Below are 56,401 nucleotides of genomic sequence, written 5' to 3' on the forward strand. Positions count from 1 at the left end.
CAAAACACGAACAGGATGGAAACGAATCTCCATCCTGTTCGATAGGTCTTACCAGATCCTCATCCAGCCCAACTTAAGTGAACTGCATTACGCCCCTCGGCGGGCTTTTTCTTGTCAGCCGCCACTTTTTTCGGTGTCCGTAAATCTCGCGCCAATCCCTAGAGTTTCGAGATTCGTGGTTAAGCAACAGGGTTAAACGCCTTTTAACCTTTGCAATTCATTATCCACGACTGAAAGCCAATCGCATTTCGGGCGGGTTCGCCGTTCCGAGCTTCTCAGGGGTGACAAGCATGTTCAAGACAGCACGAAAGGCCCTGCTCGCCTTACTGTTCGCGGGCCTGGCAGGACCGTTGTTCGCAGCCGACCTGCCGGAACCGATGGTTGAAGAGGCTCCGCCTCAGGCCGTCTACGAACAGCCGGTCGAGGTCGGCGGCTGGTATATCCGTGGCGATATCGGCTATCATAAGTCGAAGGTAGGTGACATTGACTACATCACTTACGGAGCCGAGCCTTGCCCTTGCGGACCTCCTGTCGGAGTCGCCGGCAGCAAGTCCTTCGACTACGGCAAGCTCAAGGGCGGCTTCTCGCTCGGCGCCGGCATCGGCTACAAGATCAACGACCACTTCCGGACCGATCTGACCGCCGACTACTGGTTCAAATCGAACTTCAACGGCGGCACCTCGGATGCCACCACGACCTCGACCGAAGTGTCGAAGATGAGCGCCCTGCTGCTGCTCGCCAATGCCTATGTCGATATCGGCACCTGGCACGGCATCACGCCCTATGTCGGCGCCGGTATCGGCGGTGCCCGGGTCAAGTGGGATACCGTCTATGACCCGAACACCACTGAGACCAATCCCGGATCATCCAACTGGCGCTTCGCTTACGCGGTCATGGCCGGCGCCTCGTACTGCCTGACCGACAAGGTCATCCTCGACGCCGGCTACCGCTTCTCCCATATCCAGGGCGGCCGCATGTTCGAATTTGATACGAGCAGCGCGGGGCCGGGCTTCGATCACGGCTTCAATACCCACGAAGTGCGCGGTGGCCTGCGCTATCAGTTCGGCGGCAGCAACGGTTGCGCCGCGCCGGTCGTCGCCTACCAGCCCGAACCCGAGCCGATCTACACCAAGTAACGCCATCTACATCACTTGAATTCTTCATCACTTGAATTCTTCGAAAACCGTCCGGCCTCAAGCCGGGCGGTTTTTCGTTTGGCCGCCTAGAATCAACAGCGGAAATGAATCCGCTAACGCTCTGTTAGCCTTAACCGGCACTTAACCACTATGGTTAACAATGCTCCTTGAAACGATGGCTGCCGCTGCGATTGCGGGCTGCGCCAAATTCGGGAGTCGGGGACCATGAAACTTACATCGCGTATGGCGCTGGCGCTCGGTGCACTAGCCCTCCTGCCGCTGACGCCGGTGCACGCGGCCGATTATGACCCGCCGATCTATGTCGACCAGGCGCCCGACTATGTCCCGGTCGAGGTCGGTTCCGGCTGGTACCTGCGCGGCGACGTCTCCTATCTGGCGCAGAAGAGCTTCAAAAATGAGGATTTCGCCTTCACACCTTCGCCACCTGCAAGCTTCAGCGACAAAGAAGATCCGATCTTTGCCAGCATCGGCTTCGGCTACCATTTCAACGACTATCTGCGCGCCGACCTCAATCTCGGCTATCTGCCTGGCAACGAGATCGGCGTCGGCTATGACGATTCAGCGACTGCGGCAGAGCCGACCGTGGCGTCGGCATCCCTGAAGAACTACGCCTTGTCGGGCATACTCAACGGCTATGTCGATCTTGGCACCTATGTCGGCATCACACCCTATCTCGGCGCCGGTATCGGGGTCGTCCGCAGCAAGCGCAGCCTGTCGGCAAGCTATTTCACCGACAATGGCGACGACACGGACGATTTCGCCGTAAGTGACAGCAAGACCCAGTACTCGCTGGCCTACACGCTGAATGCGGGCCTCGCCTATCAGGTATCGAAGAACGTTTCCGTCGACCTGGGCTATCAGTATTTCTCCGCCCCGGACGCTGAATATGTGACGGCTGAGAGCCTGACCTCCTATCCGGTCAAAAAAGGTATCAGCAACCATCAGGTCAAGCTCGGGCTGCGCTACGATCTCTGGTAGGCGCGGCGAGCACGAGGTTCAGGACGGCGGATCTTCGGGGTCCGCCGTTTGCGTTTGAAGTCACGACATCCCGATCAGGGATCGCCGGTATCCCGGCAGCGACAAAAACTTTCCTCTTGACGCCCGAAGCCTGAACGCATATCGCCGTCCGTGGGCCACCCCTCCCCAACGAGGGGCCACTATCTGGAAGGATAGACCACGATGACGACGCATACGAAGCCCGGACTCCGTCCGGCAAACCCCAATTTTTCCTCAGGTCCCTGTGCAAAACGTCCCGGCTGGTCGGTCGAGGCGCTGAACAATGCCGCGCTCGGCCGTTCCCACCGCGCCAAGATCGGCAAGACCAAGCTCGAACAGGCGATCGAGCTGACGCGGGAGATTCTCCAGGTCCCGGCGGGTTATCGCATCGGCATTGTGCCGGCGTCGGACACCGGTGCGGTCGAGATGGCGCTGTGGTCGCTGCTCGGCGAGCGCGGCGTCGACATGGTCGCCTGGGAGAGCTTTGGCTCCGGCTGGGTCACCGACGTGATCAAGCAATTGAAGCTCGCCGATGTGCGCAAGATCGAAGCCGGCTACGGCGAACTGCCTGATCTTACCAGGATCGATTTCGACCGCGATGTGGTCTTCACCTGGAACGGCACCACGTCGGGCGTGCGCGTGCCGAACGGCGATTTCATTCCCGCGGACCGCAAGGGCCTGACCGTCTGCGATGCGACTTCCGCCGCATTCGCGCAGAGGCTCGACTTCGAAAAGCTCGATGTCGTCACGTTCTCCTGGCAGAAGGTGCTGGGCGGCGAGGGCGCTCACGGCATGCTGATCCTGTCGCCTCGTGCCGTCGAGCGGCTGGAGACCTACAAGCCTTCATGGCCGCTGCCGAAAATCTTCCGCCTGACTTCGGGCGGCAAGCTGATCGAAGGCATCTTCAAGGGCGAGACCATCAACACCCCCTCGATGCTGTGCGTCGAGGATTACCTCGATGCGCTCAACTGGGCGAAGTCGACCGGCGGCCTCGACGCGCTGATCGCCAGGGCGGATGCCAATGCGGCCGTCCTCGATCGCTTTGTCGGCAAATCCTCCTGGCTCGGTCATCTCGCCGTCCAGCCGGCGACACGGTCGAACACGTCCGTCTGCCTGTCCTTCACCGATCCGGACGTGTCCGAGCTCGACGCCGACGGGCAGGCGGCTTTCGCCAAGGGGCTGGTGTCGGTGCTCGACAAGGAAGGCGTCGCCTACGATATCGGTGCCTATCGCGACGCACCGCCCGGCCTGCGCATCTGGTGCGGCGCGACGGTCGAGACGTCGGATCTGGAAGCGCTGCTGCCCTGGCTCGACTGGGCCTTCGCCGCACAGAAGGCGTCGCTCAAAGCGGCGGCCTGAGATCATTCGCGGCGGCCTCCGGGCCGCCCATTCCCATCAGGATCAAATCCATTTCAAGGAGGTCGCCATGGCGCCCCGCGTTCTCGTCTCAGACAAACTCTCCCCCACCGCCGTGCAGATATTCAAGGATCGTGGCGTCGAGGTCGACTATCTGCCCGATCTCGGCAAGGACAAGGAAAAGCTCGCCGAAGTGATCGGCCAGTATGATGGCCTCGCCATCCGCTCGGCGACCAAGGTCACCGAAAAGCTGATCAACGCCGCTACCAATCTCAAAGTCATCGGCCGCGCCGGCATCGGCGTCGACAATGTCGATATCCCGGCGGCAAGCCGCAAGGGCATCATCGTGATGAACACGCCCTTCGGCAACTCGATCACCACAGCCGAACATGCGGTGGCGATGATCTTTGCGCTGGCGCGCCAGATCCCTGAAGCCAACGCCTCGACCCATGCCGGCAAATGGGAAAAGAACCGCTTCATGGGCGTTGAGATCACCGGCAAGACGCTGGGCGTCATCGGCTGCGGCAACATCGGTTCGATCGTCGCGACACGCGGCGTTGGCCTCAAGATGCACGTCATCGCCTTCGATCCGTTCCTGTCGGACAGCCGTGCCGAGGAGCTTGGCGTCGACAAGGTCGAACTCGACGAACTGTTCGCCCGCGCCGATTTCATCACCCTGCACACGCCGCTGACCGACAAGACGCGCAACATCATCGATGCCGCGGCGATCGCCAAGATGAAGAAGGGCGTGCGCATCATCAATTGCGCACGCGGCGGTCTGATCGTCGAGGCCGACCTGATCGCGGCGCTGAAGAGCGGCAAGGTGGCCGGCGCCGGCGTCGACGTCTTCGAGGTCGAACCCGCCGAGAACAACGAACTGTTCGGCATGGAGAATGTGGTGGCGACGCCGCATCTCGGCGCCTCGACGACGGAGGCCCAGGAGAATGTCGCGTTGCAGGTTGCCGAACAGATGGCCGACTATCTGATCAAGGGCGCCGTCTCCAACGCCATCAACATGCCGTCGATCACCGCCGAGGAGGCGCCGCGGCTGAAGCCGTTCGTCAAGCTTGCCGAGGTGCTCGGCGCCTTCGTCGGCCAGGTCACCGAGGATCCGATCAAGGAGGTGGAGATCCTGTTCGACGGCTCCACCGCGACGATGAACACGCGCGCGCTGATCAGCGCCGCACTCGCCGGACTGATCCGGCCTCAGGTCTCCGACGTCAACATGGTGTCGGCGCCGATCATGGTGAAGGAGCGGGGTATCATCGTCGCCGAGGTCAAGCGCGACAAGTCGGGCGTCTTCGACGGCTATATCAAGCTGACGGTGAAGACCGAGCACATGACGCGCTCGATCGCCGGCACATGCTTCTCGGATGGCAAGCCACGCTTCATCCAGATCAAGGGCATCAATCTCGATGCCGAGGTCGGCCAGCACATGCTCTACACCACCAATGCCGACGCGCCGGGCATTATCGGGCTGCTCGGCACTGTCTGCGGCGAGAATGGCGTCAACATCGCCAACTTCCAGCTCGGCCGCAACCGGCCGGGCGGCGATGCCATAGCGCTGCTCTATCTCGACGCGCCGTTCCCGGAAGCCGTGCTGGAAAAGGTCAAGGCGCATAAGTCGATCGACTCGGCCAAGCGGCTGCAGTTCGACGTCAACGCGATGTGATCGAGGACAGGGGTCGCCCTCGTTGATGCCGGCCGCCGCGGCGGCCGGTTCAGGTCAACTCGTCCGAGCCATCGGAGACACCCACGCGATGTCGGTAGACCAGTTCCCAGCCCTTCCAGCCCGTAAACAGCAGGATGAGAACCACGATCAGCGATAGGACGAAGCCGGTTGGCATCACGGCCGCCGCTCCGCCGGCATACCGCAAGTACCAGTTGTAAAGCTCGATCAACACAACGAGTACATTGCCGCCGGCATGGAGCCATGCCGTCGTGAGATTGCGGATCTGAACATCGCCGAGAACATCCGTCAGGCCAGCAAGCGCAGCCAGGGCAGCCATGATCAGGCCGGCGCCGAGAAGCCAGAGCGATCCGGTGACCCATCCGGGATCGGCTGTTCGCCAGAAGATAAGATCGCAAACGAAGGTGCCGACGAAAAAAGCAATCGGAAACGGAATCAGCATGGGATGGATAGGGTGACCAGCGATGCTTGCCGTGCTGCGAGGGTTGTGGCTCATCATGTCGCCTCCCTGCCGTTCAAACTCCGCTGGAGGTGAAATGTTCCAAGTGGGGACGCGGCAGGGTTTATGCCGCTGTTTCCGGGCCAATGGCTAAATCCATGCTGTTCGCGTGAATCACTGCAACGGGGAGAGCGTCAGCCGCCACATGTCATCCGCGGTGGTCCGCCAACGCCATCTTGCGCCCGCTGTATTCGGCAAGCCCGATGCCGCCCAGCACGAGCACCAAAGCCAATGCCTGATAGAGGTGGAACGTCTCGCCGACGATCAGCACCGAAAGCAGCGTGCCGAAGATCGGCACCAGATTGATGAACAGGCCGGCGCGGTTGGCGCCGATCAGTTCGTTGCCTCTGATGTAGAAGATCTGCGAAACGACGGAGGCGCCGATCGCCGTATAGACGATGACGGTCCAGCCGCGCGCGTCGGGCATGATGACCTTGCCGGCGACGACCTCCCACAGGAAGAACGGCAGCGAAGTGACGAGTGCCGCAACCGACAGGGCCAGCATCAGGCTTTGCCAATGCATCACCGGTTTCAACCGCAGTCCGACCGAATAGCCGCTGTAGAGAAAGACGGCGACCAGCATGATGGCGTCGCCGAAATTGAGTTCCAGCGTCAACAACCGGCGCGGGTCGCCATGGCAGGCGGTGAGGATCACGCCGGCGATGGTCAGCACGACGCCGACAATCTGAGCCCAGTTCACGCGCAGGCGGAAGAAGACGAAATTGGCAGTCATGATCAGGATCGGCATCGCCGCCTGTTCGATCGAGACATTGATCGCTGTCGTGTAGTTGAGCGCCGTGTAGAAGATGGTGTTGAACAGGGTGAAGCCGCTGGCGCCGAGGGCGACCAGCACGAACCAGTGCTTGCGGACGACCGGCCAGTCCTTCTGGATGGTCTTCCAGCCGATGGGCAGCATGATCGCCACGGCCAGAACCCAGCGCAGGAAGACCAGCGTCATCGGCGAGACGTGATCGACCGCCAGCTTGCCGGCCACCGAATTTCCGCCCCAGAGCAAGGTGGTGAGCAGCAGGAATATGTAGGCGCTTCGATGCATCGCGGGATTCCAGTCGCCGGAGCTGCGGTGTTTGCCGGCCTATTGCCCTCGCTCGCCCAAGTAAATGATGTCAAAGCCGAAAATTGTTGTGCCTCAGGGCATTTTCGACGGCAAAGAAAGGTCGCGCTCGCGAGGTCTTGACGTTATAGAGGCCTGTCGTTTCGAACCATATTCAAGCCGCTTGGCGGCGTCTCAAGGGAAAAGAAACATGGCCAATGTGGTGGTCGTCGGCTCGCAGTGGGGTGACGAAGGCAAGGGCAAGATCGTCGACTGGCTGTCGGAGCGGGCCGATGTCGTGGTGCGTTTCCAGGGCGGCCACAATGCCGGCCATACGCTGGTCGTCGACGGCAAGGTCTACAAGCTGTCGTTGCTTCCGTCGGGCGTCGTGCGCCAGGGCAAGCTGTCCATCATCGGCAATGGCGTCGTGTTCGACCCGCATGCTTTCGTCGCCGAGGTGGCTAAGCTCAAGGCGCAAGGTGTCGAAGTCGCACCGGATCGCCTGAAAATAGCCGAAAACACAGCGCTTATCCTGTCCCTGCATCGGGAGCTGGACGGATTCCGTGAGGACGCCGCATCCAATTCCGGGACGAAGATTGGCACGACCCGTCGTGGCATCGGCCCCGCCTACGAGGACAAGGTGGGCCGGCGCGCGGTCAGGGTGATGGACTTGGCGGATTTGGAAACACTGCCCGTGAAGGTTGACAGGCTGCTGACGCACCATAATGCGCTGCGTCGGGGGCTTGGCCATGCGGAAGTCACGCATGACGCGATCATGCAGGAACTGACCTCGGTCGCCGACGACATCCTGCCCTATATGGACCGGGTCTGGAAAATCCTCGACGACAAGCGCCGGGCTGGCGAGCGTATCCTGTTCGAGGGCGCGCAGGGCACGCTGCTTGACATAGACCACGGCACCTATCCATTCGTGACCTCGTCGAACACGGTTGCCGGACAGGCTGCCGCCGGCTCCGGCGTCGGCCCAGGCGCCATCGGCTATGTGCTCGGCATCACCAAAGCCTATACGACACGCGTCGGCGAGGGTCCGTTCCCGACCGAGCAGAAGAACGAGGTCGGCGAATTCCTCGGCACGCGCGGCCATGAATTCGGCGTCGTCACCGGCCGCAAGCGCCGCTGCGGCTGGTTCGACGCGGTGCTGGTACGCCAGGCCGTCGCTGTCAACGGCATCAAGGGCATCGCGCTGACCAAGCTCGACGTGCTTGACGGGCTGGACGAGATCAAGGTCTGCACAGGTTATCGTCTCGACGGCGAGATGATCGATTATCTGCCGGCAAGCCAGGGTGCGCAGGCACGTGTCGAACCGGTCTACGAGACGCTCGAGGGCTGGAAAGGCACCACTGCCGGCGCGCGCAGCTGGAACGATCTGCCGGCCCAGGCCGTCAAATACGTCCGCTACATCGAAGAGCTGATCGGCGCCCCGGTCGCACTCCTTTCCACCAGCCCGGAACGGGACGACACGATACTTGTGACCGATCCGTTTCAAGACTAGTTTCTGAAGCCTTTCCGGGCATCGCGGCCGATTTGCGGGGGCCGGCGCGGAAACAAAATACAGGTCGACTGAAGCATGGCAGATTACGTTGCTATTCTGACAAAGGCGCTCGGCAAGCATGGCGACGAGACGCCGGAAAAGCGTACGCGCATCTATGCCAGCGTTCGCACCATGCTGGCGAAGAAGCTTGAGGAATATTCGCCGCCGCCGGCCGCCGAAGCCATAGCCACGCAGATGCGTTCGCTGGAAGACGCGATCGCGAGTGTCGAGCGGGACTATGCCAAGAGCCTGCCGGAGACCGATCCGCTGGCGGAGCTGGAACACATCTTTTCGTCGATCGATCGCAACAAGAATCAGCCGAGCCATACACGGCAGCCGGCCAAGGCCGAATCGGCCGGGCCGGCACCGCCCGCTGCAAAGCCTGAATCTTATCAGCCCGCGCCACCACCTGCCGCCAAGGTCGAGCCGAGCTGGCAAAGGGCGACGCCGGCGCCTTCCCAGCTGGCTCGCGCCGACACGCCTCTTCCAGGTATGGATGCCGACGAGGAGGAGGACGAGGCAGATGTCTTTTCCAGCGACGAAGAGCCGGTGTCGGACACCTTCCAGCGCCTGCGTCCCGCCGAGCGCAAGCGCAGCTATGGTGGGCTGATCGCGGCCGTCGTCGCTCTTCTGGTCGTAGCCGGCGGTGGCTACGGAATCTGGCTGAACAAGGATGCCTTCGGCAAAATGCTTGGGCTTGGCGGCAATCAGGTCGCCAAGACCGAGCCGGTGAAACCAGCGCCTGCCAAGCCGGCAACCGATGCCGCGGCAACGCCTCCGGCGCCCGCGGCTGGCGGCACGGAAGCCGAAAGCACGAAATTCACGCAGCGGCTGACGCCGCAGGGCAGTGAAGTCGACCCGGGTCCGGCCGGTGGCCAAAGCGGCATCGGCGAAGGCGAATCGGTCGCCGCGCTGACCACGCCGCCCTCGGCGACGAACCCACCGGCGATTTCCGCTCCGGCCGCAGGCACACCTGCCGCGGCAGCGCCCCCCGCTACAGGTGCCGCCCCCGCAATACCGCCTGCCAACGGAGCTGCCCCGGCAGCGCCAGCCGATGCTGCCGGCACGCCGACCGCACCGGCCGGCGCCGCGCCGCCCGCCACGGCAGCTGCGCCTGCGGAAGCCGCTCTGCCTGTCGGCCAGAAGGCGATCTTCTATGAGGAGCGCACCAGCACCGCCCAGGGTTCCGCCGAGCCCGGCAACATCGTCTGGTCGCTGGTGCAGGAATCGCCCGGTGGCGACCTGCCGCCGGAGCCGGCGATCCGCGCCGAGGCCACCATTCCCGGCAAGGACATCCAGTTGCGCATGACCATCCGCCGCAACACCGACCAGACACTGCCGGCCAGCCATATCATCGAGATGATCTTCCTGACGCCCGACGGTTTCGAGGGCGGCGGTGTCGACAACATCCTGCGCGTCGCCATGAAGGGTTCGGAGCAGGATGCCGGCAGCCCGTTGATCGGCATTCCGGCCAAGATCGCCGACGGCTTCTTCCTCGTCGCGCTCAACGATACCAAGGCCGACGAAGACGCCAACATGACCCTGCTTCGCGGCCAGGACTGGATCGACGTACCGGTCGTCTACAAGACCGGACGGCGGGCACTGCTGACCATGGAAAAGGGCATTCCCGGCGAGAAGGTGTTCGACGAGGCAATCAAGGCCTGGCAGGCGAAGACGGCGGGCTGAGAAGGAAGCCGGCCCGAAGCCTCGTTGACTCAGAAGCCCTGGAACAACATATCGAGCGCGGCGACGATGTCGTCGTGGTGCCGGGAGAGATTTCCCTCGGCATCCGGCAATTCAGAGGCCATCAAGGCTGACATGAACTGCGTGACCATTACATGATCTTTGCCATCGATAGCGAAGGTCGGATTTAGTCGGCGGCCCGGAACCGGTGCTATGTTGGGCGGCATCAACGGAATGACGACTCTTGTGCTCAGTCCTTCAAGAAGGTCGGACTGAACATCGAGAAAATAGCCGCCGCCTTCAGCATTCCGATAAAGATCGTAACGTGCCATCAAAACAGCCGGTATTTGGCTAATGGCAGTCCGTTGCGCCTGACATATTCATTGGAGCTTTCAATGGCTTCTTTGTTTTCCTCTTGCCATCGACGCGTCTTTTCCGCCGCAATCGCTTTCGCGATCCCCGCCTCGGCGGCACGGGAAATGTTGATGCCCAACGCTTTCGCGTCGCTGATCAACTGGGAATCGATGGACGTGTTGACGGATTGCCGTTGAGGTTTTGACGTCGATTGAAGCATGGAAATCGCTCTCTTTTATGCGCATAATGTAGGCGCATAAAAGTTCACACACAATCCCTTACCCTTCCATCTCCTCGCGCAGCATCTCCAGTTCCAGCCACTCTTCCTCCAGCGCCGCCAGCGTGGCGCGCTCCTTGTCGAGGGCGGCGATGGTTTTCTGGAAGGAGGCCGGGTCGCGCTCGTAATAGGCCGGATCGGCGATGTTGTTCTCCAGCCTTGAGATCGAAGCCGTCACAGCCTCGATTTTCTTGGGCAGCGATTCCAGCGCGAATTTCTGTTTGAACGACAGTTTCTTCGCCGGCCCCTTTGGCGCGGCCGCTTCACTTCTGGTCGTCACTGGCGCTTCGCCGTTTTCGGCCTTCGCACGCGCCTTGCGGTCGTCCAGCCTGGTGCCGCCGCGCTGCGCCAGCATGTCGGAGTAGCCGCCGGCATATTCGATCCAGCGGCCTTCACCATCCGGCGCGATCAGGCTGGTCACGGTGCGGTCGAGGAAATCGCGATCGTGGCTGACCAGGATGACGGTGCCGGCAAAGCCGGCGACCAGTTCCTGCAGCAGTTCCAGCGTCTCCATATCGAGATCGTTGGTCGGCTCGTCGAGCACCAGAAGGTTTGCCGGCCGCGCCAGCACCCGCGCCAGCAAGAGCCGTGCCCGTTCTCCGCCGGACAACTCGCGCACCGGCGTGCGTGCCTGCTCCGGCTTGAACAGGAAATCCTTCATGTAGGAGACGACGTGGCGCTGCTCGCCATTGATGACGAGGTTCTCGCCGCGCCCGTCGGTGAGATATTGCGCCAGCGTCTCCTGCGGGTCGACCGCCTCGCGCTTCTGGTCGAGCGTGGCGATCTCCAGATTGGTGCCGAGCCGCACCGAACCGGCGTCCGGCTTCATCTCGCCGGTCAGCATCTTCAAGAGCGTCGTCTTGCCGGCGCCGTTCGGCCCGACCAGGCCGACGCGATCGCCGCGCTGGATGCGGGTCGAAAACCCCTTGACCACGGTGAGATCGCCAAAGCTCTTCTCGATGTTCTTCGCCTCGATCACCAGCTTGCCGGACTCGGCGGCGTCGCTCGCCACCATGGTCGCCGACCCTTCGGCACCGCGATGGCCGCGAAAACGCTGGCGCATGGTCTGCAACTCGCCGAGCCGGCGCATGTTTCGCTTGCGCCGCGCCGTCACGCCGTAGCGCAGCCAATGCTCTTCGCGAACGATCTGGCGGCCGAGTTTATGCTGCTCGCGCTCTTCTTCCTCCAGGACCAGGTCGCGCCATTCCTCGAAATGGCCAAAGCCCTGGTCCAGCCTGCGGGTCTGGCCGCGATCGAGCCAGATGGTGGCGCGCGACACACGTTCGAGAAAGCGGCGGTCGTGCGAGATGACGATCAGTGCCGAGGAGGTGCGGATGAGTTCTTCTTCCAGCCATTCGATGACCGAGAGGTCGAGATGGTTGGTCGGCTCATCGAGCAGCAGGATGTCTGGCTCCGGCGCCATCACGCGGGCAAGGGCAGCACGCCTCGCCTCGCCGCCCGACAGATCATTCGGACGTTCCTCACCCGACAGTCCGAGATGCTCCATCAGATAGCTGGCTCGGTAGGGATCGTCGGCGGGGCCAAGCCCGGCCTCGACATAGGCGCGGACGGTGGCAAAGCCCTCCATGTCCGGCATCTGCGGCAAATAGCGGATAGTTGCCGAAGGCTGGCGGAACACCTCGCCGTCCTGCGGCTCGATCAGGCCAGCGGCGATCTTCAGCAGGGTCGACTTGCCCGACCCGTTGCGGCCGACCAGTGCAATCTTGTCGCCGGCCGAAGCCGTCAAGGCGGCGCCGTCGAGCAGCGGCGTGCCGCCGAAGGTCAGTTTTATCCCGTCGAGGTTGAGAAGAGGCGGGGCCATGTCAGCTTTCAGGTAAGGGATAGGGATGAGCGAGCAGCATCGCGCGGCCATGGCCGAGCGCGATTTCGAGGCGGCCCCCGGTCTTGTCGGACTTGACCTCGTTGGAGATGGTCAGCGACGAACCGAACGCCACCTTGACGTGGTTCAGCGGCCATTTGGCGCCGGTGACGGTCAGGCCGGCGAGCTCGGAAAAGCCGAGCACCGAAAACAGCGTGCCATCGGCATAGTCGAAGCCGGCCGTTCCGCGCAGCAGCGGGATGCCTTCCTGGGCGCCGCTGGTCAGGAGCACATCAGTCCCGGCCTCGGCCAGCCGCAGGGCAAGCGCCAGATGCAGGAAAGCGTGGTCGGCGCGCTTGCCGCCGAAAGCACCTGCGAGCACCAGGCGGGTCGCGCCGCGCTCGAGTGCGGCGGCAATGGCCAGTTCGCCATCGGTCTGGTCCTTTTCCGCCGGGAAGGTCCGGCGCGGCACGGAAGCGAGATCGTCAGGCAGCTCGGCTGGCACGGAATCGAAATCGCCCACCCACAGTTCGGGCACGAGACCCAGCAGCCGCGCATGCCCGATGCCGGCGTCGGCGGCGATGACGCGGGAGCCTTCGGCCTGGCGGTCGAGCCGTGGCGTGCGGATGAGATCGCCGCCAAGCAGGATGGTGAATGTGCTCATATCGTGTGGCCCTTACCAGCCCGGCACGGGAAACGGAAGGCGGCAAACTCCCACTTGCATGGGGGATCGGCCCGGCCTATGTGTCGAAACGCTCTAACGGGGTGCCGGACGCGATCTTCGCGGACCGGCTGAGAGGCAGTCTCGCCAACCCGCTGAACCTGATCCGGTTTGTACCGGCGGAGGGATTAGACGTTTCGGACAGTCCGACGCCTCAATTCCTTTCAATTCGAACGAAGGAGGCGCCGATGCGCACGTTTTTATACGCTCTTGTTTCAGCAACGGTCGTGGCCTTGTCCGGACCGGCCTTGGCCAAGGACAAGCTCACCGTCTACACCTATGATAGCTTCACCGCCGACTGGGGTCCGGGTCCCGTGGTGAAGAAGGAGTTCGAGGCCGAATGCGGCTGCGATGTCGAGTTCGTCTCGGTCGCCGACGGCGTCGCGCTGCTCAACCGCGTCAGATTGGAAGGCGCATCGACCAAGGCCGATATCGTGCTTGGCCTCGACACCAATCTCACCGCCGATGCCAAGGCGTCAGGCTTGTTCGCGCCGCATGGCGGCGTAACTGATGTCAACGTGCCGGGTGGCTGGAGCGACGATACTTTTGTCCCCTTTGACTACGGATATTTCGCCGTCGTCTACGACACCGAGAAGCTGAAGATCCCGCCGAAAAGCCTGAAAGAGCTGGTCGAGGGCAGTGCCGATGACAAGATCGTCATCCAGGATCCGCGCACCTCCACGCCGGGCCTCGGTCTGCTTCTGTGGGTCAAGTCAGTCTATGGCGACAAGGCGCCCGAGGCCTGGGCCAAGCTCAAGGCGAAAGTGCTGACCGTGACGCCGGGCTGGAGCGAGGCCTATGGGCTGTTCACCAAGGGCGAGGCGCCGATGGTGCTGTCCTACACGACGTCGCCGGCCTACCACATGGTCGCCGAGAAGACAGAGCGCTATCAGGCAGCGTCGTTCGAGGAGGGCGAGTATTTGCAGATAGAAGTCGCGGGTATCACCACGGCGGGGGCCAAGAACCCGCTGGCGGCCAAGTTCATCGCCTTCATGACCGGGCCGAAATTCCAGGATGCCATCCCCGAGACCAACTGGATGTTCCCGGCCGGCAAGACCGACAAGCCGCTCAATCCGGCCTTCGACAAACTGGTCAAGCCGACCAAGACCTTGCTGTTCAGCCCGCAAGAGGTCGCTGCCAACCGCAAGGCTTGGGTCGATGAATGGCTGGCGGTGATGAGCAAGTAGGCTTGCGAGTTCTTTTGATGTTCGCGCCACTCCACCCCCCTCTGGCCTGCCGGCAATCTCCCCCTCAAGGGGGGAGATTGGCAGCGTCGTTGCTGGTTATAGTCCGGCAACGTTGGAGACTAGCGGAAGCATGGGTGACGGCCGATCTCCTCCCTGGAGGGGGAGATGTCCGGCAGGACAGAGGGGGGCGCCAAGGAACGCAATCCTTTGTATTTGCCGCGATGGAAAGAATGGTGGTCCAGCGTGCAACGCGCGTCTGACCCCCGCATCACCGCTGGCACCCTCGCGCTCGCTGCAATCGCGCTGCTGATCGGCGGCGCGTTTGCTGGCCTGCTTTTCGAGGGCGCCCATGATTTCTCGGGCGCCTGGGCAACCTTCGATCCCTATCTGCTTCGCGTCATTCGCTTCACGCTCTGGCAAGCGGCGCTCTCGACGCTGCTTTCGGTCATCCCGGCGCTGTTCGTGGCGCGCGCTCTGTCGCGGCACCCACGTTTCTTCGCTCGCGCCTTCATCCTGCAGATCTTCGCCGTGCCGTTGGCGCTGCCGGCTATTGTCGCAGCACTCGGCATCCTGGCGCTTTATGGCCGTGCCGGCTATTTCGCCGGCGTGCTTGCCGTGATCGGCGGGGGAAGCTGGCCGGGCATCTATGGCCTGTCCGGCATCCTCGTCGCCCATGTCTTCTTCAACCTGCCGCTGGCGACGCGGCTGTTCCTCGAGGCGCTGCAGACCATACCGGCCGACCAATGGCGGTTGGCGAGCCAGCTCGGCATGGCGGCGCGGCCGGCGTTCCGGCTGATCGAATGGCCAACGCTGCGCGCCGCACTGCCCGGCGTCGCCGGGCTGGTGTTCATGCTCTGCATCACATCCTTCACCATCGTGCTGACGCTCGGCGGCGGGCCGGCCGCGACGACGCTTGAGGTCGGCATCTACCAGGCGCTGCGCTTCGATTTCGATCCCGCGCGGGCCGTTACACTGACGCTGTTGCAGATCGCCTTGACCTTTATCGTTGTGCTGGCCCTGACGCGCCTAGGCGCCAATGTGGTCGGCGACACCAATTTGCCGGTCGCGCAACGCCGCTATCTCTCGGTCAATCGGAGCGAGACCTGGTTGAACGCGCTAGTCATCATCCTGGCGCTGCTGTTCGTCGTTGGGCCGATGGCGGCAACCGTGGTGGCCGGGTTGGGTGCGGACCTCGGCCGTTTGGCCAGCGAGGCCACCGTCCGGCAGGCAACGCTGACCAGCGCAGCGCTCGCCTTCCTGTCGGCGCTGCTTTCGGTGATGCTGTCGCTGGTGCTGACCATGGCGCGGCGGGCACTGGCGCTGAACCGCCGTGCCGGCGCAAAGACACTGCTCGAACGCGCCACCGATACAGGCGCCGGTTTTGTCCTTGTCGTGCCGCCGATCGTCGTCGGCGCTGGCTGGTTCCTGTTGCTGCGCCATGTCGGCGATGCCTTCGCCATCGCCCCGGTCATGGTCGTCACCGTCAATGCGGTGATGGCGATGCCGTTCGCCCTACGCGCCGTGCGTCCCGCCTATGATGCGGCGAGCGAGCGTCACGAACGGCTCTGCGCACAGCTCGGCATTGCGGGCTGGAACCGGCTGATGCTGGTCGACTGGCCGTCGCTGCGGCGACCGCTCGCCACGGCCTTCGCTTTCGCCATGGCGCTGTCGCTCGGCGATCTCGGTGTCATTGCCCTGTTCGGCAGTGATTCCGTGCAGACATTGCCCTACCTTCTTCTGGCACGGATGGGCAGCTACCGCACCGAGGATGCCGCCGGCCTGGCACTGCTGCTCGGCTTCGTCTGTCTCGCGTTGATCGTGGCGGCGCACTGGCTGGGAAGGGAGAAGGTCCGCGATGCGTGAGAGGGCGGCCAACAGGCTCGAAAAGGGCGCGCCGGTGCGGCTAGACAATGTGTCGTTCAGTTATGGCAGCTATGGCGATGCGCCACTTGTCTTCGACGTCGAGTTCGCCACGGCGAAGATCACCGCCATCATGGGTCCGAGCGGTTCGGGCAAGTCGACGCTGCTCAATCTGGTCGCCGGCTTCGAGACCCCACAATCGGGCCGCGTGCTGATCGGCGGGGCCGATGTCAGCGCCGAGCCGGCCTCGGCGCGGCCGGTGTCGATGGTGTTCCAGGAGAACAATCTCTTCGCGCATCTTTCCGTCGAGCAGAATGTCGGGCTCGGCCGCTCGCCCTCCCTGGGACTGACCGAGGCGGACCGCGTCGCGGTCGCCGAGGCGCTTGCGCGCACCGGTCTCGCGGGCAAGGAGAAACGCCTGCCGCGCGAGCTCTCCGGGGGCGAACGCCAGCGCGTCGCACTGGCCCGCGTGCTGGTGCGCGACCGACCGGTGTTGCTGCTCGACGAGCCCTTCGCTTCGCTCGGACCCGCTTTGCGCGACGAGATGCTGGATCTGGTTGCTGCCGTTCATGCCGAACGCGCCATGACGGTGCTATTTGTCACCCACCAGCCCGAGGATGCACGCCGCATCGGCGAGCACATGGTGTTTGTCGACAATGGGTTGGTGGCCGCAACCGGCAAGGCTGATGATTTCTTTACCGGGGCTGGTCCGGAGGCGTTCCGGCGCTATATCGGCGCGGGTGCTGGATATTCCACATCACGCGATGTTGCCCGGAAGCGGACATAATTTACGGTCAAACCGGCTCCAGGCGATGTGGCGTTTGCTTGCCATGACCGGGGGAGTGTGGCTAGGTCGCCCTACCGGTCCGGCACAGGCCGTGATTTGCCTGCAGTATCCGCCGCCCGCCCTAAGGGACGGGCACGGATGCTGCAGCAGTTTGAGATGGCGCATGACACGTTCCGAAGATCGCCCCCGATTTTCGTGGTCATGCGCCGGGACCCGAAAGGAAGCCGTTCTGGCGATCGGCGCTAACACATTGGGAATGAAACCGCTGGCGCGTTTTCTCGCGCTGGCCGGTTTTGCCGTGGCGTTGGCAAGCTGCCAGATGTTCACGCCGCCGGAAGTTCAGGAATCCGGCTTCCAGCCTTCCGACAAGCCGATCACGGTGGACAATGTCGGCGCCAACAACAAGCTCGCCGAATTGGCCAAGGCGCAGCACCCGCGCATCCTGGCGACTTATGGCGGTGAATATTCCGACCCCAAGCTCGAACGCATGGTCGCCAAGGTGGTCGGTAGTTTGACGGTGGTGTCCGCCAACCCGACACAGACCTATCGCATCACCATTTTAAATTCGCCCAACGTCAACGCATTCGCGCTGCCGGGCGGCTATCTCTACATCACCCGCGGCCTCCTGGCGCTGGCCAATGATTCGGCCGAGCTTGCCGCCGTCATCGCGCATGAGATGGGCCACGTCACCGCCAATCACGGCCTGCAGCGCCAGCAACTGGAGGCCGAGGAAGGCCTGGCCACCAAGGTGGTTTCGGACGTGCTCGGCGACAGCCCGACAGCCAAGGCGGCGTTGATCCGTGGCAAGCTGAGGCTGGCGCAATTTTCGCGCAACCAGGAGCTGGAAGCCGACGCCATCGGCATCAAATCGATCGGCGAGGCCGGCTACGATCCTTTCGCCGCAGGCCGCTTCCTTCAATCGATGTCGGCCTATACCGATTTCCGCTCGATCAGCGGCGCCACCGATGCCAGCCTGGATTTCCTGGCCACGCACCCCAACACGCCGCAGCGCATCGATCTGGCGCAGCGCCATGCCCGCCAGTTCGGCGCGCCGGGCGTCGGCACGCGAGACCGCGATTCCTTCCTCGCCGGCATAGACGGCCTGCTCTATGGCGACACACCCGAGGAAGGCTATGTGCGCGGCGAAACCTTCCTGCACCCGGGCCTTGGCGTGTCGTTCACGGTGCCGGACGGCTTCATCATCGACAATTCGGCGGCAGCGGTGACGGCCACCGGCCCCGGCGACATAGCGATCCGTTTCGATGGCGTTTCCATCGACAAGAACCGGGCGCTGACGGACTATATCCGCAGCGGCTGGGTGGCTGGTCTCGTCGACAGCAGCGTCAAGCAGGAAACCATCAACGGCAATGAGGCGGCGACCGCGCATGCCGGCGCCGAAGGCTGGCAGTTCGACATTGCGGTGATCCGCGCCGGCGGCCAGGTCTACCGGCTGCTGACCGCGGCCCCTTCCGCCAGCACGTCGCTGGACACGATCGCCCGCTCGGTCAGCGGCTCGTTCCGGATTTTGAGCGCTGCCGAAAAGACGGCGCTGAAGCCGCTGCACATCCGCGTCGTCACCGTCCAGCCTGGGCAGACGATGGGTTCGCTTTCGGCGCAGATGGTCGGCGTCGACCGCAAGCTCGACCTGTTCCGCGTCCTCAATGCGCTGTCGCCCGGTGCCGCGGTTTCGGCCGGCGACAAGGTCAAGATCGTCACCGACAAGTAGGCGCCGCTGGACGCCTGCCGCCGTTCAGGCGGCAGTCGCGATGAACTCCGGATTCTGCTTCACCAATGCGACCTTGAGCTTTTCCATGGCGCGGGCCTCGATCTGGCGGACGCGTTCCTTGGAGATGCCGAGCGTTTCGCCGAGCGCTTCGAGTGTCGCGCCCTCGTCGTTCAGCCGCCGTTCCTCGATGATCCTCAGTTCCCGTGCATTGAGCGCGCGAAGCGCCTCCCTCAGCCAGAGCGAGCGGCGCGCGACATCGATCTTGTCGCCGACGATCTCGTCGGGCAGCGGATCGTCCGAAATCAGGAAATCCATGCGCTCGGTCGAACCCGCATCGTCGGCAATAGGCATGTTGAGCGAGGAATCGGGCGCCGAGAGCCGCGAATCCATCATCGCCACATCGGCTTCGGAGACGCCAAGCGCCTCCGACACCTCGCGATAGAGCGTGGCGTTGGAGAGCGGCTCCGTGCCATTCGCCAACCGCGCGCGCAGGCGTCGCAAATTGAAGAACAGCGCCTTCTGGGCCGAGCTGGTGCCACCACGCACGATAGACCAGTTGCGCAGGATATAGTCCTGCATCGAGGCGCGAATCCACCATGTCGCATAGGTCGAGAACCGCACCTCGCGCTCCGGCTCGAAGCGGGCGGCGGCCTCGAGCAGTCCGACATGACCCTCCTGAACCAGGTCGCCGAGCGGCAGGCCGTAATGGCGGAATTTGGAGGCCATGGAAATGACCAGCCGCATATGGGCGACGGTGATGCTGTGCAGCGCGTTCTGGTCGTTGTCCTCTTTCCAGAGCAATGCAAGCCGATGCTCTTCGTCACGCTCGAGGTAGGGAGCCTTCATTGCCGCGCGGACCATGATCCGTCCTGCCGTGTCTTCCATCATGAGGCGCTCCCTGGGTGGTGCGGATGACTTTGCAAACTTGGCTGGCGCCCGGGTTGAAATGGCGGCGTCGTGCCCTACAACAGCCAGAACTGCCATGCGCGGGAAAGGTTCCGCGACCGTGGCGGCGGGATTGTGTTGCCTGAAGGATTCCCAGGACGGTTCGTGATGGCTGCGATGACGAGCAGAAAGTTCCAGTTGGAGAACTGGGTTTCATAAATCGGTTGTTTTTGAAATTCTGTTCCTTATTTTTTCGGCTTGCATCTGTCAGTTTCCAGCGCTCACAAATATGCCGGCCAGCCGGCCAAGGACGGGATCACAGAAAAATGAAATGGCTCAAGTCGCTCATTATCGCCGGAACGCTGCAGGCCCTGGCTGTCACTGCAGGCCATGCCGGCGCCAATCTCGACCAGATCAAGCACGCCGGTGTCATCAAGGTCGGCACGGAAGGCACCTATGCGCCGTTCACCTACCATGACACGTCCGGTGCACTGGTCGGCTTCGACGTCGAAATCGCCAAGGCGATCGCCGACAAGCTTGGCGTCAAGGCCGAGTTCCTCGAAGGCAAGTGGGATGGACTGATCGCCGGCCTCGACGCCAATCGCTACGATGCCGTTATCAATCAGGTCGGCATCACCGACGCCCGCAAGGCAAAGTACGACTTCTCCGATCCCTACATCGCCTCCAAGGCGGTGCTGATCGTGCGCGGCGACAACACCGACATCAAGAGCTTCGCCGATCTCAAGGGCAAGAAGTCGGCGCAGTCGCTGACCTCGAATTTCGGCAAGCTGGCCGAAACGAACGGCGCCGAACTGGTCGGCACCGATGGCTTCGACCAGTCGATCCAGCTGCTTCTGACCGGCCGCGCCGACGCCACGATCAATGACAGTCTGTCGTTCCTCGACTTCAAGAAGCACAAGCCCGACGCCAATGTGAGGATCGCCGCGCAAGAGGAAAACGCCGACTATTCCGGCGTCATCGTGCGCAAGGGCGACCCGGAGCTGGTCGCCGCTATCAACAAGGCGCTGGCCGATATCAAGGCCGACGGCACCTACAAGAAGATCTCCGACACCTATTTCGGCCAGGACGTTTCGAAGTAATCCGGGAGGCGGGCCGGTCCGCCGCCCATGAGACTATCGAGCGGCGAGCCGTCTTTGACGGCCCGCCGCTTTTGTCGTGATATGGCCGACGCATTCTTGCTTTGACCAAGCTGCTTCGACCAATCTGGAGGGTCTTACGTGCCGCACTGGCTGCAACTGATGCTGGAGTCGCTGCCTTCGCTCCTGTGGGCGGCGCTGATCTTCACCGTGCCGCTGACGCTATTGTCCTTTGCTCTCGGCTTGACGGTCGGCCTGGGTGCTGCACTCGCCCGGCTGTTCGGCCCCAAGCCGCTGGTCGCGCTGGTGCGCTTCTATGTCTGGATCTTCCGCGGTACGCCGCTCCTGGTGCAGCTGTTCCTCATCTTCTACGGCCTGCCGTCGGTCGGGATCCTGCTCGACGCCTTCACGGCGGCGCTGATCGGCTTTACCTTGAACATCGGCGCCTACACGTCGGAAATCATCCGCGCGGCCATAGGCTCGGTGCCGAAAGGCCAGTGGGAAGCCGCCTATTCGATCGGCATGACCTGGGGCCAGGCGATGCGGCGCACCATTCTGCCGCAAGCCGGCCGGGTCGCGGTGCCGCCGCTCTCCAACACCTTTATCTCGCTGGTCAAGGACACGTCGCTGGCCGCCGCCATCACCGTGCCGGAGATGTTCCAGGCGGCGCAGCGCATCGTCGCCACCACCTATGAGCCGCTGATCCTCTATGTCGAGGCGGCGATCCTTTATCTGGCGCTGAGTTCGGTGCTGTCGGCCTTGCAGACGCGGCTGGAGATCCGGCTCAACCGCTATGGCGGCTTCCTGGAGGCACGCTCATGATAGGCCTCAGCAACATCGAAAAGCGCTTCGGCGACAATCTCGTGTTGAAGGGCGTGACGGTCACCATTGCCGAAGGCAGCGTCACGGCGCTGGTCGGACCTTCGGGCGGGGGGAAGAGCACCCTGCTGCGCTGCATCAACCTCCTGGAAATCCCGACCTCGGGCACGGTGCGGATCGGCGACGAGACGCTCGAATTCCACCTCGGCGGCAGGGTTCCGGCCAGGGATATCCAGCGCCTGCGGCTGCAGACCGGCATGGTGTTTCAGAATTTTCAACTGTTTCCGCATCGCACCGCGATCGAGAATGTCATGGAAGGGCTGGTGACGGTGCTGAGATGGCCGCCTGAGAGGGCACGCGAGCGGGCGCTGGCTTTGCTGGAGAAGGTGGGGATGGCGCACAAGGCCGACGCTTGGCCAGCGACCTTGTCGGGCGGCCAGCAGCAGCGCGTGGCGATCGCCCGCGCGTTGGCGCCGTCACCGAAAGTGCTGCTCTGCGACGAGCCGACTTCGGCGCTCGACCCGGAGCTGGCGCAAGAGGTGGTCGACGTGCTCGGCAAGCTCGCCAGCGAAGGCACGACCATGGTGATGGCGACGCATGATCTGCGCCTCGCCTCCAAGATCGCCCAGGAAGTGGTGTTCCTCGATGCCGGTCTCGTCGTCGAGAAGGGACCGGCCGCGGTGCTGTTCAACAATCCGGAGCAGCAACGGACCAAGCGCTTCATTGCGACGCTGAAGCAGGAGGCTGAGAAGGAAGGCGGCGGCGCGTAAGCGCGCGGCCCAGAGTGTGTTGAATTCGGGTGATGGCCCCAGCCGCGGCTTTTCATTTGCAGGTTCAGATATGATGGCTGACGAGCGCCACGCCAAGTCCGATGAGGATCGAACCGCATGTCTTGGGGATCACCCATCCGGCGCCGCCGCCAGTGAACCGGCCAACGGCGAGCGAGGCGATGCCGACCGCCGCCAGGTCGGCCATCGAGAAGATGAGATTGACGACGATGCCGAGGATGAGGAATTGCAACCCTACGGCAATGGCGGCTGACGGGTCCACGAACTGCGGCAGGAAGGTCAGGAAGAACAGTGCCGTCTTGGGATTGAGGATCTCGACGACCATGCTGTCGCGAAATGTGTTCGGCGCCGGCCTGGCACCGTCCTCGCCCATCCGGTTCCAGCCCAGGAACATGGCAAGGCCCAACGAAATAAGATATATGGCGCCCGCCAATCGGATCATCGAGAAAGCGACCGGCGCGTGTTCCATCAGTGCGGCGAGCCCGACCGCCGCGGCCAGGATGTGCACGTAACAGCCGAGATGAACACCCAGTGCCGCCATCAATCCCGCCTGACGGCCATGGGCCAGCGTTTGCGCGGTCATGTAGAGAATCGCCGGCCCTGGCATGCAGGCGAAGGCGAGCGTTGCGAGGGCGAACGGAATCCAAAGATCCAGCGACGGCATGACGGCTCCTCCCATGTGATCAAGCCGTGGGAGGAGTAGGCTGGGGGTCAGGCCGAAAACATACGGCAGATGCCGTATTTGGATCGTGATCGGGCTTGGCTAATCTGCCGATGGTTAAGGGGACGTTGCGGGGTTGCCCATCGTCGCGGCTGTGATGTCAGCCGGCGGGCAATCCCAGACGAACCGCGTAGACGGTTAGTTCGGCGGTGTTGTGGAGATTGAGCTTGCCCATCAGGTTTTCGCGATGCTTGCGAGCGGTCGGCAGGCTGATCCCCAACCGTTCGGCGATGTCGCGCGTGATCATGCCTTGCGCCACCAGTTGAAGGATCTGCCGTTCGCGCCGCGTCAGCGGCACCGGGGAGAGGATTTCCTGTGCGGCTATCGGCTCGCTGCCCCTGCCCATATCGCTGACGGCGAAGCGAACGGTTTTCGCCAGATAGGTGCCTCCGTTCTTGACCGCTTCGATGGCGACGCCAAGTTCCTCGGGATCGCCGTCCTTGGTCAGGTAGGCGTTGGCGCCGGCACTGAGCGCGGCGCGCACCGTCCTCGGCTCGATATTGGCCGTCAGCACCACGATCCGCAGGCGTGGCGCCAAGGTCCTGATGGTGGCGATGAACTGCATCCCGGCGACACCTGGCATGCCGAGGTCGAGGATCAAAAGGTCGGCGCGCGTGCTTCGCAGCTGGCCAAGCAGCGCCTCGCCATCCGCAGCCTCGGCGACGACCGAGACATTGTCCATTGCCGAGATGAGCAGCTTCAGCCCCTCGCGCACGATGGCATGGTCGTCGGCGAGTATGGCGGTGAGCGGGCGATTCATCACGGCACCATCCAGGACTGCAGCGGCGTATATGGATCAATCGCCAATCTATGCGAAACAGGTTGCCGGTAGATCAACGGTACCGGGGAAGACCGCCCGGAGAATACTTGGGGCAATTGGAGGGCTTCGATGCAGGAAGACAAGATACGCCAGGCCCTGATCGAACTCCTGTATCGCAATTCCTACGGCGTGGTCATCTCCAACATCGTGATCTAGATGGCGGCGGTCTATGTGCTGAGAACGGCCGTTTCCACCAATTGGCTGATCGGCTGGCTAGCGGCGCTGTATCTGCTGACGGCTATCCGGGTGCTGGCGTCGCGCCGGTTTTTCAGCCGCGCCCGGGATCGCCACTCGATCTTGCGCTGGGCATGGCTGGCTACGGCGTTTTCCTGCATGTCGGGCCTTCTGTGGGGTGTGCTTGGCTGGGTCGGCTTCATGCCCGAGGCGCCGATCGTGCTGTCCTTCACGGTCATTGTCCTGACTGGTCTCGTCTGCGGCACGGTGCCGTCTCTGTCGGCCTTTCCACCGGCGCTGGTTGGTTCCATCCTGGCAACGGTGGTGCCGGTCGCTCTTCGCTGCCTGACCACCCAAAGCGATATTTCCGGCGCCTTCCTGTTCCTGCTCGCATCGCTGGTGGCGATCAATTTCTACTACTGCCGTATCACCTACCGCATGCTGCGCGAAACCGTCAGCCTGCGATTGGAGAACGAAACGCTGGTCGAGCATCTGCAAGAGGAACGCGACAGGGCGCAAACCGCCGACCGTGCCAAGACGCGTTTTCTGGCGGCGGCGAGTCACGATCTGCGCCAACCGATCCATGCCCTGAGCCTGCTGGTCTCGACGCTTGCCGTTTTGGGGCAGCGCGGCGACGTACCCTCCGGCGAGGCGCGCGACCTGGCCAGCCGAGCGAAATCGGTTGTCAGCAACTTCAGTGGGCTGCTCAACGCTTTGCTCGATATCTCCCGGCTCGATGCGGGCATCGTCACGGTCGCGAGCGAGGCGGTGCCGCTGCGCGACCTCTTTGGTGATCTTCGCAATGAATTCGCCGCCGAGGCGAAACAGCGCGGACTTAGGTGGCGCGTGGTCGACAGCGGCCTCTACGTCGACAGCGACCCGATGATGCTGAAGCGCATTCTCAACAACCTGGTGTCGAATGCCTTTCGCTACACCAAGCAAGGTGGTGTCCTGCTGGGCTGTCGCCGGCGCGGCGCATGTGTGGAGATACAGGTCCTGGACAGCGGCCCCGGCATCCCCGCCGATCAGCAGGGGATGGTCTTCGAGGAGTTCGTGCAGTTGCAGAACCCGGCGCGGGACCGCACGCAAGGCCTGGGACTCGGGCTCGCCATCGTTCGCCGCACCGCCGAACTGTTGGGCACCCCCTGAAATTGGCTTCGACATCCGGACGCGGTTCCCTGTTTTCCATCACCGTCGCGAAGGCCGGCGCGGTGCAAGCTCGCTTAGCGGTCGACACGACATCGCCGGTCAGCAGTGCCGCGGGCATCATCGTGGTCGAGGACGAGGGCGATGTTCTCGATGCCATGGTGCGCTTGCTCAGCCTGGAGGGACATCGTGTCTATCCCGGCCGCTCCGCCGGAGAGGCGCGGAAGGCCCATGCGGCGGCGCTGGCTGCCGGCGATGCGCCGGTCGACCTGATCATCGCAGACTACCGTCTCGAGAATGATACCACCGGCACCGACGCGATCCGTGCGCTTCACGCCCATATCGGCCGCGTTGTCCCGACCATCATCATCACCGGCGATACCTCGCCTTCGCGCCTCAAGGAGATCAGCGCCAGCGGCAGCCGCATCCTGCACAAGCCGATCGCCGACGAGGAATTGCGCGAAACCATTGCTGCGGTCTGCTTTGCTGGCAAGGCGACAAGTGGGGACAAACGTTAACCGAAAACGCGCGCTGGACGGCCCGGAGCGCGCCAGCAAGCCGCGATGCAGCACGCTGGTGCGCAGTACATCATCAACATCGAAGCCGCCGCCCGAAAGCAAAAGAGGCCCCGGTCAAACCGGAGCCTCCAATCGTTTCAGGCAGGATCTCTCGAATCAAAGGCGAGAAGGATCAGGCAGCTTCTTCCTGCTCGGCCTCTTCGTTGTCAGCCTTGGCGCCACGCTTAGGGCCCTTGTTGAGGTTGACCTCGATCAAGCGCACGGCTTCGGTTTCCGACATGCGGTTGACGGCCGCGATCTCGCGGGCCATGCGGTCGAGCGCCGCCTCATAGAGCTGGCGCTCGGAATAGGACTGCTCCGGCTGGTTGTCGGCACGGTAGAGGTCGCGCACGACTTCCGAGATCGAGATCAGGTCGCCCGAATTGATCTTCGCATCATATTCCTGGGCACGGCGCGACCACATGGTGCGCTTGACGCGGGCGCGGCCCTGCACGACCTTCAGCGCGCGCTCGACATAATCCTCTTCCGACAGCTTGCGCATGCCGATGGAGGTCGCCTTGGCGACCGGCACCTTCAGGCGCATCTTGTCCTTCGAAAAGTCGATGACGAACAGTTCCAGCTTGTGTCCAGCAACTTCCTGCTCGTCGATCGAGACGATCTGGCCGACGCCGTGCGCCGGGTAGACGATGTACTCGCCGGTCTTGAAACCGTGACGCGCAGCGGTGGACTTCTTCTGCGGGGTGATCGTTGCCATTACGCCCTGAACTCCTTGTTGTGGCACCGGCGTCCTGCCGGTCCGAACTCGCGCGATCGGGGAAGCCGATCGTTAGCCGCACAACAGATGAACCCATCGGAAAAGCCGGACCGGCAAACGCGACATTGCGACCGCCTGGCCCAGATCGCTCTGGTCCGAATGGGATTTTCACCTTTCAGTGATTTGGGGCGTCTGCGCCATAAATCGACGTTGTGTCACCGGCATGTTTCGCTGATGTAACACAAAAAGTCGGAAGAATCAAGGTTTTGCTGCACAAGCGAAGGCCACAGGCCAGCGCCGCCTGTCAAGCCGGTTAATGCGACGTGCCTCTTACCCAGCGTAATACCGGCCTTTGCGGCCGTGTTGTCAATCGCCTTCGCCGGGCTCTGCCGAGAAGTATTTCTCGAACTTGCCGGCCTCGCCGTCGAAGGATTTGGCGTCGGCCGGCGGTTCCTTCTTGGCGGTGATGTTGGGCCATTTGTCGGCGTATTCGGTGTTGACCTGCAGCCATTTGTCGAGGCCGGGTTCGGTGTCAGGCTTGATCGCGTCGGCCGGGCATTCCGGCTCGCAAACGCCGCAGTCGATGCACTCGTCGGGATGGATGACGAGCATGTTCTCGCCTTCGTAGAAACAGTCGACCGGACAGACTTCGATGCAGTCCATGTATTTGCATTTGATGCAATTGTCGGTCACGACATAGGTCATCGGTCGGCTCCGGGACGTCCCATTTTGTTGGGCTTTTTCCGTCAGGTAACGCCTTTGTCGACCGCTTGCAAGGGTAGCCATTGCGGACGGTGCCGGTGTTTCCGGAATGGAATTCCAGACTGAAGGCCCGGCGGAAGTCAGTCATGTCCCGCAGAGCGTCTGTTTGCCGGGCTCAGTTCTCGCCTCAGGCGTGCCGTTGTCCCAAAACCGCTGCGTGTTTTTGGACGCCAGGCATCAGTCTTCGCCGAGCAATCGGTCGGTCTGGCGACGTTCCTTCTTGGTCGGGCGGCCGCTGCCGGCCTCGCGCAGCCCCGGAATTGCATCGGGAGGGGCTTCGCCCTTCGGTGCGGGCGGTGGCGACATGTCCTCGTAAAGCGTACGGGCCTCCTCGGCCGGGCCGCGCCGCGTACCGGCGCCGAGCACCTTCCAGATGAAGATGCGGCGCTCGAGCGTGATGGTCAGGACGTCGCCTGGCTTGACCTGATCGGAGGCCTGCGCTGCTTTGTCGCGATTGATGCGGACGCGGCCGGCGACGACCAGTTTTGCCGCCAGCGAGCGCGATTTCACGGCGCGTGAGAAGAACAGCCATTTGTCGATGCGCTGGCGGCCTTCGGCAACCATCGAAGCGAGCCGGGTTCTACTTCTTCAACTGGTCGCGCAATGCGGCGAGCTTGGCGAAGGGCGAATCCGGGTCGAAGCGCACCGGGCGCTCCTCGCGCGGCTTGGGCTGGAAGGCCGGCTTGCCGCCTTGCGGACCACCTTTGGCATCCGGCCTGCCACCCTTCCAGTCGGGACGGCCCTCACGGCGGTCGGGACGCTCGCCTTGCGGCCTGCCGTCACGCCGCTGTTCGCCTTCGGCCTGCGGCTTGGGTTTGAATTTCGAGCGGTCGAAGCGCGGCTTGCCGGCTCCATCGCGCCGGCCTTCATGGGCAGGCCGTTCTCCGGGTGCAGCTACGGCCGGTGCGCCGGCGGTATCCACGGGTGCATCGCTTCGACCGCGCGCTTGTCCGTTGCGTGGGCGATTGTTCCTTCGGTTGTCGTCGCGGTTGCGCGGACGCTGTTCGAACCGGCCCTGACGCCACAACAGGATGGGTTTTGGCGCTTCGGCTTCCGGAGCGGGTTCGCCAGCGGCTGCTTCAGTCACCGCCACAGGTTCGTCCGGCGCGGCGTCCGTTGCCGGCGCGGCATTTGACACCAACTCGGCCGTTGCGGCTTCTTCTGCCGCTGCAACTTCGATCTCGGCAGTCTCAGTCTCTGCCTGCGGTTCAATCGGCGCCGGTTCGGCGACGTCGGGCGCAGCCTCGGCTACAGGCGCTTCGTCTTGCACGGTTTCGACAGGAGCGTCCGCCTGTTCTTCCACGGCAGGCGCAGCAGGTTCAGCCGCGGCGTCGGGGGTGATTTCGGCGGGAATTTCGGCCGCGGTTTCCGAAACGGCCACTGCGTCCGATGCCGGCTCCGACCCTTCGATTGCTGCCTCTGCTGCGGCATCCGTTGCCGCGGCTTCCGCCGCTTCGGCCTGCTCGGCTCGTGCAGCTTCTTCCGTCGCAAGCTTCGCCACCGCCGCTTCGCGCGCGGCATTGTCCTGTGCTTCGAGCCGCGCCTTGACCTCGACGGCCGGCTTCGGCTCGGCACGATAGCCGAGACCCTTGAGGATTTCTTCCATGTCGTCGGCGGTGGCGCCGAGGATCGACATCATCGGCGGCGTCACCATGAAGGACTGGCCGTCATAGGCGCCGTCCGGGCGCTGACCGAGGCCGGGCTTCCAGTTGGTCGCCGGACGGATCAGATCCGCCAGCCGTTCCAGTATGTCGATGCGCACGGCGCGACGGCCGAGATTGCGGTAGCCGGCAAGCTTGTAGAACGTCTTGTCGAAAGCAGGGTCGATCACCACCGAGGTGCGACCCGAGGCGAGCGCATGGACCACGTCGCCAAAGCCCGGCTTGTCCTTGCCGTCGTTCTTCAGCGCCCACAGCAATGTCACCAGCCCGGCAGGCGCCGGCTTGATCAGCGCCGGCACGAAGACATGGTAGGCGCCGAAGCGCACGCCAAGCCGGCGAAGGGCGGCGCGGCCTTCCTGGTCGAGCGACTTCATCTCCTCGGCGATGTCGCGGCGGTTGATGAGGCCGAAATTCTCGACCAGCTGGAAGGCGATGCCGCGGCCGATGCCAGAAATCTGGTCGGCGTTCCTGAGGTCGACCAGCGGCTTCAGCAGCGACTCGATCTGGAAATTGACGAATCGCTCTGCACGCGCGGCGACCTTGTCGCGCGCCGGGCCGGTCAGCTGTTCGTCGGCCAGCAGCACCAGGCGCGGCTTCAGCGCGTCTTCGCCTGATACCAGCGTGCCGATCGGCGCGCCGATCCAGCGCAGCGTACCATCCGAGCCAAGCGCGATGTCGCCATTGGCCGAGGCGCCGAAGCGTTCGGCGCGCGCTTCGAACTCGGCGGCCAGCGCCTTCTGGGCGGCGGTGCGCACCGCCTTGGCGTCTTCGCCGCCGGCGGTCTGGTCGGCGGTGAAGCGGAACCCTTGCAACTCGCCGACATGGTGGCCTTCGACAAGGACGGTTCCGGTAGGACTAATTTCGGCTTCGGGCATGGTATTTTCTCTAAGGCGCCGCATGAGGACGGAAGTCCTGCGGTCTACGAAGCGTTTCGTCAACCGCTCATGCAGCGCATCCGACAATCTGTCTTCGATTTCGCGCGTCTTTTCCTGCCAGTGTGCCTGATCGGCCAGCCAGCCGGGCCGGTTCGACACGAATGTCCAGGTGCGGATCTGGGCAATGCGATGCGACAGCGTGTCGATATCGCCCTCGGTGGTATCGGCGCGGCGCACCTGCTCGGCCATGTAATTCTCGTCGACATGGCCGTAGCGTGCGAGGTCCGTGTAAATGGAAGCGATGAGGTCGGCATGCTGCGCCGGCGCGATCCTGCGGTAGTCGGGCAGCGCGCAGGCTTCCCACAGCAGCGCCACGCGCTTGGCATTGGTGGTGAGTGCGCGAATGTCCTCGTCGCGCGATAGATGCTCGAGCGCCTGTGCATCGACGGCAGGCAATGCCCGCGTCAGTCCCTCGACGGGGGCGTTGGTCTCGATCGAGCGCTTCAGCGCGTCGAGGCTGGCAAAGTCGAAATGCGCGGTGCGCCACTGCAGCACCTTCACCGGATCGAAATCGTGGCCTTCGATCTTCTTGATCAGCTCTTCGTCCAGCGGGTCGACCTGGCCGGTGACACCGAACGTACCGTCACGCAGATGCCGGCCGGCGCGGCCGGCGATCTGGCCGAGCTCGGCCGCGGTCAGGTTGCGATACTGGAAGCCGTCGAACTTGCGGTTCTGGGCGAAGGCGACGTGGTCGAGATCGAGGTTGAGACCCATGCCGATGGCATCGGTGGCGATGAGATAATCGACATCGCCGGACTGGAACAGCGCCACCTGGGCGTTGCGGGTGCGCGGCGAGAGCGCGCCGAGCACAACGGCGGCACCGCCCTGCTGGCGGCGGATCAGCTCGGCGATGGCGTAGACCTCGTCGGCCGAGAAGGCGACGATCGCCGTGCGCCGCGGCAGGCGGGTCAGCTTCTTGGAGCCGGCATAGGCAAGATGCGACAGCCTCGGCCGCGTCACCACCGAGACACCCCTCAGCAGGCGCTGCAGAATGCCATGCATGGTGGCTGCACCGAGCAGCAGCGTTTCCTGGCGGCCGCGCAGATGCAGGATGCGGTCGGTGAAGATGTGGCCACGCTCGAGGTCGCCGGCGAGCTGCACTTCGTCGATGGCGACGAAGGCGGCGTCGGTCTCGCGCGGCATGGCCTCGACAGTGCAGACCGAATATCTGGCGCCCGGCGGCTGGATCTTTTCCTCGCCGGTGATCAGCGCCACTTTGTGGGCGCCGACCTTTTCGCAGACACGGGCGTAGACCTCGCGCGCCAGCAGCCTGAGCGGCAGGCCGATGATACCACTCTCATGCGCCACCATGCGCTCGATTGCGAGATGGGTCTTGCCGGTGTTGGTCGGCCCGAGCACGGCGGTCACGTCGCGGCCCGACAGGATCAGCGGCTCGGTGTGTTTGGGCTGGATGTTCATCAACCTAGAATAAGGCTTCTGGGACCTGGAAATAAGGCTTCTTGGCCTCTGGTTGTCGGGAGCGTGCCTCAAATGGCGCGTATGACAGGCGACACATAGGGATTTCGGGCGCGAAGCGAAAGCGGAATGTTCCGTCGGCGGCGAGAAGGTGGTTTTGTCAAGCTTTCAATCGGCTGCGGATTAACGGATAGAACGAGTCTGGAACGAATCGGCGACGAATCAGTGACTCCTGCAGATTCAGCTTTTGTTCACGGCTACATGTGGATTTCGCGACCGCGAGTCGCACCACATGCTGAATCGCTGAACTGGCCCGTTTGATGCTAAGAGGGCGTTGCCGTTAACCTTTGCCTGGAAACAATCACGGTGGCTTGGCGCGCCTCGACCAACATTATGAAATTGTTGATCTTTCTTAACCTGCGTTAAGCAGTTGGGCAGGCGATTCCGGCTGTCGTCGTTAACGTTCAGCTCATAGCCGGAACGAATCGGCGACGAATCGGCGATGGCGTAATTTTCCCGATTTGTTCACCTCAATATCTTGTGTTGTGAACAGTTTATCCACCGAGAATCCACAGGTTGCCAGGGAGCTTTTGCACAGGGCTGCTGCCGGCTGTTAACCTTCGCGTGCCGAATTGGGTCAGCTACGGTCGCGAGCACGTCAAAGGGACCGTGCCGGAAACGGGCCGGTGTGCCGGCCCGTCGATCTCCTACATCGCCACGTCGTCAGGCGAAGTATTGGCCACCGTTGGCCGTGATGGTCGAGCCGGTGATGAAGCCGGCATCTTCGGATGCGAGGAAGACTACGCAGCGCGCGATCTCTTCCGGTTCGCCGAGGCGACCGACGGGGATTTGCGGGATGATGCGGTCGTTGAGCACCCTCTCGTCGATCGCCTTGACCATCTCGGTGGCGATGTAGCCAGGGCAGATGACGTTGACGGTGATGCCCGCGCGGGCTCCCTCTTGAGCGAGGGCTTTGCTGAAACCGATGTCGCCAGCCTTCGCGGCGGAATAGTTGACCTGGCCGGCCTGGCCTTTCTGGCCGTTGATCGACGAGATGGTGATGACGCGGCCGAACTTGCGGTCGCGCATGCCGCTCCACAGCGGATGCGTCATGTTGAAGACGCCGGACAGGTTGGTGTCGATGACCTCTTTCCACTGCTCGCGCGTGATCTTGTGGAACATGGCGTCGCGGGTGATGCCGGCATTGTTGACCAGCACCGAGACCGGGCCGAGATCGGCCTCGACCTGCTTGATGCCGGCCGCGCAGGAATCATAGTCGGCGACCGACCATTTGTAGACCGGAATGCCGGTCTCGGCCTTGAATTTCGCCGCTGCGGCGTCATTGCCGGCGTAGTTCGCGGCAACCGAATAGCCGACGGTCTTCAATGCGATCGAGATCGCCGCCCCGATGCCGCGCGATCCGCCTGTGACGATTGCTACCTTGGTCATGCATTTCCCCTTTTTTTGATACCGCCCTGTTGTCGGGCTTGGCAGGCACTGGATACAGAACGGGCGGCTCGCGCCGCCCGGTTAGTGAGTTCTTCAGAGTGCTTCGATACACATGGCGACGCCCATGCCGCCGCCGATGCACAGGGTAGCGAGACCCTTCTTGGCGCCGCGCCGGCGCATCTCGAAGACCAGCGTGTTGAAGACACGGGCGCCGGAAGCACCGATCGGGTGGCCGATGGCGATGGCGCCGCCATTGACGTTGACGATCGAGGGGTCCCAGCCCATGTCCTTGTTGACGGCGCAGGCCTGCGCGGCAAAGGCCTCGTTGGCCTCGACCAGGTCGAGATCGCCGACCGACCAGCCGGCCTTTTCCAAGGCCTTGCGCGATGCTGGGATCGGGCCGGTGCCCATGATCTGCGGATCGACGCCGGCGGTTGCCCAGGACACGATGCGTGCCAGCGGGGTGATGCCGCGCCTCACCGCTTCCGCCTCGCTCATCAGCAGCGCGCCGGCGGCACCGTCATTGATGCCGGAGGCGTTGGCGGCGGTCACCGTGCCGTCCTTGTCAAAGGCCGGCTTCAGCTTGGTCATGGCGTCGAGCGTGGCGCCATGGCGGATGTATTCGTCCTGGTCGACAATGGTGTCGCCCTTCTTGCCCTTGAGTGTGACGGCGACGATCTCGTCCTTGAACTTGCCGGCCTTTTGCGCGGCCTCGGCCTTGTTCTGCGAAGCCAGCGCAAACTGATCCTGGTCTTCGCGGGTGATCTGGAACTGACGTGCCACGTTTTCGGCGGTGTTGCCCATGTGATAACCGTTGAAGGCATCCCACAGCCCGTCCTTGATCATGGTGTCGATCAACTTGAAGTCGCCCATCTTGACGCCGGCGCGCAGGTGCTGGGCATGGGTCGAAAGCGACATCGATTCCTGGCCGCCGGCGACGATGACCTTGGCATCGCCGGTGGCGATCTGCTGCATGCCGAGCGCAATGGCACGCAGGCCCGAGCCGCAAACCTGATTGAGGCCCCAGGCTGTGGTTTCCTTGGGCAAGCCAGCATTGATCGATGCCTGGCGGGCCGGGTTCTGGCCTTGCGCGGCGGTCAGCACCTGGCCGAGGATGACCTCGTCGACCTCGCCTGGTTCGACACCGGCACGTGACAGCAATTCCCTGATGACAACGGCACCGAGCTCATGCGCCGGGGTGGCGGCAAAGGCGCCGTTGAAGGAGCCGACCGGCGTGCGCGCCGCGCTGGCAATGACGATGGAAGCGGACATTTTCTTCTCCAGACTTCAAGGGTGTCGTTCTGTCGTTAGGGACTTTTCTTGCCCTTTCCCAACCCCAAGTCAAACCGGAAATAGGCAGGGCGCCCATGCGCCGCAAGCAGGTCGTGCCTTGCCATGGCGGCCATTCGTCCATTGCTGCGCAGCATATTTTGCCTGCTATGCAGCATTTAGTGATCCCGCACTGCACAAACTGCTTGGAATTGTGAAGCTTTTGCGCATATCCTCAAAAAAAAGGCACAATCGTTATCGGCGGCTTGCTCAGAGGCGCGCCGGTGTCCCCGGGAGGATGTAGATGGCCGCTAAAGACGATCCGATCATCATCAAGAAATACGCCAATCGCCGCCTCTACAACACCGGCACCAGCACCTATGTGACGCTCGAGGACCTCGCCGAGATGGTCAAGAAGGGCGAGGAGTTCACCGTCCAGGACGCCAAGACCGGCGACGACATCACGCATCCGGTGCTGACCCAGATCATCTTCGAACTGGAGAACAAGGACGGGCAAAACATGCTGCCGATCCCGTTCCTGCGCCAGCTCATCGCTTATTACGGCGACCAGATGCAGATGATCGTGCCGAGCTTCCTCGAACAGTCGATGCTCGCCTTTTCCAAGGAGCAGGAGCGCTTTCGCGAGCAGATGAAGGGGGCGATCGGCAAGTCGCCGCTCGACATGATGAAGATCACTACGCCGATCAAGGCGCTGGAGGAACAGACACGCCGCAACATGGAAATGTTCCAGAATGCGATGCGGCTGTTCACGCCGTTCCCGCCCGCTGGCTCTACGCCGGCGGCTGCGCCAACGCCCGAGCCGGCCAGGAAGGAAACGGCTGACAAGCCCGACGACCTTCAGGAGCTGAAGGACCAGATCGCGGCCATGCAGCGCAAACTCGACACGATGTCGTGAGCGCCTGGCGCTCTCGCGATCTTACGGCAGTATTCCCTCGTAGCGGCCGCGCGGCCGGATAAGGCCTCCGCCTGTTATCTGTTCGACCGTGTGCGCTGCCCAGCCGACGCTGCGTGCGAGCGCAAACAGGCGGAACGGCGTATCGCGCGGCAAGCCAAGACTGCGCGTCAGCGCGGCCAGCCCAAAGTCGATGTTGGGAAGCGCGCCGGTCGCCGCAAAGGCAGCGTCGCGCAGCGACGATAGTGTGCCGTCAACCTCGATCACCGACAGAAGCGCTGCCCCTCGGGGGTCGCCGTCGGGATAGAGCTGATGACCGAACCCCGGCAGCGGCCGGTCATGGCTGAGCCAGCGCCGAATCGCCGCATCGGCGCCATGCCGCGCAGCATCCTCGGCCAGTTGCATCACCGCCTCGCCGGCGCCGCCATGGCGAGGGCCTGACAGCGTCGCGAGCCCCGCCAGCAGGCAAGCGGCCAGCGGCGCGCCGGTGGAGGCTGCGACGCGCGCGGCGAAGGTCGATGCATTCAGCTCATGATCGGCAAGCAGGACAAGCGCGCGGCGGATCGCATCTGCGCCGCCGGCATCCACCGACCAGTCCTGCGCAAGCCGCTGATGGACCGGATCCGGCCCCGCCGGTGCGCCCAGCGCGGCGGCCAGCACGCCGACCGTGTGCGCGGCGTCGGCATGCAGCGAGGCGGCGCTGCGCCCAAGCGATGGGCGCCCCTGGCCGGCAAGCACGGCAAGTCGCGCAAAGGCCGCAGCCCGGCCAGCTTGATGGGGTGCGTCCGGCAATGGTGCTTCGAAAGCCACCGGTTCCGGCAGAGCCCAGAGAACGGCGGCGGCTTCTTCCAGTGTGGCGTGCCCGGAGAGCACCGCGGCGTCCTGCCCGCGATAGATGAGCCGACCGTGCGAGACGGTCGAGATCGCCGTTGCGATCGAGGGCTCGCCCCAGGCAATGGCGCTTTCAGCGATGGCTGATGGGCTCCGTCCGCGCGCCCTCCGCGTTGCCAGCGCTTCTATATCGTCGGCACGATACTGGCTGCGGCGCGGATCGGCGCGGTCGGGCCGCATGCCGATGCGCCCACGGCTGACATAGGCGTACAGCGTCTGCGCCCGCACCTTGAGCCTCTCCAGCGCTTCTTCTCTGGACAACCACTCCGACATATCGAACCCAAATATTGATTCTATTGATCAAGATTGATGGAAACGTTGCCCATCTCTATCTCCGATCTGGAAATGCTTCAAGGAGACAGGCTATGGCGAATGGGCTCGATGACGTGGTGGCGGCGGAAACCGTGCTTTCCGATGTGGATGGTCTTGGCGGCCGGCTGACGATCCGAGGTCATTCGCTGCCCGAGCTGGCCGGCCGCTGGGACTATGCTCAGGTGATGCGCCTGCTGCTCGACGGCTTCTTCGACGACCTTCCCGCCGACGCGAAGCTGACGGGTGAGCTGGGCCAGGCACGTGCTGAGGTGTTCGAACGGCTTTTACCCTCGTTGCCCCGGCTGGCGTCGCTCGATGTCTACAGCGCCATGCGCGCCGGCATGGCGCTGCTGCCGGACGGCGACACATCGACGAACGCCTTGCTGCTCATCGCAGCGCCCGCCGTGCTGACGCCGGCCCTGCTGCGCCTGCAGCGCGGCGAGGAGCCGATCGCGCCGGACAGCCGGGCCGATCATGCCGCCGACATGTTGAGGATGCTGAACGGCAGCGTCGCCTCGCCGGCGCTGGCGAAGGCGCTCGACACCTATCTGGTGACCGTCTGCGACCACGGCCTCAACGCATCGACCTTTGCGACGCGCGTGGTGGCCTCGACGCAGGCCGGCCTGACATCCTCCGTGCTGGCCGGGCTCGGCGCACTCAAGGGGCCGCTGCATGGCGGGGCGCCCGGTCCGGTGATCGAGATGCTGGATGCGATCCAGGCGCATGGCGATGCCGCCGGCTGGCTTCGCGACGAGATCGCGCACGGCAGGCGCATCATGGGCTTCGGCCACCGCATCTACCGCGTGCGCGATCCGCGCGCCGATGTGCTGAAGTCCGTCGTGCGGCAACTCGGCGGCGAGGGCGAAACCGGCCGCCGGCTGGCATTCGCGGAGACAGTGGAACAGGTAGCGCTCGACGTGCTGCGGATCGCCAAGCCGTCGCGCTCGCTGCAGACCAATGTCGAGTTCTACACCGCGCTGCTGCTGGAGGCGGCGGGCTTTCCGCCACAAGCTTTCAGCAATGTCTTTGCCACCGGGCGCGTCGCCGGCTGGATCGCGCATGCGCGCGAGCAGCAGACGATCGGGCGGCTGATCCGCCCGCAGTCGCGCTATGTCGGGCCTGTGCCGGAGCTGGCTGCCTGAGGCTTATCGGCGCCTGGCGAGCGACCGGCGATCCAAACGATATCCTCCTGGTGAGCGGCCGTGTGGCCGCTTATGACGAAAATTTCATCTCGCCCACAAATCTGGCCGCTGTTATTGCGTCGTATTGAGCATATATGCTGCACTGCAACATAGATGCATTCTTGCCGTAACCAGAGGATTCCGCCCTTGGCCGCCAGAAAAACCGCAGTCATCACCGGCTCCACATCGGGCATTGGCCTGGCCATCGCCCAGGCGCTGGCGGCCGAAGGCCGCAACGTCGTCGTCAACTCTTTCTCCGACACGACCGCCGACCACGCCATGGCCGACGCGATTGCCAAACAGTATGGAGTGAAGACCGCCTACATCAAGGCCGATATGTCGAAACCGGCGGAATGCCGGGCGCTTGTCGCCAAGGCGGCCGAAACATTCGGTTCGGTCGATATCCTGGTCAACAATGCCGGCATCCAGCATGTCGCGCCGGTGGAAGAGTTCCCGATCGAGAAATGGGACGCCATCATCGCCATCAACCTGTCGTCGGCATTCCACACCATTGCAGCCGCCATTCCGCTGATGAAAAATGCCGGCGGCGGGCGGATCGTCAACATCGCCTCGGCACACGGCCTGGTCGCGTCGCCGTTCAAGTCGGCCTATGTCTCGGCCAAGCACGGCATCATGGGATTGACGAAGACCGTCGCGCTCGAACTGGCGCGCGAAAAAATCACCTGCAATGCCATCTGCCCGGGCTATGTGCTGACGCCGCTGGTCGAGGCGCAGATCCCCGATCAGATGAAAGCCCATCAGATGGACCGCGAGACCGTCATCCGTGAGGTCATGCTGGACAAGCAGCCGACCAAGGAATTCGTCACGGTAGAGCAGATCGCGGCAGCGGCGGTGTTCCTGTGCTCGGACGCGGCAGCGCAGATCAACGGCACGCATCTCTCGGTAGATGGCGGCTGGACCGCCGCGTGAGGCGCGAAATCTTCTCATCTACCCAAAACGCACCAAGGACGACGCCATGACCAAAAACGGCAAGGCGGAGGAGACGAAGAAGACGATCAACATCGCGCTTCAGGGCGGCGGCTCGCACGGGGCCTTTTCCTGGGGTGTGCTCGACCGCCTGCTGGAGGACGGACGGCTGGAGATATCAGCAGTGTCCGGCACCAGCGCCGGCGCCATGAACGCGGTGGCGCTGGCCGACGGATATGTGCGCGGCGGTGTCGAGGGAGCGCGGCAAAAACTTGAGGATTTCTGGCGCGCGGTGGCGGCCAAGGGCCGGTTCAGCCCAGTGCAGCGCATGCCGTGGGATGTCGCCTGGGGCAACTGGTCGATCGAGAATACGCCTGGCTATGTCTTCTTCGACACCATGTCGCGGGTGTTCTCGCCCTACGTCGCCAATCCGCTCGGCCTTAACCCGCTGCGCGACGTGGTGGAGCAGGAGATCGATTTCGACAATGTCCGCGCCTGCAAGTCGATGGAACTGTTCATCTCGGCGACCAATGTCGAGACCGGACAGTTGCGCGTTTTTTCCGACGGCGAGATCGACCTCGACGTGGTGATGGCTTCGGCCTGTCTGCCGCAATTGTTCCGCGCCGTCGAGATCAAGGGCGTGCCCTACTGGGACGGCGGCTATGGCGGCAACCCGGCGCTCTATCCGTTCTTCAAGACCGCGGCGACCGAGGATGTGCTCCTGGTGCAGATCAATCCGGTGGTGCGGGAGGGAACGCCAAGGAGCGCCAACGAGATCCAGAACCGCATCGACGAGATCACCTTCAACGCCGGGCTGCTGCGAGAATTCCGCTCGATCGCCTTCGTCAAGGAACTGATCGCCGCCGGCCGTCTGCCGCATGGCGAATATCGCGACATCCGCATGCACCGCATCGATGCCGACGAGGCGTTCAAGGACCTGTCGGCGTCATCAAAGGTCAATGCCGAATGGGCGTTCCTGACGTATCTCAGAGACCTCGGCCGCACAGCCGCCAGCGACTGGCTGGAAGAGAATTACGACGCCGTCGGCAAGCGACCGACGCTCGATCTCTCCGGCGAACTCGATGACGGCTTCAAGCCGGTGCGCGGTCCGGCACCCGGCCGGCGGGTCAAGGAATTCCTCGCTGTGCGCAAAAATCCGGAGGTGGTTCGCCGTCGGGCCTGAACTGAAACCCGATACAGCTGGTTTCATCGAGCTTTCAAGGCGAGGTCGATCACCCTGATCAGGGCAGCGGCCGCCTGCCGCTGTCCCTCCGGATCTCTGATCCGCGCCTTCATGCCTTCCAGCCCGTCGAGCAGCATGTCGGTGAGCAGTTGCGCCGACAGGCCCCTGGCCGCCAGGTCGACGCCGTTCCTGGCTGCCTCCCCCTGGATCGCGGCGGCAATATGTTCGCCAAGCCCGCCGCGCCAGCAGCCGACCAGATCGCCAAGGCTCGATTTCATATCCAGCAATTCGGCGCCGTGCGGCGAGGCAACGACCGCGCCCATCATCGAGATGAATGCCTCATCGATGGCCCGCATCATGCGCTCGGTGAAAGGGCCATCGCCGGATAGGGCAATCTTTGCCGCCTCGACCGAGCGCGACAGGATCATCATGGCGATGGCGCGGAAAATGTCGGTCTTGTTCTTGAACAAGAGATAGAGCGCCGGGCGCGACATGTCTGCGGCGCGGGCGATGTCGTCCATGGTGGTGCGGGTGAAGCCATAGGCCAAAAACACCTTCATCGCGCCATCCAGGATACGGACGCGTTTGGGATCTGTGGCGGCGATGTCTTCGATCTGGTTCATGGAGCAATTCTATCCTGCAAAATCCTATTTGACAAAATGACGAAATTTGTCAATCTGTATTGGGCCAAACGGCCGAGGGGACGCTTCGCCCTTGGCAGTGGACGACAACAAAGGGTATCCCCATGCGCCTTACCGTCGACGGTCAGTCTTTCGATATCGATGCCGATCCTGACATGCCGCTGCTGTGGGCGTTGCGCGATCTCATTGGCAAGACCGGGCCGAAATTCGGCTGCGGCATCGCCGCCTGCGGCGCCTGCACGGTGCATGTGGACGGTCAGCCGGTGCGTTCCTGCTCACTCCCGGTTGGGCAGGTCAGTGGAGCTGTCACGACCATCGAAGGCATCGGCACAGCAGGCGGACTGCATCCGGTGCAGCAGGCATGGCTGGAGGAACAGGTCGCGCAATGCGGCTACTGCCAGGCCGGCCAGATCATGAGCGCGGTGGCGCTGCTCGACGAGGTCGCCGACCCGAGCGATGCCGACATCGACAACGCCATGGGTGGCAATCTCTGCCGCTGCGGCACCTATCCGAAGATACGCTCGGCCATCAAGAAGGCCGCGGCGCTCAAGACGGCGGGGCTCTGACCATGGCCAGTGTCGGAAAGATCGCCCGCCGCACGTTTCTGATCGGCGCTGCCGCCGTCGCGGGCGGCGTTGCCGTCGGCTACTACTATTATCGCAAGCCTTTTCCGAACCCGCTCGAGGCCGAGCTCGGCAAGGGCGAGGCGACCTTCAACCCCTATGTGAAGATCGGCGCCGACAACACCATCACCATCGTCGCGCCGCGGGCCGAGATGGGGCAAGGCATTTCGACGACGCTCGCCGTCATGGTCGCCGAAGAACTCAATGTGAGCCTCGACCGGGTCAAGGTCGAGCACGGCCCCGCCTCCCATGCCTATTACAACGCCGCGATCCTCGAAGAGGGCGGTCCGTTCGCCTTCTTCGACGAGAGCATGACCGCGCAGGCGGTGCGCTCGGGTCTCGGTGTGGTCGGCAAGTTCCTTGCCCTGCAGGGCACCGGTGGTTCGGCTTCGACACGCGACGGTTTTGACAAGATGCGGCAAGCGGGTGCAGTCGCCCGGCAGATGCTGATCGCGGCTGCGGCGCAAAAACTCGGTGTCGCCGCCGCCGATCTGGAAACGGCCGACGGTTCGATCCTGCACAAAGCGTCCGGCAAGTCGCTGACCTATGGCGCGGTCGCCGCGGCCGCCGCCGCGATGGCGCCGCCGGCCGAAGTCAGGCTCAAGGACCGGGCCGACTGGAAACTGCTGGGAAAGCCGCAAAAGCGCATCGACATGCTGGCCAAGGTGACCGGGGCGCCGATCTTCGGCATCGATGTCAGGCTGCCGGACATGGTCTACGGCACGGTCAAGATGAGCCCGCGCTTCTGGTCGGCGCCGATCAAGGCGGACCTCTCGAAAGCCGAGAAAATGCCCGGTGTGATCAAGATCGTGCCGCTGGAGACGAATTACGGCCATGGCTTCGGCATCATCGCCGACAACACATGGGCGGCATTCAAGGCGGCCGAGGCGATCGATGCCCAGTGGTCCGATCCCGAATACCCGCTCAGCAGCGCCGCTATTTCAGATGTCCTGAAGCAGGCGCTCGGCACCAAGGGGTCGGTGATGCGCGACAATGGCGACGTCGACACCGCCTTTGCCGACGCGCCGCGTGAAAGGATCGTCGAGGCCGACTATGCGGTGCCCTATCTGGCGCATGCGACGATGGAGCCGATGAACGCCACGGCGCAGCTCAGGGACGGCGCGCTCGACATCTGGTGCGGCAACCAGGCGCCGACCCTGGTGCGGCAGCTTTGCGCCAACGCGGTCGGCATCGAGCAGGACAAGATCACTGTGCACACCACCTTCATGGGCGGCGGTTTCGGCCGGCGCGTCGAGGTTGACTACGCGCTGTGCGCCGCGCTGATGGCGAAGGAGACGGGCGGGCGCCCGATCAAGGTGACCTGGACGCGTGAAGAAGACATGCGCCACGACGCCTACCGGCCGGCCGCTATCGGCAAGTTCCAGGCGCGGCTCGGCGACGATGGCATGCCGGTCGCCGTCGACATGAGGATGGCCTCGCCATCGGTGATTGCCGGCATGCTGCGCCGGCTGTTTCCTTCGATATCGCCGCTCGGTCCCGACAAGAGCATCGTCGACGGTGCCTATGACCAGCCCTACACCATTCCGAACTACCGGGTCAGCGGTATCGCGGCGCCGGTCTCCATCCCTGTCGGCTCCTGGCGCTCGGTCGGCAGTTCGGTCAACGGCTTCTTCCATGAGGGTTTCATGGACGAGATCGCCATTGCCGGAAAAATCGATCCGGTCGAGATGCGCAAGAGACTGATGGCCGCTTATCCCTCGGCGGTGAAGGTGGTGGAGAAAGTCGCCGCGATGGCGAAATGGGGCGAGGCGCTGCCCGCCGGCAAGGCCAGGGGTATCGCCTTCACGCTGTCCTTCGGCAGTTGGGTCGGCGAGATCGTCCAGGTGGCGGACACGCCGGCCGGCATCCGCATCGAGAAGGTGTGGATCGCCGCCGATGTCGGCACCGCGCTCGATCCCGGCATCATCGAGGCGCAGCTGATTTCGGCCGCCATCTACGGACTCTCCGCAGCTATGGGTCAGGAAATCACCTTCGCCGACGGGATGGTCGAACAGTCGAACTTCCACGATTTCGACGCCATGCGGATCTTCCAGTGCCCGGTCTTCGAAGTCGCCATCCTGGAAAACTTCCACAAGATGGGCGGCGTCGGCGAGGTCGGCACACCGCCGGCGGCTCCGGCGCTCGCCAACGCCATCTTCGCGCTCACCGGAAAGCGCGTCCGCACGCTGCCGCTGTCGAAAACGGTGGCCTTCGCATGAAGAAGCTCCTCATCATGCTGACGCCTGCTGCCATGCTCGTGCTCGCAGCGCCGTTTGCGATCGCGCAAGAGAGCCAGATGCCGGCGCCGGCGACCGTCGACGCGGCGAAAGGCCTGTCCGAATGGGACAAGGTCTATGCGGTGTTCTCGCATCCGCGCTGCGCCGACTGTCATGTCGCGGACGAGCGGCCGCGCTGGTCGGGTGCGCATTACGGCGGTACGCGCGTTCACGCCTTCAATGTCCAGCGGGGTGCTGACGGGTCGGGCTTCGGCAATCCGGGCCTGCGCTGCACGACTTGCCATTTCGCCAGCAATTCCAAGGCATTGCACGGTCCGCCCGGGGCCGAGAACTGGCATCTGGCGCCAGCCGAGATGGCCTGGTTCGGCAAATCCTCGGCCGAAATCTGCGCCCAGATCAAGGATCCCCTGCGCAACGGCAACCGTAGCTTGAAGGATATCGCGCTGCATGTTCGCGACGACAGATTGGTCGCCTGGGGCTGGGCGCCAGGATCGGGTCGTGAACCAGCCCCGGGCTCCGCCGAAGCAACCTATCAAGCGATCGAAAACTGGGCAGCGGCCGGCGCATCTTGTCCGCCGGCGCAATGATCTTGCAACTTTCAGACTATATTGCGGTGCAACTTTGATGTAGAAGCGCGCTTCGCCGATCACGGCAAATTGAACACGGCTCGGCGCGCACCCATATCGGCGACGCGCCCGCGTTATGAGGACGCTGGCCGAACCCGCAGTGGAAAAAACGACGATGAGAATCAGGTTTCACAAGCTTGCAGCCGTTGTTGTGCTCATTGGTTTCGCGGCGTGGATGGCGACAGGCGAGTTTTCGTCGGTCGGCAGCGTAGCCGCCAACAAAGCCAAAGCAGCCGAAGCCGAACAGGCCAAGGCGCCGGACGCGAGCAAGCCGAAGACGGCGGAAGCCGAGCCGAAGGCACCGCTGCGCACGGTCGCGGTGGTGACACCGCCTCGCAAGACCTATGCACGCGCCATCCGCATTTCCGGGCTGACCGAAGCCGACAAGCGGGCGGTGCTGGCGACGCGCGTCGCCGGTGTCATCGACAAGCTACCTGTCAAGCAAGGCGATCACGTCAAGACGGGGGATCTGGTGCTGATGCTTGCGGCGGAAGAAAAGATCTCGATGGTCGACAACGCCAAGCAGTTGGTGGTGCAGCGCCAGGCCGAGCTGGACGCAGCCTTGCGGCTGATGAAGACCGGCAATCTGCCGAAGCTGCAGCTCGACACCGCGCGCTCGAACCTGACCTCGGCGCAGTCGCTGCTGGAAACGGCACAGGCCGAACTCGACCGCAACGAGGTGAAGGCGCCTTTCGACGGCGTTATCGACCGGGTGCCGGTGGAACTTGGCAGTTCCGTCATGCAAGGCGGCGAGGTGGCAACCATCCTCAAGCTCGATCCGGTGATTGCCCGTGGCGAAGTCAGCGAGCGCGATCTCGGCTATCTCAAGCTCGGCGACAAGGCCACCATACGGCTGGTCAGCGGCCAGACGGTCGAAGGCACCGTGCGCTACATCAGCCGCGACGCCTCGTCGGCGACCCGCACCTTCCGCGTCGAGGTTGCCGTCCCCAATGCCGACGGCTCCGTGCCGGCCGGCATGACGGCGGAAATCGCGCTCAACGCACAGCCGACCGACGCGGTGCTGCTGCCGCGCTCGGTTGTGACGCTCGGCGACAAGGGCGACCTCGGCATCCGTGCCGTCGGCAAGGACAACAAGGTGGCGTTCTTCCCGATCGACCTCGTTGACGACACGCCGACCGGCCTCGTCCTCGGCGGCATACCGGCCGACGCCCGCATCATCGTCGCCGGCCAGGAACTGGTGAAGGAAGGCGATCTGGTCAATCCGGTCGAGGCCGACCAGGCGATCATCAAGAAGCTGCTCGGCGAGGCGACGACCGGCACCCAGTAGCGTAGCACAAGTCGCGACGGACTAGCCCTGGGCGGGGACAATCGGCTGCGACGCAGCTCGTGGAAATTCAAGAACAGGCGTTAGCCATGGATATCGTCAGACTCGCAATCAACAATGCCCGCCTGACCATTTCGGTCCTCGTCTTCCTTCTGCTGGCGGGCTGGGTCGCCTATCAGGCGACGCCAAAGGAAGCGGAGCCCGACGTTCCGATTCCGATGATGTATGTCAGCCTGATCTATCAGGGCATTTCGCCCGAGGATTCGGAGCGGCTTCTGCTGCGGCCGATGGAAAGCAAGCTGAAAAGCCTGAAGGGCCTCAAGGAGATGCGTTCGGCCGCCTTCCAGGGCGGCGGCTACGTGCTGGTCGAATTCCAGCCGCAGACCAATCTGGCCACCGCGCTGCAGGACACGCGCAGCAAGGTGCAGGACGCCAAGGCCGACCTGCCGCAGGCGGCGGAAGAACCCGTCGTTACCGAAGTCAACATTTCCGAATTTCCCGTGCTCGTCGTCACGCTCTCGGGAAATCTGCCCGAACGCGTGCTGACCGCCGCCGCGCGCGAACTACGCGACCGTATCGAGGAGGTTCCCGGTGTTCTCGAAGGCTCGCTGCAGGGTGCGCGCGACGATCTCGTCGAGGTCGTCATCGATCCGATGAAGCTGTCTTCCTATGGATTGCAGCTCGATCAGTTGATCGGTGCGGTCGGCAACTCCAACAGCCTGGTCGCCGCCGGCAACATCGAAGGCTCGGAGGGCAAATACGCCGTCAAGGTGCCGTCGCTGATCGAAACGCCGGAGGACGTCGCCGCACTGCCGGTGGTCGCCGGCCCCAATGCCGTGGTGCAGGCCAAGGACATCGCGACGATCCGCTCGACCTTCAAGGATGCCGAAACGGTGACCCGCCTCAACGGCAAGCCGGCCATCGCCATCGAAGTCAAGAAGCGCATCGGCTCCAACCTGATCGACACCATCGCCAAGGTGCGGACGGTGTCCGACGAGTTCGTCAAGTCGATGCCCGAGGGCATGAACGTCACCTACACGCAGGACAAGTCGGTCTTCGTCAACCAGCTGCTCGGCGATCTGCAGAACCATGTGATGATCGCCGTCATCCTGGTGTTCATCGTCATCCTCTACGCGCTGTCCGGCCGCGCCTCGCTGCTCATCGGGCTTGCGATTCCGTCGTCCTTCCTGATCGGCATCCTGCTGCTGGCGATGATGGGCTACACGATCAACATGATCGTGCTGTTCAGCCTGATCCTGGCCGTCGGCATGCTGGTCGACGACGCCATCATCGTCACCGAGTTCGCCGAACGGCGGATGAGCGAAGGCATGCCGAAGGAGGAAGCCTTCGCGCTCGCAGCCAAGCGCATGGCCGGTCCGGTCATCGCCGCGACGATGACGCGCATCGCCGCCTTCTCACCGCTGCTGTTCTGGCCGGGCATCATCGGCGACTTCATGAAGTACATGCCGATCACGCTGATCGTCACGCTATCGGCCTCGATGCTCTATGCGCTTGTCTTCGCGCCGACGCTGGGTGCGATCTTCGCCAAGGCGCCGCCGCATCATGAGGATGACAATCGCGACGGCTGGTACATGGCGATCGTCAAGCAGGCGGTGCGCTTCCCCATCACCGTGCTGGTGCTGACCGTCGCGCTCTTGTTCGGCGTCGGCTTTGCCTATTCGAAATACGGCGCCGGCGTCGAGTTCTTCCCGAATGTCGAACCGGATTACGGCCTGCTCTACGTGCATGCGCGCGGCAATCTTTCGCTGGCCGAAATGGATACCGCGACCAAGATCGCGGAAGACAGGCTGCTCGGCTGGCCGGGCGTGAAGTCGGTCTACACCCGCGTCGGCAAGACGCAAGGCGGCGGCCAGGATATCCCCGAAGACGTCGTCGGCGTCATCCAGTACGAATTCATCGACTGGCGCGAGCGCAAGGCGGCGAACCACATCCTGAACGATCTGCGCGGCGTCATGGCCGGCATTCCCGGCGTCGATGTCGAGGTGCGCGTGCCGGAAGCCGGTCCGCCGACCGGCAAGCCGATCCAGATCAGGCTTTCGGCCGTCGACCCCAAGGGGCTCGACGACAAGGCCCGTGAGGTTGCGGCGCGCATCGGCAAGGTGCCCGGCGTCATTGATATTTCCGACGGCCTGCCGCCGCCCGGTGTCGACTGGGCGCTCGAGGTCGACCGTGCCAAGGCGGCGCAGTACGGCATCAGCCCAACCTCGGTCGGGACGGTGGTGCAACTGGTGACCAACGGGCTGAAGCTCTCGGAATACCGGCCTGCCGGAGCCGACGACGCGGTCGACATAAGGCTGCGGCTGCCCGAAGACCGGCGCACGCTGTCGACGCTCGACGAACTCAGGGTGCAGACCTCACAAGGCTCGGTGCCGATCTCGAACTTCGTCGTGCGCAAGCCCGAGCCGACGGTCGGCATCCTCAACCGCATCGACGGCGCGCGTACGGTGGTCGTCCAGGCCAACGTCGCCGCCGGCGCTCAGGTCGCGGCTGTGCAGGAGCAGGTCACCAAAGCCGTCTCCGACATGGATCTCGGCAGCGGCATCCGCTGGAAGCTGGCCGGCTCGAACGAGGACAGCGCCGAAGCCAGCGCCTTTCTTAGCAAGGCCTTCGGGGCGGCGATCTTCCTGATCTTCCTGGTGCTCTTGGCGCAGTTCAACAAGTTCACCAGCGTCTGGCTGGTGCTGTCCTGCGTGGTCATGGCGACGATCGGCGTGTTCCTCGGCCTGCTGATAACAGGCGAGACGTTCGGCATCGTCATGTCGGGCATCGGCGTCATCGCTCTGGCCGGCGTGGTGGTGAACAACAACATCGTGCTGATCGACACCTATGACCGGCTGCGTGAAGAAGGCTGGGACAAGGTCGAGGCGGTGCTGCAGACTTGCCGCGAGCGCGCCCGTCCGGTGGTGCTGACGGCTGTTTCGGCCATTCTCGGCGTGCTGCCGATCGCCTTCGGCCTCGGGTTGGAAATCTTCCATCACGAGACGACGATCAACGCGCCGTCGACGCAATGGTGGATTTCGCTGTCCTCGGCGATCGTCTTCGGCCTGTCCTTCGCCACCGTGCTGACGCTGGTGGTGACGCCGTCGATGCTGATCGTGTTCACCCGCGCCAAGGTCAAGCCGGGCGCACGGCGCGGTTGGTTCAGCCGGCTGTTCCGGCGTGGCAAGGGCGAGATTTCCTCGACCGATGCGCAGGGGCAGGATACCGGAGCCGAGCCGGATATCGCCTTTCCGAAAGCCGCCGAATAGACCAATGCCGATTTGACCGCAAAAGGCCGCCCGGAACAACCGGGCGGCCTTTTGCATTGTTCTTGGGCGAAACGTCGAATTGCGGGGTTCTCATGCCGATCACCACCATCGTCATCATCGTCCTGGTCCTTATCCTCATCGGCGCGGTGCCGGCCTGGCCACATTCGCGCTCCTGGGGCTATGGGCCCTCGGGTATTGTCGGCGTGGTGCTGGTGGTGCTTATGGTGCTGCTGTTGATGGGACGGCTCTGAGGCGCCCTCTCAGTCCGCGGAGATTGTCAATGTGCGGAGGAGCATCGCCCGCCATCGCGGACGTCAGGCAGCTTTCGCAACGCCGGTCACGGTGGCAATGCCGATATCCCCGAGAGCTTCAGTGACGGCCTGATCCAGCGGCGTGTGCGGGATCGCGCCGATGATGCCTTCCAGCCTTGCCGACGCCAGTTGGTGCGGTTCGAAGCGCAGATAGGACATCGACACGATCTCACGCCACATCGCCACGAACGGGCTACCGGCGCGCAGCACCCACCAGGCCATCGAGGTCATCTTGAGCGGACGCCCAAGCGCCTTCTCCGCGGCTGCCTTGATCTCCAGGTCGGTGACGGGATGGCCGGGGAAGTTGAAGGCTTCATAAGCGCCGAGCTTGTCCAGGTTCTGCGCCAGTCCGACGAAAGCCCTGGCCAGATCCGGTAGGTAGGCCCATTCATGTACGAGGTCGACCGGGCCGGGCGCCGTATAGATACCCTTGTTGATCTTGGCAGCGACGACCAAGTCGAACCACGAGCCGCTGCCGGTGCCGCCGAAGAAGTCGCCGGCCCGCAAAATGATGGTGCGGACGCGGCGTGCTTCGGCCTCGCGGTGAAACAGGTCCTCCATGGCGACGCGGATGCGCCCCTTGTCGGTCGTCGGGCGGAACGGCGTGTCTTCCGTGATCACCTCCGGCATCGGCGATCCGTAATTGTATACGGTCCCGGGAAAGAGATGCAGTGCGTTGTTGGCATGGCAAGCGGCCATGACATTCTCGGCGATCGGCAGGCACTTGACCCATTCGGTGTAGATCGGGTTGAGGCCGTTGAAGATGATGTCGACACCTTCCGTGGCGCGGATCAGCGCTTCCCGGTCGAGCGCGTCACCGGCAACGGCCGTAGCGCCTTCAAGTTCAGTTGGCAGTTTGCCGTTGCGGGTGACGGCGCGGACCTCGTAGCCCGCGTCGATGAAGGCCTTGGCGACCACGCGGCCGAGCCGGCCATTGGCACCGAGAATTGCGATACTGGTCATTGGAAGCACTCCTGGGTTGGGATTTGCGTGGCCGGTCTGGACGCGCGATCGGGATCAGCGACAAGCGCGATCGAGATCAGCGGCTGCCGAAGAGGTCGCGGTTGCTGCCTTGCGTGACCGGCTGCCGGACGGCCGCATCCGGGTTGTGGATCGAAGCGGTGGTCGTGTTGTCGGTGCTGGTGACAGCCGGCTGGCTGGCGTCGTTCGACCCAAACTTGTCGCTGCCGGCAAAAGCGGCGCTGACGGAAATGAGGATGGCGGCGGTGGTGAGAGCGATCTTGGTCATCTGAGTTCTCCTGGTTGGTGTTTGCAGTCCGTGTTGGTGTCTGCAGCCGGAATATGGTCGCTCCGAACGCGAATGGAAATTGACTACAGATGGCGTTCCGATATTCATAAATGAATGGCTGAAATCGACTGGAACCTGATCAAGAGCTTTGTCGCCGTGGCGGAATCCGGCAGCCTGTCGGCCGCCGCGCGAAAGCTTTCGGCCAGCCAGCCGACGCTTGGCCGTCACATCGGCGAGTTGGAACGGGCACTCGGCGTCACACTGTTCCGTCGAGGACGGCACGGCTACGAACTGACGGAGGCCGGCAGCACGCTGTTCGAACGCGGCAAGGCGGTCAGTGAGCAGGCAAACGCCTTCTCATTGCTGGCGCTGGGTTCGGTAGAGGCCATCGAAGGCACGGTGCGCATCGCCGCCAGCGAGGTGGTGGCGGCCTATGTCCTGCCTGAAATGACGATGCGGCTGGGGATCGAGGAGCCCGGCATCGAGGTCGAGATCGTCGCCTCCAACCAGGTCGAGAACCTGCTGCGTCGAGATGCCGACATCGCCATCCGCATGGTCAAGCCGGCGCAGAACGAGCTGATGGCACGCAAGGTCTGCGATATCGAGCTCTGCGCCTGCGCCGCCAAATCCTATCTCGACAGGCGCGGCCCTCCGCTGAAGCCCGCCGACCTTGTCGACCACGACCTGGTCGGCTTCGACCGCGGCGACGAGATCATCAGGGGCTTTACCCAGCATGGTATCCCCGTCACCCGGAGCAGCTTCCGCTTCAGGGCCGACAACCAGATCGTTTTGTGGGAAGCGGTGCGGGCGGGAAACGGCATCGGCCTCGGTCAGGAGCCGCTGGCCGACAGGGATCCTTTGATAGAGAAGGTGCTGCCTGACCTGCCGCTGCCAGTTCTGCCGGTGTGGCTGGCGATGCATCGCGATGTGCGTACCAGCGTGCGCATCCGCCGGGTGGTGGATTTTCTGCATGAGGAGCTGAAACGCTATTCGGCGGGTGCTGGCGCGAATTCGGCGCGGTGAGCGAGCCCGGCCATCAGCAACACGATGATCAGCAGTCCCGACATGGTGATGAAGATCGGGCCGAAGCTGGAATGCTCGGCAACGAAGCCGATCGCCGACGGCGCCACCAGTATGCCGCAGTATCCGATAGTGGTGACCACGCTCATGCCGGTGCCAGAAGACATGCCTTCCTGGTTGCCGCCAGCCGAAAAGATGATCGGCACCATATTGGCGATGCCGAAGCCGCAAAAGGCAAAGGCTGCAATGGCGAGCCAGGGCGAGGGCGCCAGGCCAGCCACCAGCATGCCGACCGCGGCTACGAGGGCCGACACGCGCAGCGTCGTCACCGCGCCGAAGCGATTGCGTATGCCGTCGCCGAAGAACCGCGTAACCGCCATGACGCCCGAAAATCCGGCGTAGGCGAGGCCGGCAACGGCGAGATCGGCGCCGAGCTCCTGGCGCAGATACAGGGCTGCCCAGTCGAGCACCGCGCCTTCGGAGATCATCGCCAGCAGCGCCATCAGTCCGATCAGATAAACCAGCGGGTTTGCCGGCAGTGCGAATTTGTGGTGCTCGGCTGCCTGCGGGCTGTCTTCGGTGAGGAGATGGCGAACGGCCACCGCGATCACCGCGAAGGCAAACACCGTTACCGCCGCCGCGTGGGCGAGGTGGCCGTAGTGCTGGATGGCAAAGCCGCCGAGGCCGCCGCCGGCGAAGCCGCCGAGACTCCAGAAGCCGTGCGAGGACGACATGACGGCGCGGGAGAGCCGCCGTTCGACCACCACGGCATTGGCATTCATGGCAACGTCCATGCCACCGATCGAGCCGCCGAAGATGATCATGGCCGCGGCCGCCAGCGGTACGTTGGGCGCCAGCGCCACGACCATCAGACCGAGGCTGCCGCACAGGGCGAACCAGCGCAGTACGGTGCGCGAGCCATGTCTGGAAATCAAATGGCCGCACCAGGTCATCGCGACGACGGCACCGACGCCGAATAAGAGTATCAGCAGACCGAGCGTGAACTTCGAGATCTCCAGCCGGGTCAGGAACACAGGAATCTGCGGCGCCCAACTGCCCGTCAGGAAGCCGTTGGCCAGGAAAATGGCCGCGAGCGCCCATCGTCCGCGAATGGCAGTCAGCTTGGCAGTTGACGCGTTCATGAGGCGAATCCCGCTGAAAATGGCTTCGCGCGGCAAATTAGATCGATTCAATTTTCAGTCAAGGCTCTTTCGGGAAGCATTTTGGGCCAACATAGCCTTAAGCGATCGCGGGGACGACGGCGTCAATGGTCCTGGGGGCGCCTTGCCTCGAATTCGGCCTTCTTGGCGTCGGAGGCCTCGGTCTGGTTCAGCGTCTGCCATTCCCCATAAGGCATGCCGTAGACGATCTCGCGCGACTGATCCTTGGTGAGATCGACGCCCTCGGCATTGGCTGCCTCCCGATACCAGTTCGACAGGCAGTTGCGGCAGAAGCCGGCGAGATTCATCAGGTCGATGTTCTGCACATCGTTGCGCTCGCGCAGATGCTCGACCAGCCGGCGGAAGGCGGCCGCTTCGAAATCGCGTTGCTGCTCGTCGCTGAGTTCGGTCATCGAAACCTCCGTCATAGCGGCCCGGTGCGCGAGCCGAACATCTTCACCACATGTATATCGGGACGGCGATCGATCGCGTCAACGATCGGCGCCAACCGTTCGGCCCAGGCGAGCGCGCCCTTCTGGTCCGATATCAGATCCTGTCGGATCTCGATCAGCGCATGGGCGAAGCCGTTGACGATGGCGTGCTTGTACATGGTGTCGCCGCGCAACGCGCCGTCATAGGGTTCGTTGTCGCCGACGACGAGGTTCTTGTCCTGCGCCAGCATGTCTATCAACGGCCGCGCCACGCGGTCGTCGAGGTCCCACAGGATGCCGACGTGCCAAGGACGCTGGATTCCTTGCATGGCAGGGGTGAAGGAATGCACCGAAAAGATGAAGGGCGCCTGGGCGGAAGCCTGTGCGACCGAGGCGATCATGGCGCCGACGGCGTCGTGATAGGGTCGGTAGAACCCGTCGAGCCGCCTCTCGCGCTCCTCGGCAGCGATGGGGTAGTTCCCAGGTACGACAGTGCCGTCATAAAGCTGGCGAATGAGCGTTGGGTCGTCTTCGCCGCGGTTGGGATCGATCAGCAGCCGCGAAAAATTGGCAAGCACCGCCGGCACGCCGAGCAGGGCAGCCAGTTCGCGCGTCACCGCCTCGACGCCGATGTCATAGGCGATGTGGCGGTCGAACTCGGCTGAGGGCAGGCCGAGGCTGCCGTAGTCGTCGGGCAGGTCGCGACGGGCATGATCGCCCAACAGCACGATGCCTCGCCTGCGATCGCCCTCGATGATGTCGAAAGGCGCGAAAACTGTGGATCGGGTCATTGGCGGGAAATGGTCTGTTCGCTGGCTTCCGGGGAGGGTGCTATCGTCATTCCACGAAGACGACGCTTGCGCAATGCCGTTGTTTGGCCAAGGTTTCCCCGGAAATCTGGCACAAGTCGGCGAATTGTGCGCCGGAGCCTTTCTAAATCGATTGGAATTGGACAAAACGGTGCGTTGACATGCGCCCGGACTTTTCCGAAAAGGGGCGCAGAGAGATGCTGATGTGGTTTTTGAGGGGTTTTCGGATGAGTTCCGCCGGCGGGCAGCGCATGCGCTCTGCCTTTGCCATGCCGCTCCTCACTCTTGCCATCGGCCTGTCGGCCATGGTCGTGGCTTCGCCGGCGCGCGCCGATTTCCGCGTCTGCAACGCCACGCAGAACCTGGTCGGTGTCGGCATCGGCTATCGCGCCAAGGCCGGCTGGATCACCGAAGGCTGGTGGCACATCGAGGGATCGAGTTGCAAGACGCTGATCGAAGGGCCGCTGTCATCAAGGTTTTACTATCTTTATGCAGAAGACGCCGAACGCGGTGGACGCTGGGATGGCCCGATCAACATGTGCGTGGCTGAAAAAGAGTTCAAGATCGCAGGCGTGACCGACTGCGTCGCCCGGGGCTTTCAGCGCGCCGGATTCCAGGAATATGACACGGGCGAACAGGCAAGCTGGATGGTCCAGCTGTCCGATGAGTCCACAACGGGAGGCGCTCCAGCCGCCCCGGGAACAAACAGTCAATGAGACGTAGCCGCAAGGTCAAGATCCTAGCCACCATCGGTCCGGCCTCCTCGTCGGAGGAGATGCTGAAGAAACTGTTCGAAGCGGGCGCCGATGTGTTCCGCATCAATATGAGCCATACCGACCATGAACTGATGCGCACGCTGGTCGGACGCATCCGCGCTGTCGAGGAAGCGGTTGGCCGGCCGATCGGCATCCTGGCCGATCTGCAAGGGCCAAAGTTGCGCGTCGGCAAGTTCGCCAACGGCAAGGAAGTGCTGACGCAAGGCCAGACCTTCACCCTCGACGACAATCCAGAGCCTGGCACCTCGACCAGGGTCTATCTGCCGCATCCGGAAATTCTGAGCTCGGTCGAAGCCGGCCATCGCCTGCTGATCGACGATGGCAAGCTCGAGCTGAAGGCGGTGAAGAGCGACGGCAAGTCGATCGTCTGCACCGTCGTCGCCGGCACCACCATTTCCGACAAGAAGGGCGTCAGCCTGCCCGACACCGACCTCCCGGTCGGCGCGCTGACCGAGAAGGATCGCAAGGACCTCGATGCCGTGCTGGCCACGGGCGTCGACTGGGTGGCGCTGTCCTTCGTGCAGCGGCCGGAGGATCTGGCCGAAGCGCGCAAGATCGCACGCGGCCGGGCGCTGATCATGGCCAAGATCGAAAAGCCGCAGGCCGTCGCCCGGCTGGCCGAGATCATCGAATTGTCCGACGCGCTGATGGTCGCCCGCGGCGATCTCGGCGTCGAGATGCCGCTCGAGGCGGTGCCCGGCATCCAGAAGCAGATCACGCGCGCCGCACGCCGCGCCGGCAAGCCGGTGGTGGTTGCAACGCAGATGCTGGAATCGATGATCACGGCACCGGTGCCGACCCGCGCCGAGGTGTCCGATGTTTCGATCGCCGTCTTCGAAGGCGCCGATGCCATCATGCTGTCGGCGGAATCGGCGGCGGGTGCCTATCCCGTCGAGGCCGTGGCAATGATGAACCGTATCGCCACCAAGGTCGAAACCGATCCGACCTATGCCGGCATCATCAACGCCCAGCGCTCCGAGCCGGAGGCGACTGGCGCCGATGCCATTTCGCTGGCCGCGCGCGAGATCGCCGAAACGCTGAAGCTGGCGGCGATCATCACCTACACCGCATCAGGCACCACAGGCCTGCGCGCCGCCCGCGAGCGGCCGCAAGTGCCTGTTATCGCGCTGTCGCCGATCCTCAACACGGCGCGGCGGCTGTCGCTTTTGTGGGGCACGCATTGCGTCGTCTCACCCGACGCCGTCGACCTCGACGACATGGTCAATCGCGCCTGCCGCATCGCCTTCGACGAAGGCTTCGGCAAGCCGGGCGACCGCGTCATCATCACCGCGGGCGTACCGTTGCGGACACCGGGTTCGACCAACATGCTGCGCATCGCCTATATCGGATCGGACACACAAGTCAGCCGCTAGATTCCTAAAGCGTGTCGCCTCTGAACGGATTCAGGTGATCCGCTTTAGGTCGGCGCGAGTTCGGCCTGCGGTACCTTGATATCGGCGCATCTGCCGGCGCCGTAGGCGTCGCCGGCGATGCGCGCCTCCACTGCCGTTGCCATCGCCTGCAGGTCTATACTCTTCCCGGCGACCTTCTCGATGGCGCCGACGGTCAGGTCGGGCGCGATCCAGTCTGGCTTGTGGCCGAGATTGTGCACCCAGACGAGTTCGGCACCGGCAATGTCGCGCGCCAGGCCGACCGAATGGATATGTGCATAGACCACCTTGTCGCGATCGCCTGAAATGACCACGGTTGGCGCCTTGATCTCGTTGTAGCGCGGTGCGGCGCCGAGGGCATAGCGATAGAGCCCGGCGACATCGGTGGCGTTGGCACGAAAGGCTGTTGGTCGCAGCACCAGCGGGATAGAGGCCATTCTGAGATAATTGTCGGGCACCTTGTTGGGCGAGAAAACGCAGGTGGTAGCGTCGGCCATCTGCAGTGTACCGGCCGGATAGGTCAGCGTCTCGGAAAACAGCCAGCCGAGCACCGGCATGGTAGTCAGATCGTAGTACCAGGCGGTTGCGCCGCCCGGCCATGGGTGGGTCGCCGGTGCGAGGAAGACCAGCCCGAGCGTCTTGTCGGGATGCTCCCGGCCAAAGGCCGATGTCACCACGCCGCCGAAGGAATGGCCGACGATGACAGCCTTCTTGATGCCGAGATGGTCCATCAGTCCGGCAATGGTGTCGGCCTGCGCCGACGGGTTCTCGTTGTTGGTGCCGCGACCCGACCAGCCGTGGCCTGGCCGGTCGAAGAACAGCATTTCGGCGCGGCCTTCGAGCAAGGGACGCAGCGGCAGCATCTGGTCCCTGAGATTGGCGCTGGCGCCGTGGATGAAGACGATCGGCGGCAGCTCGGCATTGGCGGGTGCCGGAACATGGACATAGTGGATGCGGGCGCCGTCAATGTCGGCGAACTCGCCGATCGGCGGATTGCGGCGCTCGATCAGCCATGAGCCGACGCGGGTGACGCCGACGAAGCCGAACACAAGCGCCATCAGGAAGGCAAGGGCGGCGTAGATCAGGTTCATGGGGGAGATACGGAGGTGGAGGGAGATGAGTTGTAGGGGAGTAGGGGAGTAGGGTGTTTGGACCGGAGACATCGCGAACAGGTGTGCGAGGACATCGCGAACAGTTTTGTCACTTATCGTCTGCAGAGGTTGAGGTCGACTGTTTCTAT

51 protein-coding genes and 1 riboswitch are annotated in these 56,401 nt (G+C 63.6%); of the genes, 28 read left to right on the forward strand and 23 right to left on the reverse strand.

Annotation, left to right across the window (positions count from 1 at the left end):
* Positions 1–290: 290 nt before the first annotated feature.
* The 4 genes from NKJ11_RS30105 to serA all read left to right on the forward strand — a co-directional run bounded on the left by NKJ11_RS30105 (position 291) and on the right by serA (position 5,181).
* Positions 291–1,136 (forward strand): outer membrane protein, encoded by an 846-nt coding sequence (locus NKJ11_RS30105; RefSeq protein ID WP_128305508.1) that lies wholly within the window; start codon positions 291–293, stop codon positions 1,134–1,136.
* 225 nt (positions 1,137–1,361) lie between these two features.
* Positions 1,362–2,135: an outer membrane protein gene (locus NKJ11_RS30110; protein WP_023811865.1), complete on the forward strand. Its 774-nt coding sequence runs from the start codon at positions 1,362–1,364 to the stop codon at positions 2,133–2,135.
* Positions 2,136–2,336: 201 nt separating this feature from the next.
* Positions 2,337–3,512 carry a phosphoserine transaminase gene (locus tag NKJ11_RS30115; protein WP_023811866.1) on the forward strand — a complete coding sequence of 392 codons (1,176 nt, stop codon included), beginning with the start codon at positions 2,337–2,339 and terminating at the stop codon, positions 3,510–3,512.
* Positions 3,513–3,579: 67 nt separating this feature from the next.
* On the forward strand, positions 3,580–5,181 hold the full coding sequence (gene serA / locus NKJ11_RS30120) for a phosphoglycerate dehydrogenase (RefSeq protein WP_023811867.1): 1,602 nt from the start codon (positions 3,580–3,582) through the stop codon (positions 5,179–5,181).
* A gap of 49 nt (positions 5,182–5,230) precedes the next feature.
* Here the strand turns inward: serA and NKJ11_RS30125 are convergent, their stop codons facing one another.
* Both NKJ11_RS30125 and NKJ11_RS30130 read right to left on the reverse strand, forming a co-directional pair.
* The gene (locus NKJ11_RS30125) at positions 5,231–5,695 is read right to left on the reverse strand and encodes a DUF2231 domain-containing protein (RefSeq protein WP_352554306.1); all 465 of its coding nucleotides are present in this window, start codon (positions 5,693–5,695) and stop codon (positions 5,231–5,233) included.
* A 151-nt stretch (positions 5,696–5,846) separates the two neighbouring features.
* Positions 5,847–6,752, reverse strand: a complete 906-nt coding sequence (locus NKJ11_RS30130; RefSeq protein ID WP_023811869.1) for a DMT family transporter — start codon at positions 6,750–6,752, stop codon at positions 5,847–5,849.
* Between the two features lie 208 nt (positions 6,753–6,960).
* Here NKJ11_RS30130 and NKJ11_RS30135 point away from each other — a divergent pair, with 208 nt between their 5' ends.
* Positions 6,961–8,259, forward strand: a complete 1,299-nt coding sequence (locus NKJ11_RS30135; RefSeq protein ID WP_127267133.1) for an adenylosuccinate synthase — start codon at positions 6,961–6,963, stop codon at positions 8,257–8,259.
* 75 nt (positions 8,260–8,334) lie between these two features.
* A complete protein-coding gene (locus NKJ11_RS30140; RefSeq protein ID WP_352794902.1) occupies positions 8,335–9,984 on the forward strand; it encodes a hypothetical protein in 1,650 nt (549 codons plus the stop codon).
* Between the two features lie 29 nt (positions 9,985–10,013).
* Here the strand turns inward: NKJ11_RS30140 and NKJ11_RS30145 are convergent, their stop codons facing one another.
* From NKJ11_RS30145 to NKJ11_RS30160, 4 genes are read right to left on the reverse strand one after another with little or no spacing between them, the layout of a single operon-like run.
* The gene (locus NKJ11_RS30145; RefSeq protein WP_127297430.1) at positions 10,014–10,313 is read right to left on the reverse strand and encodes a CcdB family protein; all 300 of its coding nucleotides are present in this window, start codon (positions 10,311–10,313) and stop codon (positions 10,014–10,016) included.
* Entirely contained in the window at positions 10,313–10,555 is a 243-nt protein-coding gene (locus NKJ11_RS30150; protein WP_128305512.1) for a type II toxin-antitoxin system CcdA family antitoxin, read from the reverse strand. The genes NKJ11_RS30145 and NKJ11_RS30150 overlap by 1 nt, the downstream gene beginning before the upstream one ends.
* Before the next feature lie 58 nt (positions 10,556–10,613).
* Positions 10,614–12,434, reverse strand: coding sequence for an ABC-F family ATP-binding cassette domain-containing protein (locus NKJ11_RS30155; RefSeq protein ID WP_352794903.1), 1,821 nt, complete (start codon positions 12,432–12,434; stop codon positions 10,614–10,616).
* Between the two features lies 1 nt (position 12,435).
* A complete protein-coding gene (locus NKJ11_RS30160) occupies positions 12,436–13,095 on the reverse strand; it encodes a thiamine diphosphokinase (RefSeq protein ID WP_352440955.1) in 660 nt (219 codons plus the stop codon).
* An 87-nt stretch (positions 13,096–13,182) separates the two neighbouring features.
* Positions 13,183–13,297: riboswitch (TPP riboswitch) on the forward strand.
* Positions 13,298–13,340: 43 nt separating this feature from the next.
* On the opposite strand from NKJ11_RS30160, the gene thiB reads away from it, so the two are divergent.
* The 4 genes from thiB (at position 13,341) to NKJ11_RS30180 (ending at position 18,712) form a co-directional block, all read left to right on the forward strand.
* Positions 13,341–14,339, forward strand: a complete 999-nt coding sequence (gene thiB / locus NKJ11_RS30165) for a thiamine ABC transporter substrate binding subunit (RefSeq protein WP_352611407.1) — start codon at positions 13,341–13,343, stop codon at positions 14,337–14,339.
* 243 nt (positions 14,340–14,582) lie between these two features.
* Positions 14,583–16,202, forward strand: a complete 1,620-nt coding sequence (gene thiP, locus NKJ11_RS30170) for a thiamine/thiamine pyrophosphate ABC transporter permease (RefSeq protein WP_352629203.1) — start codon at positions 14,583–14,585, stop codon at positions 16,200–16,202.
* Positions 16,195–16,986 carry a thiamine ABC transporter ATP-binding protein gene (gene thiQ, locus NKJ11_RS30175; RefSeq protein WP_023814299.1) on the forward strand — a complete coding sequence of 264 codons (792 nt, stop codon included), beginning with the start codon at positions 16,195–16,197 and terminating at the stop codon, positions 16,984–16,986. Before thiP ends, thiQ begins: the two co-directional genes overlap by 8 nt.
* 256 nt (positions 16,987–17,242) lie before the next feature.
* Positions 17,243–18,712, forward strand: coding sequence for a M48 family metalloprotease (locus NKJ11_RS30180; RefSeq protein ID WP_127297425.1), 1,470 nt, complete (start codon positions 17,243–17,245; stop codon positions 18,710–18,712).
* A gap of 24 nt (positions 18,713–18,736) precedes the next feature.
* Here NKJ11_RS30180 and NKJ11_RS30185 read toward each other — a convergent pair whose 3' ends face one another.
* Positions 18,737–19,600 (reverse strand): RNA polymerase factor sigma-32, encoded by an 864-nt coding sequence (locus tag NKJ11_RS30185; RefSeq protein ID WP_127297424.1) that lies wholly within the window; start codon positions 19,598–19,600, stop codon positions 18,737–18,739.
* A 323-nt stretch (positions 19,601–19,923) separates the two neighbouring features.
* Between NKJ11_RS30185 and NKJ11_RS30190 the strand changes: the two genes are divergently transcribed.
* The 3 genes from NKJ11_RS30190 (at position 19,924) to NKJ11_RS30200 (ending at position 22,283) form a co-directional block, all read left to right on the forward strand.
* Entirely contained in the window at positions 19,924–20,697 is a 774-nt protein-coding gene (locus NKJ11_RS30190; RefSeq protein ID WP_128305517.1) for an amino acid ABC transporter substrate-binding protein, read from the forward strand.
* Positions 20,698–20,835: 138 nt separating this feature from the next.
* Positions 20,836–21,516, forward strand: coding sequence for an amino acid ABC transporter permease (locus tag NKJ11_RS30195; protein WP_031213968.1), 681 nt, complete (start codon positions 20,836–20,838; stop codon positions 21,514–21,516).
* Positions 21,513–22,283, forward strand: coding sequence for an amino acid ABC transporter ATP-binding protein (locus tag NKJ11_RS30200; protein ID WP_352611410.1), 771 nt, complete (start codon positions 21,513–21,515; stop codon positions 22,281–22,283). The genes NKJ11_RS30195 and NKJ11_RS30200 overlap by 4 nt, the downstream gene beginning before the upstream one ends.
* A gap of 64 nt (positions 22,284–22,347) precedes the next feature.
* Here NKJ11_RS30200 and NKJ11_RS30205 read toward each other — a convergent pair whose 3' ends face one another.
* Together NKJ11_RS30205 and NKJ11_RS30210 are read right to left on the reverse strand one after the other, a co-directional pair.
* Positions 22,348–22,965 (reverse strand): LysE family translocator, encoded by a 618-nt coding sequence (locus NKJ11_RS30205; RefSeq protein WP_352611411.1) that lies wholly within the window; start codon positions 22,963–22,965, stop codon positions 22,348–22,350.
* Between the two features lie 157 nt (positions 22,966–23,122).
* On the reverse strand, positions 23,123–23,782 hold the full coding sequence (locus NKJ11_RS30210) for a response regulator (RefSeq protein ID WP_352440949.1): 660 nt from the start codon (positions 23,780–23,782) through the stop codon (positions 23,123–23,125).
* A gap of 216 nt (positions 23,783–23,998) precedes the next feature.
* Here NKJ11_RS30210 and NKJ11_RS30215 point away from each other — a divergent pair, with 216 nt between their 5' ends.
* Positions 23,999–25,165, forward strand: coding sequence for a sensor histidine kinase (locus NKJ11_RS30215; RefSeq protein WP_352794904.1), 1,167 nt, complete (start codon positions 23,999–24,001; stop codon positions 25,163–25,165).
* A 2-nt stretch (positions 25,166–25,167) separates the two neighbouring features.
* Entirely contained in the window at positions 25,168–25,680 is a 513-nt protein-coding gene (locus NKJ11_RS30220) for a response regulator (protein WP_352794905.1), read from the forward strand.
* 172 nt (positions 25,681–25,852) lie between these two features.
* On the opposite strand, the gene NKJ11_RS30225 is transcribed toward NKJ11_RS30220, so the two are convergent.
* The 6 genes from NKJ11_RS30225 to NKJ11_RS30250 all read right to left on the reverse strand — a co-directional run bounded on the left by NKJ11_RS30225 (position 25,853) and on the right by NKJ11_RS30250 (position 33,929).
* Positions 25,853–26,434, reverse strand: a complete 582-nt coding sequence (locus tag NKJ11_RS30225; protein WP_013529179.1) for a CarD family transcriptional regulator — start codon at positions 26,432–26,434, stop codon at positions 25,853–25,855.
* A 366-nt stretch (positions 26,435–26,800) separates the two neighbouring features.
* A complete protein-coding gene (gene fdxA / locus NKJ11_RS30230) occupies positions 26,801–27,139 on the reverse strand; it encodes a ferredoxin FdxA (protein ID WP_023699302.1) in 339 nt (112 codons plus the stop codon).
* A gap of 234 nt (positions 27,140–27,373) precedes the next feature.
* Positions 27,374–27,760 carry an RNA-binding S4 domain-containing protein gene (locus NKJ11_RS30235; RefSeq protein WP_127297242.1) on the reverse strand — a complete coding sequence of 129 codons (387 nt, stop codon included), beginning with the start codon at positions 27,758–27,760 and terminating at the stop codon, positions 27,374–27,376.
* A 16-nt stretch (positions 27,761–27,776) separates the two neighbouring features.
* Positions 27,777–31,211, reverse strand: a complete 3,435-nt coding sequence (locus NKJ11_RS30240) for a helicase-related protein (RefSeq protein ID WP_128305520.1) — start codon at positions 31,209–31,211, stop codon at positions 27,777–27,779.
* A gap of 720 nt (positions 31,212–31,931) precedes the next feature.
* Positions 31,932–32,657, reverse strand: coding sequence for an acetoacetyl-CoA reductase (gene phbB, locus NKJ11_RS30245; RefSeq protein WP_023814310.1), 726 nt, complete (start codon positions 32,655–32,657; stop codon positions 31,932–31,934).
* Between the two features lie 93 nt (positions 32,658–32,750).
* The gene (locus NKJ11_RS30250) at positions 32,751–33,929 is read right to left on the reverse strand and encodes an acetyl-CoA C-acetyltransferase (RefSeq protein ID WP_128305521.1); all 1,179 of its coding nucleotides are present in this window, start codon (positions 33,927–33,929) and stop codon (positions 32,751–32,753) included.
* A gap of 301 nt (positions 33,930–34,230) precedes the next feature.
* Here NKJ11_RS30250 and phaR point away from each other — a divergent pair, with 301 nt between their 5' ends.
* Entirely contained in the window at positions 34,231–34,842 is a 612-nt protein-coding gene (gene phaR, locus NKJ11_RS30255) for a polyhydroxyalkanoate synthesis repressor PhaR (protein WP_128305522.1), read from the forward strand.
* Between the two features lie 21 nt (positions 34,843–34,863).
* Here the strand turns inward: phaR and NKJ11_RS30260 are convergent, their stop codons facing one another.
* On the reverse strand, positions 34,864–36,003 hold the full coding sequence (locus NKJ11_RS30260) for a citrate/2-methylcitrate synthase (protein WP_352611413.1): 1,140 nt from the start codon (positions 36,001–36,003) through the stop codon (positions 34,864–34,866).
* Between the two features lie 92 nt (positions 36,004–36,095).
* Between NKJ11_RS30260 and NKJ11_RS30265 the strand changes: the two genes are divergently transcribed.
* The 3 genes from NKJ11_RS30265 to NKJ11_RS30275 all read left to right on the forward strand — a co-directional run bounded on the left by NKJ11_RS30265 (position 36,096) and on the right by NKJ11_RS30275 (position 39,333).
* Positions 36,096–37,184 carry a citrate synthase/methylcitrate synthase gene (locus NKJ11_RS30265; RefSeq protein WP_352611414.1) on the forward strand — a complete coding sequence of 363 codons (1,089 nt, stop codon included), beginning with the start codon at positions 36,096–36,098 and terminating at the stop codon, positions 37,182–37,184.
* Between the two features lie 153 nt (positions 37,185–37,337).
* Positions 37,338–38,153, forward strand: coding sequence for a 3-hydroxybutyrate dehydrogenase (locus tag NKJ11_RS30270; protein WP_031213135.1), 816 nt, complete (start codon positions 37,338–37,340; stop codon positions 38,151–38,153).
* Positions 38,154–38,199: 46 nt separating this feature from the next.
* Positions 38,200–39,333, forward strand: a complete 1,134-nt coding sequence (locus NKJ11_RS30275; RefSeq protein ID WP_031213140.1) for a patatin-like phospholipase family protein — start codon at positions 38,200–38,202, stop codon at positions 39,331–39,333.
* A 23-nt stretch (positions 39,334–39,356) separates the two neighbouring features.
* Here the strand turns inward: NKJ11_RS30275 and NKJ11_RS30280 are convergent, their stop codons facing one another.
* Entirely contained in the window at positions 39,357–39,956 is a 600-nt protein-coding gene (locus NKJ11_RS30280) for a TetR/AcrR family transcriptional regulator (RefSeq protein WP_023810908.1), read from the reverse strand.
* A 122-nt stretch (positions 39,957–40,078) separates the two neighbouring features.
* Between NKJ11_RS30280 and NKJ11_RS30285 the strand changes: the two genes are divergently transcribed.
* The 6 genes from NKJ11_RS30285 to NKJ11_RS30310 all read left to right on the forward strand — a co-directional run bounded on the left by NKJ11_RS30285 (position 40,079) and on the right by NKJ11_RS30310 (position 48,265).
* Complete coding sequence (locus tag NKJ11_RS30285; RefSeq protein WP_013529191.1) at positions 40,079–40,540, forward strand: (2Fe-2S)-binding protein; 462 nt, start codon at positions 40,079–40,081, stop codon at positions 40,538–40,540.
* A 2-nt stretch (positions 40,541–40,542) separates the two neighbouring features.
* Positions 40,543–42,816 (forward strand): xanthine dehydrogenase family protein molybdopterin-binding subunit, encoded by a 2,274-nt coding sequence (locus NKJ11_RS30290; protein WP_023810910.1) that lies wholly within the window; start codon positions 40,543–40,545, stop codon positions 42,814–42,816.
* Positions 42,813–43,421: a hypothetical protein gene (locus NKJ11_RS30295; RefSeq protein WP_128305530.1), complete on the forward strand. Its 609-nt coding sequence runs from the start codon at positions 42,813–42,815 to the stop codon at positions 43,419–43,421. The genes NKJ11_RS30290 and NKJ11_RS30295 overlap by 4 nt, the downstream gene beginning before the upstream one ends.
* 154 nt (positions 43,422–43,575) lie before the next feature.
* Entirely contained in the window at positions 43,576–44,748 is a 1,173-nt protein-coding gene (locus NKJ11_RS30300; protein WP_031213157.1) for an efflux RND transporter periplasmic adaptor subunit, read from the forward strand.
* An 86-nt stretch (positions 44,749–44,834) separates the two neighbouring features.
* Positions 44,835–48,014 (forward strand): efflux RND transporter permease subunit, encoded by a 3,180-nt coding sequence (locus NKJ11_RS30305; RefSeq protein ID WP_352794906.1) that lies wholly within the window; start codon positions 44,835–44,837, stop codon positions 48,012–48,014.
* A gap of 92 nt (positions 48,015–48,106) precedes the next feature.
* On the forward strand, positions 48,107–48,265 hold the full coding sequence (locus NKJ11_RS30310) for a DUF3309 family protein (RefSeq protein ID WP_023810914.1): 159 nt from the start codon (positions 48,107–48,109) through the stop codon (positions 48,263–48,265).
* A gap of 63 nt (positions 48,266–48,328) precedes the next feature.
* On the opposite strand, the gene NKJ11_RS30315 is transcribed toward NKJ11_RS30310, so the two are convergent.
* The gene (locus NKJ11_RS30315) at positions 48,329–49,288 is read right to left on the reverse strand and encodes an SDR family oxidoreductase (protein WP_352611417.1); all 960 of its coding nucleotides are present in this window, start codon (positions 49,286–49,288) and stop codon (positions 48,329–48,331) included.
* Positions 49,289–49,364: 76 nt separating this feature from the next.
* Positions 49,365–49,574, reverse strand: a complete 210-nt coding sequence (locus NKJ11_RS30320) for a DUF680 domain-containing protein (RefSeq protein WP_352611418.1) — start codon at positions 49,572–49,574, stop codon at positions 49,365–49,367.
* Between the two features lie 114 nt (positions 49,575–49,688).
* Here NKJ11_RS30320 and NKJ11_RS30325 point away from each other — a divergent pair, with 114 nt between their 5' ends.
* Positions 49,689–50,597: a LysR family transcriptional regulator gene (locus NKJ11_RS30325; RefSeq protein WP_352794907.1), complete on the forward strand. Its 909-nt coding sequence runs from the start codon at positions 49,689–49,691 to the stop codon at positions 50,595–50,597.
* On the opposite strand, the gene NKJ11_RS30330 is transcribed toward NKJ11_RS30325, so the two are convergent.
* The 3 genes from NKJ11_RS30330 to NKJ11_RS30340 form a co-directional block, all read right to left on the reverse strand.
* The gene (locus NKJ11_RS30330) at positions 50,561–51,736 is read right to left on the reverse strand and encodes an MFS transporter (RefSeq protein WP_352611420.1); all 1,176 of its coding nucleotides are present in this window, start codon (positions 51,734–51,736) and stop codon (positions 50,561–50,563) included. The genes NKJ11_RS30325 and NKJ11_RS30330 overlap by 37 nt on opposite strands.
* Before the next feature lie 122 nt (positions 51,737–51,858).
* Positions 51,859–52,167: a DUF1244 domain-containing protein gene (locus tag NKJ11_RS30335; RefSeq protein ID WP_128305536.1), complete on the reverse strand. Its 309-nt coding sequence runs from the start codon at positions 52,165–52,167 to the stop codon at positions 51,859–51,861.
* Positions 52,168–52,178: 11 nt separating this feature from the next.
* On the reverse strand, positions 52,179–52,976 hold the full coding sequence (locus tag NKJ11_RS30340; RefSeq protein ID WP_352440938.1) for an N-formylglutamate amidohydrolase: 798 nt from the start codon (positions 52,974–52,976) through the stop codon (positions 52,179–52,181).
* 245 nt (positions 52,977–53,221) lie between these two features.
* On the opposite strand from NKJ11_RS30340, the gene NKJ11_RS30345 reads away from it, so the two are divergent.
* A complete protein-coding gene (locus NKJ11_RS30345; RefSeq protein ID WP_352794908.1) occupies positions 53,222–53,710 on the forward strand; it encodes a DUF1036 domain-containing protein in 489 nt (162 codons plus the stop codon).
* Positions 53,707–55,143: a pyruvate kinase gene (pyk, locus tag NKJ11_RS30350; protein ID WP_023810921.1), complete on the forward strand. Its 1,437-nt coding sequence runs from the start codon at positions 53,707–53,709 to the stop codon at positions 55,141–55,143. Before NKJ11_RS30345 ends, pyk begins: the two co-directional genes overlap by 4 nt.
* A 44-nt stretch (positions 55,144–55,187) precedes the next feature.
* Here pyk and NKJ11_RS30355 read toward each other — a convergent pair whose 3' ends face one another.
* Positions 55,188–56,252: an alpha/beta fold hydrolase gene (locus NKJ11_RS30355; RefSeq protein WP_352440937.1), complete on the reverse strand. Its 1,065-nt coding sequence runs from the start codon at positions 56,250–56,252 to the stop codon at positions 55,188–55,190.
* Between the last annotated feature and the right edge of the window lie 149 nt (positions 56,253–56,401).

Origin of the sequence: Mesorhizobium sp. M0243, from assembly GCF_040321775.1 — a bacterium.
Taxonomy (GTDB): domain Bacteria; phylum Pseudomonadota; class Alphaproteobacteria; order Rhizobiales; family Rhizobiaceae; genus Mesorhizobium.

Excerpts from the sequence above, each read along its gene's own strand:
- NKJ11_RS30105 (WP_128305508.1), top strand. The coding sequence starts at position 291 with ATGTTCAAGACAGCACGAAAGGCCCTGCTCGCCTTACTGTTCGCGGGC.
- NKJ11_RS30110 (WP_023811865.1), top strand. The coding sequence starts at position 1,362 with ATGAAACTTACATCGCGTATGGCGCTGGCGCTCGGTGCACTAGCCCTC.
- NKJ11_RS30115 (WP_023811866.1), top strand. The coding sequence starts at position 2,337 with ATGACGACGCATACGAAGCCCGGACTCCGTCCGGCAAACCCCAATTTT.
- serA (WP_023811867.1), top strand. The coding sequence starts at position 3,580 with ATGGCGCCCCGCGTTCTCGTCTCAGACAAACTCTCCCCCACCGCCGTG.
- NKJ11_RS30125 (WP_352554306.1), bottom strand. The coding sequence starts at position 5,695 with ATGAGCCACAACCCTCGCAGCACGGCAAGCATCGCTGGTCACCCTATC.
- NKJ11_RS30130 (WP_023811869.1), bottom strand. The coding sequence starts at position 6,752 with ATGCATCGAAGCGCCTACATATTCCTGCTGCTCACCACCTTGCTCTGG.
- NKJ11_RS30135 (WP_127267133.1), top strand. The coding sequence starts at position 6,961 with ATGGCCAATGTGGTGGTCGTCGGCTCGCAGTGGGGTGACGAAGGCAAG.
- NKJ11_RS30140 (WP_352794902.1), top strand. The coding sequence starts at position 8,335 with ATGGCAGATTACGTTGCTATTCTGACAAAGGCGCTCGGCAAGCATGGC.
- NKJ11_RS30145 (WP_127297430.1), bottom strand. The coding sequence starts at position 10,313 with ATGGCACGTTACGATCTTTATCGGAATGCTGAAGGCGGCGGCTATTTT.
- NKJ11_RS30150 (WP_128305512.1), bottom strand. The coding sequence starts at position 10,555 with ATGCTTCAATCGACGTCAAAACCTCAACGGCAATCCGTCAACACGTCC.
- NKJ11_RS30155 (WP_352794903.1), bottom strand. The coding sequence starts at position 12,434 with ATGGCCCCGCCTCTTCTCAACCTCGACGGGATAAAACTGACCTTCGGC.
- NKJ11_RS30160 (WP_352440955.1), bottom strand. The coding sequence starts at position 13,095 with ATGAGCACATTCACCATCCTGCTTGGCGGCGATCTCATCCGCACGCCA.
- thiB (WP_352611407.1), top strand. The coding sequence starts at position 13,341 with ATGCGCACGTTTTTATACGCTCTTGTTTCAGCAACGGTCGTGGCCTTG.
- thiQ (WP_023814299.1), top strand. The coding sequence starts at position 16,195 with ATGCGTGAGAGGGCGGCCAACAGGCTCGAAAAGGGCGCGCCGGTGCGG.
- NKJ11_RS30180 (WP_127297425.1), top strand. The coding sequence starts at position 17,243 with ATGAAACCGCTGGCGCGTTTTCTCGCGCTGGCCGGTTTTGCCGTGGCG.
- NKJ11_RS30185 (WP_127297424.1), bottom strand. The coding sequence starts at position 19,600 with ATGATGGAAGACACGGCAGGACGGATCATGGTCCGCGCGGCAATGAAG.
- NKJ11_RS30190 (WP_128305517.1), top strand. The coding sequence starts at position 19,924 with ATGAAATGGCTCAAGTCGCTCATTATCGCCGGAACGCTGCAGGCCCTG.
- NKJ11_RS30200 (WP_352611410.1), top strand. The coding sequence starts at position 21,513 with ATGATAGGCCTCAGCAACATCGAAAAGCGCTTCGGCGACAATCTCGTG.
- NKJ11_RS30205 (WP_352611411.1), bottom strand. The coding sequence starts at position 22,965 with ATGCCGTCGCTGGATCTTTGGATTCCGTTCGCCCTCGCAACGCTCGCC.
- NKJ11_RS30210 (WP_352440949.1), bottom strand. The coding sequence starts at position 23,782 with ATGAATCGCCCGCTCACCGCCATACTCGCCGACGACCATGCCATCGTG.
- NKJ11_RS30215 (WP_352794904.1), top strand. The coding sequence starts at position 23,999 with ATGGCGGCGGTCTATGTGCTGAGAACGGCCGTTTCCACCAATTGGCTG.
- NKJ11_RS30225 (WP_013529179.1), bottom strand. The coding sequence starts at position 26,434 with ATGGCAACGATCACCCCGCAGAAGAAGTCCACCGCTGCGCGTCACGGT.
- fdxA (WP_023699302.1), bottom strand. The coding sequence starts at position 27,139 with ATGACCTATGTCGTGACCGACAATTGCATCAAATGCAAATACATGGAC.
- NKJ11_RS30235 (WP_127297242.1), bottom strand. The coding sequence starts at position 27,760 with ATGGTTGCCGAAGGCCGCCAGCGCATCGACAAATGGCTGTTCTTCTCA.
- NKJ11_RS30240 (WP_128305520.1), bottom strand. The coding sequence starts at position 31,211 with ATGAACATCCAGCCCAAACACACCGAGCCGCTGATCCTGTCGGGCCGC.
- phbB (WP_023814310.1), bottom strand. The coding sequence starts at position 32,657 with ATGACCAAGGTAGCAATCGTCACAGGCGGATCGCGCGGCATCGGGGCG.
- NKJ11_RS30250 (WP_128305521.1), bottom strand. The coding sequence starts at position 33,929 with ATGTCCGCTTCCATCGTCATTGCCAGCGCGGCGCGCACGCCGGTCGGC.
- phaR (WP_128305522.1), top strand. The coding sequence starts at position 34,231 with ATGGCCGCTAAAGACGATCCGATCATCATCAAGAAATACGCCAATCGC.
- NKJ11_RS30260 (WP_352611413.1), bottom strand. The coding sequence starts at position 36,003 with ATGTCGGAGTGGTTGTCCAGAGAAGAAGCGCTGGAGAGGCTCAAGGTG.
- NKJ11_RS30265 (WP_352611414.1), top strand. The coding sequence starts at position 36,096 with ATGGCGAATGGGCTCGATGACGTGGTGGCGGCGGAAACCGTGCTTTCC.
- NKJ11_RS30270 (WP_031213135.1), top strand. The coding sequence starts at position 37,338 with ATGCATTCTTGCCGTAACCAGAGGATTCCGCCCTTGGCCGCCAGAAAA.
- NKJ11_RS30275 (WP_031213140.1), top strand. The coding sequence starts at position 38,200 with ATGACCAAAAACGGCAAGGCGGAGGAGACGAAGAAGACGATCAACATC.
- NKJ11_RS30280 (WP_023810908.1), bottom strand. The coding sequence starts at position 39,956 with ATGAACCAGATCGAAGACATCGCCGCCACAGATCCCAAACGCGTCCGT.
- NKJ11_RS30285 (WP_013529191.1), top strand. The coding sequence starts at position 40,079 with ATGCGCCTTACCGTCGACGGTCAGTCTTTCGATATCGATGCCGATCCT.
- NKJ11_RS30290 (WP_023810910.1), top strand. The coding sequence starts at position 40,543 with ATGGCCAGTGTCGGAAAGATCGCCCGCCGCACGTTTCTGATCGGCGCT.
- NKJ11_RS30295 (WP_128305530.1), top strand. The coding sequence starts at position 42,813 with ATGAAGAAGCTCCTCATCATGCTGACGCCTGCTGCCATGCTCGTGCTC.
- NKJ11_RS30300 (WP_031213157.1), top strand. The coding sequence starts at position 43,576 with ATGAGAATCAGGTTTCACAAGCTTGCAGCCGTTGTTGTGCTCATTGGT.
- NKJ11_RS30305 (WP_352794906.1), top strand. The coding sequence starts at position 44,835 with ATGGATATCGTCAGACTCGCAATCAACAATGCCCGCCTGACCATTTCG.
- NKJ11_RS30310 (WP_023810914.1), top strand. The coding sequence starts at position 48,107 with ATGCCGATCACCACCATCGTCATCATCGTCCTGGTCCTTATCCTCATC.
- NKJ11_RS30315 (WP_352611417.1), bottom strand. The coding sequence starts at position 49,288 with ATGACCAGTATCGCAATTCTCGGTGCCAATGGCCGGCTCGGCCGCGTG.
- NKJ11_RS30320 (WP_352611418.1), bottom strand. The coding sequence starts at position 49,574 with ATGACCAAGATCGCTCTCACCACCGCCGCCATCCTCATTTCCGTCAGC.
- NKJ11_RS30325 (WP_352794907.1), top strand. The coding sequence starts at position 49,689 with ATGGCTGAAATCGACTGGAACCTGATCAAGAGCTTTGTCGCCGTGGCG.
- NKJ11_RS30330 (WP_352611420.1), bottom strand. The coding sequence starts at position 51,736 with ATGAACGCGTCAACTGCCAAGCTGACTGCCATTCGCGGACGATGGGCG.
- NKJ11_RS30335 (WP_128305536.1), bottom strand. The coding sequence starts at position 52,167 with ATGACCGAACTCAGCGACGAGCAGCAACGCGATTTCGAAGCGGCCGCC.
- NKJ11_RS30340 (WP_352440938.1), bottom strand. The coding sequence starts at position 52,976 with ATGACCCGATCCACAGTTTTCGCGCCTTTCGACATCATCGAGGGCGAT.
- NKJ11_RS30345 (WP_352794908.1), top strand. The coding sequence starts at position 53,222 with ATGAGTTCCGCCGGCGGGCAGCGCATGCGCTCTGCCTTTGCCATGCCG.
- pyk (WP_023810921.1), top strand. The coding sequence starts at position 53,707 with ATGAGACGTAGCCGCAAGGTCAAGATCCTAGCCACCATCGGTCCGGCC.
- NKJ11_RS30355 (WP_352440937.1), bottom strand. The coding sequence starts at position 56,252 with ATGAACCTGATCTACGCCGCCCTTGCCTTCCTGATGGCGCTTGTGTTC.